55 protein-coding genes (2 of these 55 only partly in view) are annotated in these 55286 nt (G+C 75.8%); 31 read left to right on the top strand and 24 right to left on the bottom strand.

The window, feature by feature from the left end:
- A protein-coding gene (locus tag IE305_RS23230) for a glycoside hydrolase family 47 protein (protein ID WP_229891393.1) crosses the window boundary here: on the top strand, nt 1-65 show its end. The gene continues 1408 nt to the left of window position 1, outside the view; only the last 65 of its 1473 coding nucleotides appear in the window; the start codon falls outside the window, past its left edge; the stop codon is at nt 63-65.
- Between the two features lie 18 nt (nt 66-83).
- On the opposite strand, the gene IE305_RS23225 is transcribed toward IE305_RS23230, so the two are convergent.
- The 4 genes from IE305_RS23225 to IE305_RS23210 all read right to left on the bottom strand — a co-directional run bounded on the left by IE305_RS23225 (nt 84) and on the right by IE305_RS23210 (nt 3491).
- Nucleotides 84-818, bottom strand: coding sequence for a GntR family transcriptional regulator (locus IE305_RS23225; protein ID WP_190131675.1), 735 nt, complete (start codon nt 816-818; stop codon nt 84-86).
- Nucleotides 819-923: 105 nt separating this feature from the next.
- Nucleotides 924-1256, bottom strand: a complete 333-nt coding sequence (locus IE305_RS23220; protein WP_190131622.1) for a hypothetical protein — start codon at nt 1254-1256, stop codon at nt 924-926.
- A 119-nt stretch (nt 1257-1375) separates the two neighbouring features.
- On the bottom strand, nt 1376-2980 hold the full coding sequence (locus IE305_RS23215; protein WP_190131621.1) for a hypothetical protein: 1605 nt from the start codon (nt 2978-2980) through the stop codon (nt 1376-1378).
- Nucleotides 2981-3287: 307 nt separating this feature from the next.
- Entirely contained in the window at nt 3288-3491 is a 204-nt protein-coding gene (locus IE305_RS23210) for a CsbD family protein (protein WP_190131620.1), read from the bottom strand.
- Between the two features lie 107 nt (nt 3492-3598).
- On the opposite strand from IE305_RS23210, the gene IE305_RS23205 reads away from it, so the two are divergent.
- Nucleotides 3599-4567 (top strand): LLM class F420-dependent oxidoreductase, encoded by a 969-nt coding sequence (locus IE305_RS23205; protein WP_190131619.1) that lies wholly within the window; start codon nt 3599-3601, stop codon nt 4565-4567.
- A gap of 34 nt (nt 4568-4601) precedes the next feature.
- On the opposite strand, the gene IE305_RS23200 is transcribed toward IE305_RS23205, so the two are convergent.
- Nucleotides 4602-5279: an HhH-GDP family DNA glycosylase gene (locus IE305_RS23200; RefSeq protein ID WP_190131618.1), complete on the bottom strand. Its 678-nt coding sequence runs from the start codon at nt 5277-5279 to the stop codon at nt 4602-4604.
- Nucleotides 5279-7414, bottom strand: coding sequence for a catalase (locus IE305_RS23195; protein ID WP_190131617.1), 2136 nt, complete (start codon nt 7412-7414; stop codon nt 5279-5281). Before IE305_RS23195 ends, IE305_RS23200 begins: the two co-directional genes overlap by 1 nt.
- A gap of 295 nt (nt 7415-7709) precedes the next feature.
- Here IE305_RS23195 and IE305_RS23190 point away from each other — a divergent pair, with 295 nt between their 5' ends.
- The 10 genes from IE305_RS23190 to IE305_RS23145 all read left to right on the top strand — a co-directional run bounded on the left by IE305_RS23190 (nt 7710) and on the right by IE305_RS23145 (nt 17581).
- Nucleotides 7710-8684: a UDP-glucuronic acid decarboxylase family protein gene (locus tag IE305_RS23190; protein ID WP_190131616.1), complete on the top strand. Its 975-nt coding sequence runs from the start codon at nt 7710-7712 to the stop codon at nt 8682-8684.
- Between the two features lie 61 nt (nt 8685-8745).
- Nucleotides 8746-10395, top strand: a complete 1650-nt coding sequence (locus tag IE305_RS23185; protein ID WP_190131615.1) for a carbamoyltransferase family protein — start codon at nt 8746-8748, stop codon at nt 10393-10395.
- Complete coding sequence (locus IE305_RS23180; RefSeq protein WP_229891389.1) at nt 10392-11498, top strand: glycosyltransferase; 1107 nt, start codon at nt 10392-10394, stop codon at nt 11496-11498. The genes IE305_RS23185 and IE305_RS23180 overlap by 4 nt, the downstream gene beginning before the upstream one ends.
- A complete protein-coding gene (locus IE305_RS23175; RefSeq protein WP_229891387.1) occupies nt 11495-12082 on the top strand; it encodes a D-glycero-alpha-D-manno-heptose-1,7-bisphosphate 7-phosphatase in 588 nt (195 codons plus the stop codon). The genes IE305_RS23180 and IE305_RS23175 overlap by 4 nt, the downstream gene beginning before the upstream one ends.
- Complete coding sequence (locus tag IE305_RS23170; protein WP_190131614.1) at nt 12079-13128, top strand: glycosyltransferase family 9 protein; 1050 nt, start codon at nt 12079-12081, stop codon at nt 13126-13128. Before IE305_RS23175 ends, IE305_RS23170 begins: the two co-directional genes overlap by 4 nt.
- Nucleotides 13125-14087, top strand: a complete 963-nt coding sequence (locus tag IE305_RS23165) for a glycosyltransferase (protein WP_190131613.1) — start codon at nt 13125-13127, stop codon at nt 14085-14087. Before IE305_RS23170 ends, IE305_RS23165 begins: the two co-directional genes overlap by 4 nt.
- Nucleotides 14084-15304, top strand: a complete 1221-nt coding sequence (locus tag IE305_RS23160) for a glycosyltransferase (RefSeq protein WP_190131612.1) — start codon at nt 14084-14086, stop codon at nt 15302-15304. The genes IE305_RS23165 and IE305_RS23160 overlap by 4 nt, the downstream gene beginning before the upstream one ends.
- The gene (locus IE305_RS23155; RefSeq protein ID WP_190131611.1) at nt 15301-15915 is read left to right on the top strand and encodes a D-sedoheptulose-7-phosphate isomerase; all 615 of its coding nucleotides are present in this window, start codon (nt 15301-15303) and stop codon (nt 15913-15915) included. Before IE305_RS23160 ends, IE305_RS23155 begins: the two co-directional genes overlap by 4 nt.
- Nucleotides 15912-17369, top strand: coding sequence for a D-glycero-beta-D-manno-heptose 1-phosphate adenylyltransferase (gene rfaE2 / locus IE305_RS23150; protein ID WP_190131610.1), 1458 nt, complete (start codon nt 15912-15914; stop codon nt 17367-17369). Before IE305_RS23155 ends, rfaE2 begins: the two co-directional genes overlap by 4 nt.
- Complete coding sequence (locus tag IE305_RS23145) at nt 17366-17581, top strand: DUF6480 family protein (protein ID WP_190131609.1); 216 nt, start codon at nt 17366-17368, stop codon at nt 17579-17581. The genes rfaE2 and IE305_RS23145 overlap by 4 nt, the downstream gene beginning before the upstream one ends.
- A 58-nt stretch (nt 17582-17639) precedes the next feature.
- On the opposite strand, the gene IE305_RS23140 is transcribed toward IE305_RS23145, so the two are convergent.
- Both IE305_RS23140 and IE305_RS23135 read right to left on the bottom strand, forming a co-directional pair.
- Nucleotides 17640-18887 (bottom strand): MFS transporter, encoded by a 1248-nt coding sequence (locus IE305_RS23140; RefSeq protein ID WP_373311728.1) that lies wholly within the window; start codon nt 18885-18887, stop codon nt 17640-17642.
- A 460-nt stretch (nt 18888-19347) separates the two neighbouring features.
- Nucleotides 19348-20049 carry a UdgX family uracil-DNA binding protein gene (locus IE305_RS23135; RefSeq protein WP_190131608.1) on the bottom strand — a complete coding sequence of 234 codons (702 nt, stop codon included), beginning with the start codon at nt 20047-20049 and terminating at the stop codon, nt 19348-19350.
- A 113-nt stretch (nt 20050-20162) separates the two neighbouring features.
- On the opposite strand from IE305_RS23135, the gene IE305_RS23130 reads away from it, so the two are divergent.
- Together IE305_RS23130 and IE305_RS23125 are read left to right on the top strand one after the other, a co-directional pair.
- Nucleotides 20163-20726, top strand: coding sequence for a hemerythrin domain-containing protein (locus IE305_RS23130; RefSeq protein WP_190131607.1), 564 nt, complete (start codon nt 20163-20165; stop codon nt 20724-20726).
- A gap of 127 nt (nt 20727-20853) precedes the next feature.
- A complete protein-coding gene (locus tag IE305_RS23125) occupies nt 20854-22416 on the top strand; it encodes a bifunctional phosphatase PAP2/diacylglycerol kinase family protein (protein WP_190131606.1) in 1563 nt (520 codons plus the stop codon).
- Between the two features lie 3 nt (nt 22417-22419).
- On the opposite strand, the gene IE305_RS23120 is transcribed toward IE305_RS23125, so the two are convergent.
- Both IE305_RS23120 and IE305_RS23115 read right to left on the bottom strand, forming a co-directional pair.
- A complete protein-coding gene (locus tag IE305_RS23120; RefSeq protein ID WP_190131671.1) occupies nt 22420-23115 on the bottom strand; it encodes an HAD family hydrolase in 696 nt (231 codons plus the stop codon).
- Nucleotides 23116-23147: 32 nt separating this feature from the next.
- The gene (locus IE305_RS23115) at nt 23148-24332 is read right to left on the bottom strand and encodes a zinc-dependent alcohol dehydrogenase (protein ID WP_190131605.1); all 1185 of its coding nucleotides are present in this window, start codon (nt 24330-24332) and stop codon (nt 23148-23150) included.
- A gap of 155 nt (nt 24333-24487) precedes the next feature.
- Here IE305_RS23115 and IE305_RS23110 point away from each other — a divergent pair, with 155 nt between their 5' ends.
- Together IE305_RS23110 and IE305_RS23105 are read left to right on the top strand one after the other, a co-directional pair.
- Nucleotides 24488-26056 carry an FAD-dependent oxidoreductase gene (locus IE305_RS23110; protein ID WP_190131604.1) on the top strand — a complete coding sequence of 523 codons (1569 nt, stop codon included), beginning with the start codon at nt 24488-24490 and terminating at the stop codon, nt 26054-26056.
- Nucleotides 26057-26141: 85 nt separating this feature from the next.
- On the top strand, nt 26142-27113 hold the full coding sequence (locus tag IE305_RS23105) for a TIGR03557 family F420-dependent LLM class oxidoreductase (protein WP_190131603.1): 972 nt from the start codon (nt 26142-26144) through the stop codon (nt 27111-27113).
- Here IE305_RS23105 and qcrB read toward each other — a convergent pair.
- Nucleotides 27101-28789: a cytochrome bc1 complex cytochrome b subunit gene (gene qcrB, locus IE305_RS23100; protein WP_190131602.1), complete on the bottom strand. Its 1689-nt coding sequence runs from the start codon at nt 28787-28789 to the stop codon at nt 27101-27103. The genes IE305_RS23105 and qcrB overlap by 13 nt on opposite strands.
- Before the next feature lie 102 nt (nt 28790-28891).
- On the opposite strand from qcrB, the gene IE305_RS23095 reads away from it, so the two are divergent.
- Nucleotides 28892-30382, top strand: a complete 1491-nt coding sequence (locus IE305_RS23095; protein WP_190131670.1) for an aminotransferase class I/II-fold pyridoxal phosphate-dependent enzyme — start codon at nt 28892-28894, stop codon at nt 30380-30382.
- Between the two features lie 40 nt (nt 30383-30422).
- Here IE305_RS23095 and IE305_RS23090 read toward each other — a convergent pair whose 3' ends face one another.
- Nucleotides 30423-30935, bottom strand: coding sequence for a MarR family winged helix-turn-helix transcriptional regulator (locus IE305_RS23090; RefSeq protein ID WP_190131601.1), 513 nt, complete (start codon nt 30933-30935; stop codon nt 30423-30425).
- A 110-nt stretch (nt 30936-31045) separates the two neighbouring features.
- Between IE305_RS23090 and IE305_RS23085 the strand changes: the two genes are divergently transcribed.
- Both IE305_RS23085 and IE305_RS23080 read left to right on the top strand, forming a co-directional pair.
- The gene (locus tag IE305_RS23085; protein WP_190131600.1) at nt 31046-31954 is read left to right on the top strand and encodes an EamA family transporter; all 909 of its coding nucleotides are present in this window, start codon (nt 31046-31048) and stop codon (nt 31952-31954) included.
- A gap of 48 nt (nt 31955-32002) precedes the next feature.
- The gene (locus IE305_RS23080; protein ID WP_190131599.1) at nt 32003-32644 is read left to right on the top strand and encodes an NAD(P)-dependent oxidoreductase; all 642 of its coding nucleotides are present in this window, start codon (nt 32003-32005) and stop codon (nt 32642-32644) included.
- A 28-nt stretch (nt 32645-32672) separates the two neighbouring features.
- Here the strand turns inward: IE305_RS23080 and IE305_RS23075 are convergent, their stop codons facing one another.
- Both IE305_RS23075 and IE305_RS23070 read right to left on the bottom strand, forming a co-directional pair.
- A complete protein-coding gene (locus IE305_RS23075) occupies nt 32673-33956 on the bottom strand; it encodes a globin domain-containing protein (RefSeq protein ID WP_190131598.1) in 1284 nt (427 codons plus the stop codon).
- 210 nt (nt 33957-34166) lie between these two features.
- Nucleotides 34167-34676 (bottom strand): GbsR/MarR family transcriptional regulator, encoded by a 510-nt coding sequence (locus IE305_RS23070; RefSeq protein ID WP_190131597.1) that lies wholly within the window; start codon nt 34674-34676, stop codon nt 34167-34169.
- Between the two features lie 82 nt (nt 34677-34758).
- On the opposite strand from IE305_RS23070, the gene IE305_RS23065 reads away from it, so the two are divergent.
- The 3 genes from IE305_RS23065 to IE305_RS23055 all read left to right on the top strand — a co-directional run bounded on the left by IE305_RS23065 (nt 34759) and on the right by IE305_RS23055 (nt 37850).
- On the top strand, nt 34759-35688 hold the full coding sequence (locus IE305_RS23065; protein ID WP_190131596.1) for an ABC transporter ATP-binding protein: 930 nt from the start codon (nt 34759-34761) through the stop codon (nt 35686-35688).
- Entirely contained in the window at nt 35685-37289 is a 1605-nt protein-coding gene (locus IE305_RS23060) for an ABC transporter permease (protein WP_190131595.1), read from the top strand. Before IE305_RS23065 ends, IE305_RS23060 begins: the two co-directional genes overlap by 4 nt.
- A gap of 105 nt (nt 37290-37394) precedes the next feature.
- Complete coding sequence (locus tag IE305_RS23055) at nt 37395-37850, top strand: iron chaperone (RefSeq protein ID WP_190131594.1); 456 nt, start codon at nt 37395-37397, stop codon at nt 37848-37850.
- A gap of 24 nt (nt 37851-37874) precedes the next feature.
- Here the strand turns inward: IE305_RS23055 and IE305_RS23050 are convergent, their stop codons facing one another.
- The 4 genes from IE305_RS23050 to IE305_RS23035 form a co-directional block, all read right to left on the bottom strand.
- On the bottom strand, nt 37875-38639 hold the full coding sequence (locus tag IE305_RS23050) for an acyltransferase (protein WP_190131593.1): 765 nt from the start codon (nt 38637-38639) through the stop codon (nt 37875-37877).
- 71 nt (nt 38640-38710) lie between these two features.
- Nucleotides 38711-39052: a hypothetical protein gene (locus IE305_RS23045; protein WP_190131592.1), complete on the bottom strand. Its 342-nt coding sequence runs from the start codon at nt 39050-39052 to the stop codon at nt 38711-38713.
- Nucleotides 39053-39118: 66 nt separating this feature from the next.
- Entirely contained in the window at nt 39119-40333 is a 1215-nt protein-coding gene (locus IE305_RS23040) for a cytochrome P450 (protein ID WP_190131591.1), read from the bottom strand.
- Nucleotides 40334-40540: 207 nt separating this feature from the next.
- Complete coding sequence (locus tag IE305_RS23035) at nt 40541-41692, bottom strand: baeRF3 domain-containing protein (RefSeq protein ID WP_190131590.1); 1152 nt, start codon at nt 41690-41692, stop codon at nt 40541-40543.
- Nucleotides 41693-41890: 198 nt separating this feature from the next.
- On the opposite strand from IE305_RS23035, the gene iscX reads away from it, so the two are divergent.
- Entirely contained in the window at nt 41891-42115 is a 225-nt protein-coding gene (gene iscX, locus IE305_RS23030) for a Fe-S cluster assembly protein IscX (protein ID WP_190131589.1), read from the top strand.
- 17 nt (nt 42116-42132) lie between these two features.
- Here iscX and IE305_RS23025 read toward each other — a convergent pair whose 3' ends face one another.
- On the bottom strand, nt 42133-43110 hold the full coding sequence (locus IE305_RS23025) for a GlxA family transcriptional regulator (protein ID WP_190131588.1): 978 nt from the start codon (nt 43108-43110) through the stop codon (nt 42133-42135).
- Between the two features lie 210 nt (nt 43111-43320).
- Here IE305_RS23025 and IE305_RS23020 point away from each other — a divergent pair, with 210 nt between their 5' ends.
- Nucleotides 43321-44370 (top strand): questin oxidase family protein, encoded by a 1050-nt coding sequence (locus IE305_RS23020; protein WP_190131587.1) that lies wholly within the window; start codon nt 43321-43323, stop codon nt 44368-44370.
- Nucleotides 44371-44394: 24 nt separating this feature from the next.
- Here IE305_RS23020 and IE305_RS23015 read toward each other — a convergent pair whose 3' ends face one another.
- The 4 genes from IE305_RS23015 to IE305_RS23000 form a co-directional block, all read right to left on the bottom strand.
- Entirely contained in the window at nt 44395-46179 is a 1785-nt protein-coding gene (locus tag IE305_RS23015; RefSeq protein ID WP_190131586.1) for a choice-of-anchor A family protein, read from the bottom strand.
- 167 nt (nt 46180-46346) lie between these two features.
- Nucleotides 46347-47075, bottom strand: a complete 729-nt coding sequence (locus tag IE305_RS23010) for a L,D-transpeptidase (RefSeq protein WP_190131585.1) — start codon at nt 47073-47075, stop codon at nt 46347-46349.
- Nucleotides 47076-47129: 54 nt separating this feature from the next.
- On the bottom strand, nt 47130-47456 hold the full coding sequence (locus IE305_RS23005) for a putative quinol monooxygenase (protein WP_190131584.1): 327 nt from the start codon (nt 47454-47456) through the stop codon (nt 47130-47132).
- Between the two features lie 136 nt (nt 47457-47592).
- Nucleotides 47593-48507 carry a LysR family transcriptional regulator gene (locus IE305_RS23000; RefSeq protein WP_190131583.1) on the bottom strand — a complete coding sequence of 305 codons (915 nt, stop codon included), beginning with the start codon at nt 48505-48507 and terminating at the stop codon, nt 47593-47595.
- Nucleotides 48508-48601: 94 nt separating this feature from the next.
- Between IE305_RS23000 and tdh the strand changes: the two genes are divergently transcribed.
- Nucleotides 48602-49642: an L-threonine 3-dehydrogenase gene (gene tdh, locus IE305_RS22995; protein ID WP_190131582.1), complete on the top strand. Its 1041-nt coding sequence runs from the start codon at nt 48602-48604 to the stop codon at nt 49640-49642.
- Nucleotides 49643-49710: 68 nt separating this feature from the next.
- Nucleotides 49711-50907 carry a glycine C-acetyltransferase gene (locus IE305_RS22990; RefSeq protein WP_190131581.1) on the top strand — a complete coding sequence of 399 codons (1197 nt, stop codon included), beginning with the start codon at nt 49711-49713 and terminating at the stop codon, nt 50905-50907.
- Between the two features lie 107 nt (nt 50908-51014).
- Here IE305_RS22990 and IE305_RS22985 read toward each other — a convergent pair whose 3' ends face one another.
- Complete coding sequence (locus tag IE305_RS22985) at nt 51015-52235, bottom strand: DUF418 domain-containing protein (protein WP_373311723.1); 1221 nt, start codon at nt 52233-52235, stop codon at nt 51015-51017.
- Between the two features lie 295 nt (nt 52236-52530).
- Here IE305_RS22985 and IE305_RS22980 point away from each other — a divergent pair, with 295 nt between their 5' ends.
- The 5 genes from IE305_RS22980 to IE305_RS22960 all read left to right on the top strand — a co-directional run.
- Complete coding sequence (locus tag IE305_RS22980) at nt 52531-52923, top strand: hypothetical protein (protein ID WP_190131580.1); 393 nt, start codon at nt 52531-52533, stop codon at nt 52921-52923.
- Entirely contained in the window at nt 52920-53738 is an 819-nt protein-coding gene (locus tag IE305_RS22975; protein ID WP_308440272.1) for a transcriptional regulator, read from the top strand. Before IE305_RS22980 ends, IE305_RS22975 begins: the two co-directional genes overlap by 4 nt.
- Before the next feature lie 38 nt (nt 53739-53776).
- Nucleotides 53777-54169: a roadblock/LC7 domain-containing protein gene (locus IE305_RS22970; RefSeq protein WP_190131579.1), complete on the top strand. Its 393-nt coding sequence runs from the start codon at nt 53777-53779 to the stop codon at nt 54167-54169.
- A 41-nt stretch (nt 54170-54210) separates the two neighbouring features.
- Entirely contained in the window at nt 54211-54585 is a 375-nt protein-coding gene (locus tag IE305_RS22965) for a hypothetical protein (RefSeq protein WP_190131578.1), read from the top strand.
- 150 nt (nt 54586-54735) lie between these two features.
- Nucleotides 54736-55286, top strand: the 5' portion of a protein-coding gene (locus IE305_RS22960; protein ID WP_190131577.1) for a 50S ribosomal protein L25/general stress protein Ctc. 73 nt of this gene lie beyond the right edge of the window; 551 of the gene's 624 nt are visible here — the first part of the coding sequence; the start codon lies at nt 54736-54738; its stop codon lies beyond the right edge, outside the window.

Genomic DNA, 55286 nt, shown 5'->3' with positions numbered 1-55286 from the left:
ACGCCCACGGCTACCTGAGCACGGAGGGCAAGGCGCTGCGCGGCCTGCGGCGCGGCCGGGCGTGAGGCGCGGCGGGCGGGGCGTCAGCGGGCGCCGGGGATGCGCGCCGTGCGGTACCCGGCGTTCCCGGCCTGCTCCGCCGGCCCGGCGTGCTCGGCGTCCTCGGCCCACAGCGAGCGGATCTTGCCCAGGTGCCGGTTCATGCACGCCTCCACGCCCGCGACGTCCCGGGCGAGCATGAGGTCGAGCAGCTCCAGGTGCTCCTGCGCGGAGGGCAGCAGCTCGCCGCGCTCGTCCAGGCCGGTCAGGCCGTACAGGCGGGAGCGCTTGCGCAGGTCGCCGACGGTCTGGACGAGGCGCTCGTTGCCGGCGTAGCCCAGCAGGGTCAGGTGGAAGCGGCGGTCGGCCTCCAGGTAGCCGGTGAGGTCGTGGTCGCGGGCGGCCCGCACGATCTCCTCGGCGACCGGGCGCAGGGCCTCCAGCTGCTCGTCGGTGGCGGTCTCGGTGACCCGGCAGACGGTCGGCACCTCGATGAGGGTGCGGATCTCGGTGTACTGGTCGAGGTCGCGCTCGTTGACCTCGGTGACCCGGAAGCCCTTGTTGCGGACCGGCTCGACGAGGCCCTCGCGGGCCAGGTCGAGCATCGCCTCGCGCACGGGCGTGGCGGAGACGCCGAAGTCCGCGGCGAGCCCGGGGGCGGAGTAGACCTCGCCGGGGCGGAGTTCACCGGAGATCAGCGCGGCCTGGAGGGCGTTCGCGACCTGGTCGCGCAGCCGCTCCTGGGCGGTGATGAGGGTGCGCTGCTTCAGGTGGCCCATGCCGTTGTCCTCCATGCCTCCGCGGAGGACCAGCGTACAATGTCACGTTGCTCAGAACGGCGCCGGGCGGCGGCCCGGCGCGTGCCGGGCCGCCGTGAGGTCCTGTCAGGCCGCCTGGGTGCGGCCCGCGTCCCCGGCCGCCGGCCGGGGGTGCCGGGCGCTCACGGCGCCCTGGCGCATCATGACGCGCACCATCCGGCAGGTCGGGTCGGACGGCGGGCGCACCCCGATCTGGGCGGCGACCTCGCGGATCCGGCGGTTCGTGGCCCGCTCGGCCCGGTACACGCCGGAGTGCAGCAGCGCTATGGCCAGGCGCATGGCCTTCAGCCGGCGGTTGTGGGACTCGTACCAGGCGCGCGGACGCCCGGCGGGCAGGCGCTTCTTGGGCAGAGTGGGCAGGCCCGGCAGGTCGGGCAGGGGGCTTGCGGCTGCGGCCATGGGCATCCTCCTGATGCGGTCGCGCACGTCGGGCGAACTACCCACGATTTTACTGCCGGGCACTGACAATCGACCCTGGTCAGGCCGTATTTGAGCGGGGGCCGGCGCCGGTCGGCGGGTCAGCCGGAGGGCACCGTGAAGGCGGCCGGTGCGGTGGTGTTGCCGGCATTGTCGGAGCCGATGGCGCAGTACGTCCAGGGGCCCTGCGACGCCTTCAGCGAGGCGGGGATGTTCAGGTACGGCCGGTAGCCGGCCGGGTCGGCGCAGTCGGTGCCGGCGCGCGGACCGTACTTGACCTGGTAGCCGGTCAGCTCCCACGGGGCGTACACGGGCCGCACCCAGTAGGTGGCGTCGTCACCCTCGCCGAAGTGCTGGGCGTCGATCCTGGGGGCGACGGTGGGCGGGGTGTTGTCCACACGGACGTAGGCGTACGCGGGGTGGGCGAGGGAGGCGGCCCAGGCGGCGCCCTGGAGGGTGGCGTCGGGACCGCCCGCGACGCACAGCACGTGGAGGTTGTCCTGCGCAGGCAGCACCGCGGTGTGCTCCAGGCCGGCGGCCGGTAGGCGGCGGGGAGTGCCGTAGCCCTCGGGCCGGGTGCAGTCGACGGCGCCGAAGGGCCCGGACTTGACGGCCACCCAGGTGGGGCGGGTGCCCTGGCCGGGCGTGATGCGGACGTCCCAGCGGGCGGGCCCGTCGGGGGTGGTGCTGCGGGTCTGGCGGCCGTCGGGGGTGACGGTCACCTGCGTGCCGCGGTCGAGGCGGCAGCCGGTGCGGCGCAGGTCGAACCCGCTGCCGGTCAGGCAGGAGGCGACGGCGTCGACGGGGGTGACGTAGGCGGTGTCGTCCTTGGGCACGACGAGGCCCTCGGCGCTGCCCTCGCAGGGCCGGCCCAGGCCGCAGCCGAGGTAGCCGGGGGTGGCGATGGTGTTGAGCATGCCGACGAGCCGGCCGGTGTCCCCGGCGGTGGTGACCGCGCCGCCGGAGGAGCCGCCGCTGATGCCCAGGCAGTCGGTGCGGGTGGCGTCCTTCCACAGCCAGGTGTGCTCGTGCAGGGCGGGTACGGCGGCGGTCGCCGTGCAGCGGGACTGGCGCAGGTGGCGCCGGCCGTCCTCGATGCCGTCGGAGGGGGCGTGGACGGCGCGCAGGGCGGTGCCGGGCGCGGGCCGGCGGTCGGCCAGGGTCTTGGGGGTGACGTCGAGCTTCGCCAGGTCGCCGTAGGTGGCGTTCAGGCGGAGCAGCGAGACGTCGATGTCCTTCATGGTGGCGTAGAGGACGCGCTCCATGGTGAACGTCTTCTGTTCGGCGACGTTGTCGTGGAAGAAGGCGGGGGTGAACGTCCAGCCCTCGGGCGCAGCCTTGTCGGTGACGACGTCGTTCGTGCCCATGGTGTCGTCGGCGCAGTGCCCGTTGCTGAGGACGAGCGCCTTGGCGGCGGGGTCGGGCCGCCCGCCGGCATGGACGACGGTGGCGCTGCAGGTGGTGCCGCCCCCGCCGACCAGACGCCCGGTGGCGCGGAACCGCCGGCCGTCGGCGGAGCCGGCGTCGAGCAGGGGCGCGGCGTCGGCGGCGGGTGCCGCCTGAAGGGGTGCCGCCTGGGCGGGGGCCGCGCCGGCCGCCGTCAGGCCGGTGGCCAGGAGCCAGGCGGTGCCTGCCGCGAGCGCGGTGCGCACCCGTATCCGCGTCCGTATCCGTATCCGTGTCCGTACCTGGACGGGACTCTTCACGACGATCCTCCTTGATCGCGACCGGCTGGGCGCTCCGCACCCTGGCAGAGGGTGCGGGGCCGCCGCGACGGGAAGGATCTTGTTCTGGACGCCGGACGTCGTGACGGTGCGTGACGGGCCGGTCCACTGGGGACGCGCGCGGACGGGCGGGCAGGCCGGAGCCTGGGGGCGCCCGTCCGGCCGCTCTCACCGTTCGTGACGGAGCGGTTCCGGGCTGCGATCAGGATTGGCGTGAAGAAGCGCCGTCGCCGGCTCGCGGCGACGGCGCTCCGGGCTGTGCGGGGAGGCCGGTGGGGAGGCGTGCAGCCTAGTGCTTCTTCCTGCCGCCGTGCTTGGCCCCGTGCTTGGCGCCGTGCCGCACCTTCTCCATGGCCTCGTGCAGCTCGCCCTTGACCCTCTCGATCCGGCCCTCGGTCTGCATCTTCCGGTCACCGGTGGTCCGGCCGGTGCCCTCCTTGAGCCGGCCCCTGGTCTGCTGGACCTTGGCCTTCGCCCTGTCCTTGGCGCTCATGCCACGCACTCCCTTCCAGCGACGTCGTCTCCCGGGTGTCCACCTCCCAGTGTCCTCCCGGCGGCGGAGGGGCGCATGCCGCGCAACCGCCGGGGAACTCGTCGGCCATGGTGCGATACGGCTACACGATGATGACCGAGCAGGCCGGCCCCCGGGAGCTGGTGGACCACGTGGTGGGCGCGGAGAAGGCCGGGTTCGACTTCTCCGTGATCTCCGACCACTACTTCCCGTGGCTGGCCTCCCAGGGGCACTCCCCCAACGCGTGGGCGGTGCTCGGCGCCGCCGCGCAGGCCACCTCCCGCATCCCCCTGATGACGTACGTGACCTGCCCGACCACCCGGTACCACCCGGCCCTGGTCGCGCAGCAGGCCGCCACCGTGCAGCTGCTGTCGCGGGGGCGGTTCCGGCTGGGGCTGGGGTCCGGCGAGAACCTCAACGAGCACGTGGTGGGCGGCGGCTGGCCGCGCGCCGGGGTCCGGCTGGAGATGCTGGAGGAGGCGGTGGAGATCATCCGCGCGCTGTTCGAGGGGAAGACCCTCAACCACCGCGGGCCGCACTTCGACGTCGAGCACGCCAAGCTGTGGGACCTGCCCGATCCGGTGCCGCCGATCGGCATCGCCGTCTCCGGCGACGTCTCGTGCAGGCTCGCCGGCCACCTGGCCGACCTGGTGATCGCCACAGAGCCGCGCAAGGAGCTGCTGGAGGCGTTCGACCGGCACGGCGGTGCGGGCAAGCCCCGGGTGGGGCAGCTGCCGGTGTGCTACGACCCGGACCGCGACGCGGCGATCGAGCGGGCCCACGACCAGTTCCGCTGGTTCGGGCTGGGCTGGCCCGTCAACTCCGAGCTGCCGCACGACACCGCCTTCGCCTCGGCCACGCAGTTCGTCTCCAAGGACGACGTGGCGCAGTCGATCCCCTGCGGGTCGAAGGTGGACGACTTCGTCGAGGCCGTCCGCCCGTACACGGAGGCGGGGTTCACGGAGGTGGCCCTGGTCCAGATCGGGGGCGGCCACCAGGAGCCGTACCTGAAGTGGGCCGAGGAGGAACTGCTGCCGGCGCTGCGCGAAGGGCTCTGAGCAGCGGCGGCACAGGGCGAGGGGGCCGTCGGCGTCAGCCGGCGGCCCCCTCGCCCAGCTCGCCGTGCACGTCCTCGACGACGGTCTTGTCCAGCGCCGCCCGCACCAGTGCCGCGGCCAGTCGTGGTGCATCCGCGCGGCCGGTCAGCCCCGCCAGTTCCTCCGGGTCCGCGGGCAGGCCCAGCCGTTCGGCGCCCTGCAGCGCCTTGCCGTCGAAGGCCGGGTGGGCCTCGGGCCAGACGCCCTGCACCTCGCGCAGGAAGATGTCCGCGCCGGCCGGCCCCAGCCCGGGGATCTCCTGGAGCACCTCGCGCAGCGCCGCCACGTCGCCGCCCGCCTTCTCGCGCATGCGGCGCACGTCGCCGCCGTAGTGGTCCAGCAGCAACTGCGCGCCGTCGCCCAGCTGGGTGGCGGTGCGTTCGTCGTAGCGGCGGTAGCCGCCCGCGCCGAGGGCGTCGACGCGCTGCTGCCAGCTCGCCCGGACCATGGCGCGCGGGTCCTTCAGGCCCGCGTCGGCCAGTGCGCGGGCCGTGGCCACGGCGACCGACGCCCTGATCCGGGCGCTGAGCAGGCAGGCCAGGACGAGGAGGCGGTACAGCGGCTGCGGCTTGTCCGCGACCGTGATGCCCGCCTCCTCGGCGTACGTCCGTCCGTGGGTGCGCAGCAGCGCCCGGACGGTGTCCCGGCCGGCGGCGGACGCCGAGGCCGCCATCAGCCGAGCAGGCCGGGGCGGTGCGGGAAGCGGTGCAGCTCCAGGGCCGCGGCGAGGGCGTCGGCCAGATCGGCCGGGGAGGCGGTGCCGTTGCCGGTGAGGATGCCGTAGTCGGGGGCCGACTCGCCGAGCACCAGGGCCTCGGGCAGGTTCGCCTCGGTCAGCACCCGGGTGCCCTCGCCGAGCGCGGCGACGGGCTTGCCGTGCCGGTACGTCTCCTCCACGAACCGTACGGCCGCGGGGTCGGCCGCCAGCGTGGTCACGGCCTCCTTGCCGTCGGGGACGAGGACGGCGTCGTAGAGCACCGAGGCCATGGTGGGCAGCGCCCGGTCCACGGACAGCGTGCCGTTGCCGTTGCCCGCGGCCTGCACGGTGCCGTCCCGGGCCGCCAGGACTTCCACGATCGCGCCCTTGGCGGTCAGCCGCTCGCGCACCGCCTCGACCTGCCCGGCGTCCGTGCCGTCGGCGGCCAGGACGGCCACCTTGCGGGTCCGGATGCCCTGCGTGCCGCGCAGGTTCTCCTGGCTGAGGGCGGGCGAGGAGGCGGTGCTGATGCTGTCGGCCGGCTGCGGGGCGGGCACGCCGATGCCCTCGGCGACGAGGGCGGCCAGGTCGCCGTTGACGTGGGCGAGGTTGCCGGTCATGCGTTCGCGCACCTGGACGGAGTTCACCTTGCCCAGCTCGAAGCGGAACGCCTCCACGATGTGCCGCTGCTCCCAGTCGGACATGCTGTTCCAGAACATCGCGGCCTGGCTGTAGTGGTCCTGGAAGCTCTCGCTGCGCATGCGGATCTTGTCGCCGTCGACCTTCTCCGCGTAGTGCCGGAAGACGCCCCGGCCGCCGCCGGCCCCGGCGTGCGCCGGGCAGCCGCCGCCCAGGGAGTTGGGGAAGTAGTTCGTGCCCGGGTGGATGACCTGCTGGCCGAAGCCGTCCCGGTGGTTGTGGTGCACGTCCGCCACCGGCCGGTTCACCGGCAGCTGGCTGAAGTTGGGCCCGCCCAGCCGGATCAGCTGGGTGTCCAGGTAGGAGAAGTTGCGGCCCTGGAGCAGCGGGTCGTTGGTGAAGTCGATGCCAGGCACCACGTTGGCCGTGTGGAAGGCCACCTGCTCGGTCTCGGCGAAGAAGTTGTGCGGGTTGCGGTTGAGCACCATGCGGCCCACGGGCCGCACCGGCACCAGCTCCTCGGGGATGATCTTCGTGGCGTCCAGCAGGTCGAAGTCGAAGGAGAACTCGTCCTTCTCCGGTACCAGCTGCACGCCCAGTTCCCACTCGGGGTACGCGCCGGCCTCGATGGCCTCCCACAGGTCCCGCCGGTGGAAGTCGGGGTCGCGGCCCGCCGTGATCTGCGCCTCGTCCCACACCTGCGAGTGCACGCCCAGCAGCGGCTTCCAGTGGAACTTCACGAAGGTGCCGCGCCCCTCCGCCGTGACGAAGCGGAAGGTGTGCACGCCGAAGCCCTGCATCATCCGGAAGCTGCGCGGGATCGCGCGGTCGGACATCAGCCACATCAGCATGTGCGTGGACTCCGGCTGCAGGGAGCAGAAGTCCCAGAACGTGTCGTGCGCGGAGGCGCCGGTGGGCATCTCGTTGTGCGGCTCCATCTTCACCGCGTGCACGAAGTCGGGGAACTTGATGGCGTCCTGGATGAAGAACACCGGGATGTTGTTGCCGACCAGGTCGTAATTGCCCTCGCGGGTGTAGAACTTGGTGGCGAAGCCGCGCACGTCGCGCACGGTGTCGGCGGAGCCGCGCGGCCCCTGCACGGTGGAGAAGCGGACGAAGACGGGCGTGCGGCGGCCGGCCTCGGAGAGGAAGTCGGCGCAGGTGTGGTCGGCGAGCGAGTCGTACGTCTCGAAGTAGCCGTAGGCGCCGGCGCCGCGGGCGTGCACGACGCGCTCGGGGATCCGCTCGTGGTCGAAGTGGGTGAGCTTCTCCCGGTTGTGGAAGTCCTCCAGCAGCGTGGGGCCGCGGGCGCCGGCGCGCAGCGCGTTGTCCGTGTCGTCGACGCGTACCCCCTGGTCGGTGGTGAGCGCGTCGGAGCGGGGCGCCGCGCGGAAGCGGTCCAGCTGCTCGTCCTTGACGTCCCGGGGTGCCGGGCTGCCGCCGCGGCCTGCTGACTCCTGGTGAGCGGACACGCGTCCACGTCCTTCCGTCGCTACGTCCTGTGCCCTTCAGGCTCACCCGCGTGCCCGGGCCCGGCAAACCGAAACCCGGGCCGCGGCCGGGCGTTCCCCGGGCGGACCGTCCCGAGTGGAGGGCCACCCCGCGGTGTGCGACGCTGCTCACTGAGTCGTTTCGGCTACGGGTGGTCAAGAAGCGCCCGTCCGGCAGGGGCGTCCGGCGATGGGCCGGCAGGAGTTCCCCGGGACGTGGGCCGGCCGCCGCCAATTCCATCGGGCTTCCCCCCGGGAGCGGCGAAGGAGTGTGATCATGGACGAACGACGCTGGAACCGTGCGGTCATCACGGGAGGGGCCGGCTTCGTCGGATCCCACCTGTGCGAACGGCTCCTCGCCGAGGGGTGCGAGGTGGTCTGCGTGGACAACCTCGTGACCGGCTCCCGCGCCAACGTCGCCCCTCTGGAGCGGCACCCGGGCTTCGTCCTCCTCCAGGCCGACGTCACCCGGACGGGCCTGCTGGAGGGCATCGCGGGCCCGGTGGACCTCGTACTGCACCTCGCCTGCCCGGCCTCCCCCGCCGACTACCTGCGGCTGCCCATCCAGACCCTGGAGGCGGGCAGCAGCGGCACCCGGGCGGCCCTGGAGCTGGCCCGCCGCGAGGGCGCGCGGTTCCTGTTCACCTCGACGTCCGAGGTGTACGGCGACCCGCTGGAGCACCCGCAGCGCGAGCAGTACTGGGGCAACGTCAACCCGATCGGTCCGCGCAGCGTGTACGACGAGTCGAAGCGGTACGCCGAGGCGCTGGTGACGGCCTACCGGCGCACCCACGGCACCGACACCGCCATCGTGCGCCTGTTCAACACGTACGGGCCGCGGATGCGGGCCGGGGACGGCCGGGCCGTGCCCACCTTCATCCGGCAGGCCCTGGACGGCGAGCCGCTGACGGTGGCGGGCGACGGCAGCCAGACCCGGTCGCTGACGTACATCGACGACACGGTCGACGGCATCCTCGCGCTGGCCGCCAGTGGCCTGCCCGGGCCGGTGAACATCGGCAGCGACGAGGAGACCAGCATGCTGGACCTGGCGCAGCGCATCGTGGGCCTCACCGGCTCGGCGTCGACCGTCCGCTTCGTCGACCGGCCCGTGGACGACCCCGCCAAGCGCCGCCCGGACACCTCCACGGCCCGCCGTGAGCTGGGCTGGGAGCCGCGCGTCGACTGCGCCGAGGGCCTGAAGCGGACCGTGGAGTGGTTCATGCGGTCCCTCGTCCCCGGCCCCGGGGCCTGACGGTCCCCCGCCGGCCGGGCGCGCGACGCGGACCCGGCACCCGAAGGAGACGGAGCACGCCATGCGCATCCTCGGAATCAACGCCCTCTTCCACGACCCGGCGGCCGCGCTGGTCGTCGACGGACGGGTCGTCGCGGCCGCGGAGGAGGAGCGGTTCTCCCGGCGGAAGCACGGCAAGAGGCCCGTCCCGTTCGCCGCGTGGGAGCTGCCGCGGCAGTCCGCGCTGTGGTGCCTGGAGCACGCCGGGCTGACCCCGGCCGACCTGGACCTGGTGGGCTACTCGTACGACCCGGCGCTGGCCCGGCCCGCCGGGGAGCTGGGGCTGCACGACCCGTGGGACCACCTGCGGCAGACGTACGCGCGGGAGGCGCCGTCGTTCCTGGCCGAGGCGCTGCCGGGGCTGGACCCGGAGCGGGTGCGGTTCGTGCCGCACCATGTGGCGCACGCCGCCTCGGCGGGGCTGGCGAGCCCGCACCCGGACAGCGCGGTGCTGGTGCTGGACGGGCGCGGCGAGTGCGCCTCGCACCTGGCGGGGCGTTACACCGGCGGGGAGCTGGAGGTGCTGGGCACCCAGGAGCTGCCGCAGTCGCTGGGCCTGGTGTACGAGGAGCTGACCGCGCACCTGGGGTTCCTGCGCAGCAGCGACGAGTACAAGGTGATGGCGCTGGCGGCGTACGGCAAGCCGCGGTTCCTCACCGAGCTGCGGGAGCACGTGCACGCCACGGGCGACGGCGGGTTCCGGGCGCACGCGGTGCCGTGGGCGGCGCTCACCGAGCCGCGCGTGCCGGGTCAGGAGTGGACGCAGGACCACGCGGACCTGGCGGCGAGCACCCAGGTGTGCCTGGAGGAGCTGCTGCTGGACCTGGCGCGGTGGCTGCACGGGCGCACCGGCGCCCGGTCGCTGGCCCTGGCCGGCGGGGTGGCGCTCAACTGCGTGGCGAACTCGCGCATCGCGAACGAGGGCCCGTTCCGCGAGGTGTGGGTGCAGCCGGCCGCCGGCGACGCGGGCACGGCGCTGGGCGCGGCGCTCCAGCTGGCGGCCGCGGACGGGCAGGTGGCCCCGATGCCGGGCGCCGACCTGGGCCGGGGCTGGACCGACGAGGCGCTGCGGGACTGGCTGGAGACGGCGCGGGTGCCGTACGAGCGGCCGCCGGACATCGCCGAGGCGGTGGCGGAGGAGCTGGCGCGGGACGGCATCGTGGCGTGGTTCCAGGGCCGCAGCGAGTACGGACCGCGGGCGCTGGGGCACCGGTCGCTGCTGGCGCACCCGGGCCGCGCGGAGAACCTGGAGCGGCTCAACCACGTGAAGGGGCGGGAGGAGTTCCGGCCGGTGGCGCCGATGGTGCTGGCCGACCGGGCCGCGGACATCTTCGCGGGGCCGCTGCCCAGCCCGTACATGCTCTTCGTGCACGACGTGGCCCGGAACTGGCGGGACCGCATCCCCGCCGTGGTGCACGTGGACGGCACGGCGCGGATCCAGACGGTGGACCCGGCGCGGGAGCCGCTGGTGGCGCGGATGCTGGCGTCGTTCGAGCGGCGCACCAAGCTGCCCGTCGTGGTCAACACCAGCCTGAACACGGCCGGCCGGCCCATGGTCGACGATCCCCGGGACGCGCTGGAGTGCTTCGGCTCGGCGCCGGTGGACCTGCTGGCGATCGGGCCGTACGCGGTGCGGCGCGGCCGGATGTACGCGGAGCGGGAGGGAGCATGAGCGGGGCCGGGCGCATGAGCGGGGCCGGGAACGCCGGCAGCACGGAGGGCGCCGCGTACGCCGTGGTGGTGCCCACCGTCGGGCGGCCGTGTCTGGCGGACTGTCTGGCGGCGCTGGCCGCGTCGGTGGGCCCGTCGCCCCGGGAGGTCGTCGTGGTGGACGACCGGCCCGGGGGCGGGCACGCCCGTCCGCCGCTGTCCCTGCAGCCGCTGGGGCCGCTGGAGCCGTGCGCGCGGCTGCTGCGCAGCGGCGGCCGCGGACCGGCGGCGGCGCGCAACACCGGCCTGCGGGCGGTGTCGGCGCCCTGGGTGGTCTTCCTCGACGACGACGTGCGGGTGGGCCGGCTGTGGCGCACGGAGGTGCTGCGGGACCTGGTGGCGGCGGGGCCGCGCGTGGGCGGGGTGCAGGGCTCGCTGGAGGTGCCGCTGCCCGCGGACCGGCGGCCCACGGACTGGGAGCGGAACACGGCGGGCCTGGCCGGCGCCCGGTGGGCGACGGCCGACATGGCGTACCGGACGGCGGTGCTGGCGGCGGTGGGCGGCTTCGACGAGCGGTTCCCGCGGGCGTTCCGGGAGGACGCCGACCTGGCGCTGCGGGTGTGCGGCGCGGGCTGGCGGCTGGAGCGGGGCCGGCGGCGGACGCGGCACCCGGTGCGGCCGGCGGGGCGCTGGGCGTCGGTGCGGGCGCAGGCGGGCAACGCCGACGACGCGTTGATGCGGCGGCTGCACGGGCGCGACTGGTGGCGGCGGGCGGAGGCGCCCCGCGGCCGGCTGCGGGCGCACGCGGCGGTCACCGCCGCCGGCGCGCTGGCGCTGGCCCTGGCCCTGGCGCGGCGGCCGGAGGCGGCCGCGCTGGCGGCGCTGAGCTGGGCGCTGGGCACGGCGGAGTTCGCGTGGGCGCGGATCGCGCCGGGGCCGCGCACGGCGGCGGAGGTGGCGGCCATGGTGGCCACCAGCGTGGTGATCCCGCCGGTGGCGGTCTGTCACCGGCTGCGCGGCATGTGGCGGCACCGGTCGGCGCGGCCGCTGCCCGCGGCCCGGCCGGCCCCGGTGGCGGCACCGGCGGCCGTGCGGGCCGTGACGGGGAAGGGAGCGGTCCCGTGAGGAACGACGGTCCAATAGCCGGGCGGCTGCCGGCGGCCGTGCTGTTCGACCGGGACGGCACGCTCATCCGTGACGTGCCGTACAACGGCGACCCGGCGCGGGTGATGCCGGTGGCCGGGGCCCGGTCGGCACTGACGCTGCTGCGCCGGCGGGGCGTGCGGACGGGCGTGGTGACCAACCAGTCGGGGCTCGGCCGGGGACTGCTGACGTCCGATCAGGTGCGGCGGGTCAACCGGCGGGTGGAGCGGCTGCTGGGGCCGTTCGACGTGTGGGCGGTGTGCCCGCACGGCCCCGACGAGGGGTGCGCGTGCCGCAAACCGGCGCCGGGGCTGGTGCTGCGCGCCGCCCGTGAGCTGGGCGTGGACCCCGCCGACTGCGTGGTGATCGGCGACATCGGCAGCGACATGGAGGCGGCGCGGGCGGCCGGGGCCCGCGGGGTGCTGGTGCCGACGCGCGCCACCCGCCGCGAGGAGGTGCTGCGCGCCGAGTGGCGGGCGGCGGACCTGCCGGCGGCGGTGCACGCCGTGCTCGCCGCGGCGGCGCGGCCCGTGGCGGTCCCGGCGGTGGAGGGAGGCCCGCGGTGAGAGCGCTGGTGGCGCGGATGGACAGCTTCGGCGACGTGCTGCTCGCCGGGCCGGCGGTCCGTGCCGTGGCGGCGCGGGCGCACCACACGACGCTGCTGTGCGGGCCGCTGGGCGAGCCGGCGGCGCGGCTGCTGCCGGGCGTGGACGAGGTGCTGGTGTGGGACGCGCCGTGGGTGGGGTTCGCGCCGCCGGCGGTGGACCGGGCCGGCGTGGAGGGGTTCGTGGCCCGGCTGGCGCAGGCGCCGCCGGACGTGGGGCTGGTGCTGACGTCGTTCCACCAGAGCCCGCTGCCGCTGGCACTGCTGCTGCGCATGGCGGGCGTGGGCCGGCTGGCGGCGGACTGCGAGGACTACCCGGGGGCGCTGCTGGACCTGCGGCACCGCCGGGCCCCGCACCGGCACGAGGTGCGGGCGGCCCTCGACCTGGCCGCGGCGGCCGGTTTCCCGCTGCCGCCCGGCGACGACGGACGGCTGGCGCTGCGCGGGGTGCCGGAGGGCGGCGGCCCGGTGGCGGGCGACGGCTACGTCGTGGTGCACCCGGGGGCGGCGGTGCCGGCCCGGCAGTGGGGCCGGGAGCGGTGCGCGGCGGCGGTACGGGTGCTGGTGCGGGCCGGGTACCGGGTGGTGGTCACCGGCGGCCCCGGCGAGCGGGAGCTGACCGCCGCGGTCGCCGGGGGCGTCGCGGAGGACCTGGGCGGCCGCACCACGCCGGCGGAGCTGGCCGGGGTGCTGGCGCGGGCGGCGGCGGTCGTGGTGGGCAACACCGGCCCGGCGCACCTGGCGGCCGCGGTGGGCACCCCGGTGGTGTCGCTGTTCGCGCCCGTGGTGCCGGCCGAGCGGTGGGCGCCGTACGGGGTGCCGCACGTGCTGCTGGGCGACGAGCGGGCGCCGTGCGCGGGCAGCCGCGCCCGGGAGTGCCCGGTGCCGGGCCACCCCTGCCTGGCCGGGGTCTCGCCGGGGGACGTGCTGGCGGCGGTGGAGAAGCTGACCGGGCGGACGCCCGGCCTGGAGCCGGAACGTACGGAGCGGACGGAGCGGACGTCATGAGGATCCTGCTGTGGCACGTGCACGGTTCGTGGACGACGGCGTTCGTCCAGGGCCCGCACACGTATCTGGTGCCGGTGACCCCCGACCGCGGCCCGGACGGGCTGGGCCGGGCGCGGACCTTCGACTGGCCGGAGTCGGTGGTCGAGGTGGCGCCGGGGCGGCTGCGGGCCGAGGACGTCGACCTGCTGGTGCTGCAACGGCCGCACGAGTTCGAGCTCGCGCGGCGGTGGCTGGGCCGGCGGCCGGGCGTCGACGTGCCGACCGTCTACCTGGAGCACAACGCGCCGGGCGGGAACGTGCCGGACACCCGGCACCCGGCCGCGGGCCGGCCCGGGCTGTCGGTGGTGCACGTGACCCACTTCAACCGGCTGATGTGGGACTGCGGGACGACCCCCACCACCGTCATCGAACACGGCGTGGTCGACCCGGGCCCGCTGTGGACCGGCCGGCTCACCCGGGCCGTGGTGGTGGTCAACGAGCCGCTGCGGCGGGGCCGGACGACGGGCACGGACCTGCTGCCGTACTTCGCGGGCGCCGCCCCGCTGGACGTCTTCGGCATGGGCACCGAGGGCCTGGCCGGCGAGCTGGGCCTGGCCCCGGACCGGTGCCGGGGCCGGGAGCTGGTGCAGCGCGAGCTGCACCGGGCGATGGCGGAGCGCCGGGTGTACCTGCACCCGGTGCGCTGGACGTCCCTGGGGCTCTCCCTGCTGGAGGCCATGCACCTGGGGATGCCGGTGGTGGCGCTGGCCACCACGGAGGTGACCGAGGCGGTGCCGCCCGAGGCGGGCGTCGTCTCCAACCGGCCGGAGGTGCTGCACGACGCCGTGCGCGCCTTCGTCGCGGAGCCGGAACTGGCCCGGGAGACCGGCCGGGCCGCCCGAGCGGCGGCCCTCGGCCGCTACGGGCTGGCCCGGTTCCTGGACGACTGGGACCGGCTGATCAAGGAGGTGACCCGATGAGAATCGCCATGGTGTCCGAGCACGCGAGCCCGCTCGCCGCGCTCGGCGGACCCGACGCGGGCGGGCAGAACGTGTACGTGGCCCGCCTGGCCGGGCTGCTGGCCGAGCGCGGTCACGAGGTGACCGTCTACACCCGCCGGGACGACCCGGTGTCACCGGACCGGGTGCCGCTGCCCTCGGGGGCCGTGGTGGAGCACGTACGGGCCGGCCCGCCGCGGGTGCTGCCCAAGGACGACCTGTTCGCGCACATGCCGGCGTTCGGCGCCCACCTGGCGCGGGCCTGGCGGACGTGGCGGCCGGACGTGGTGCACGCGCACTTCTGGATGTCCGGCGCCGCGGCGCTGGCGGGCGCGCGGGACCTGGGCGTGCCCGTGGTGCAGACCTACCACGCGCTGGGCACCGTGAAGCGGCGTCACCAGGGCGTGGCCGACACCAGTCCGCCGGAGCGGCGGGAGGTGGAGAGACGGATCGGCGCGGCCTGCGCCCGGGTGCTGGCCACCTGCTCGGACGAGGTGCGTGAGCTGGGCCTGATGGGCATCCCGCCGGAACGCTGCTCGGTGGTGCCGTGCGGCGTGGACACCGACCACTTCGCCGCCCGCGGCCGCATCTCCCTGTCCCCGGCGCGCCGCGCCCGGTACCGGCTGCTGACGGTGGGCCGGCTCGTGCCGCGCAAGGGCGTGGACGTGGCGCTCCAGGCGCTGCGGCGCGTCCCGGACGCCGAGCTGGTGGTGGCGGGCGGGCCGCCCGCCGACGGGCTGGCCAGGGACCCGGAGGCGCAGCGGCTGCTGGAGCTGGCCCGCCGGCTGCGGGTGGCGGACCGGCTGGTGCTGCTGGGCTGCGTGCCGCACGAGGACGTGCCGGCGCTGATCCGCAGCGCGGACGTGGTGCTGTGCACCCCGGCGTACGAGCCGTTCGGCATCGTGCCGCTGGAGGCGATGGCGTGCGGGGTGCCGGTGGTGGCGACCGACGTGGGCGGGCACCGGGACACGGTGGCGCACGGCGGGACGGGGCTGCTGGTGCCGCCGGGCCGGCCGACGGTGCTGGGCGACGCGGTGCGGGAGCTGCTGGAGTGCCCCGAGCGGCTCGACGCGTACGGGCGGGCCGGGCGGCGGCGCGCCGTGACACGGTACACCTGGCAGCGGGTCGCCGACGGGGTGGAGCACGTGTACGACCGCGTCGTCCTGCCCGCCCCCGTACCGTCAGGAGCCCCGCGATGACCGTCACCCGTGTCAACGGCCACCGGGCGCCGGTGGCGCCGGACGACCACTGCGGGCGGCTGCTGACCGCCCTGGAACGGTTCCGGCAGGAGGAGGCGGCCACCGCCCGGCGGTGGGGCGTCCGGCTGGCAGCCGTGCTGGGCGCGGGCGGGCGGCTGCTGGCCGCCGGCAACGGCGGCAGCGCGGCCCAGGCCCAGCACCTGACGGCCGAGCTGGTGGGCCGCTACCGCGAGGACCGGGCGCCGTTCTCCGCGATCGCCCTGCACGCCGACACCTCCAGCTGCACCGCCATCGTCAACGACTACGGGGCCGGCCAGCTGTTCGCCCGTCAGGTGCGGGCGCACGCCCGGCCCGGCGACGTCCTGGTGCTGCTGTCGACCAGCGGGCGCAGCGACAACCTGCTGCGCGCGGCGGCGGCCGGCCGGGAGTCGGGGGCGGACGTGTGGGCGCTCACCGGGCCCGCGCCCAACCCGCTGGCGGAGGCGGGCCACGACCGGCTGTGCGTGGAGGCCGCCACCACCGCGACCGTGCAGGAGCTGCACCTGGTGGCGGTGCACATGATGTGCGCGGCCTTCGACGCGGCGCTGGGTGTCGCCGAGGGGGCGCCGTGAGGGCCGCGGCGCCGCTGGTGGTGGTCGGTGACGCGCTGCTCGACCGGGACCTGGTGGGCACGGCGGAGCGGCTGGCGCCGGACGCGCCGGTGCCGGTCCTCGACGACTGCCAGGAGCGGCTGCGGCCGGGCGGCGCCGCGCTCGCGGCGTACCTGGCGGCGCGGGCGGGCCGGGAGGTCACGCTGGTGGCGCCGCTGGGCGACGACGCGGCGGGGCGGCGGCTGCGGGCGATGCTGGAGCCGGTGCTGACGCTGGTGCCGCTGCCGCTGGACGGGCCGCAGGCGGAGAAGACCCGGGTGATGGCGGACGGGCGGCCGGTGGTGCGCCTGGACCGGGGCACGGGCCGGGCGGCGGGCGTCACGGACGCGGCCCGCCGGGCGCTGGCCGGGGCGCCGGCCGTGCTGGTGGCGGACTACGCGCGGGGCGCCGCCGACGTGCTGCGCGACGAACTGGCGGCGCGGGCGCCGCACACGGCGCTGGTGTGGGACCCGCACCCGCGGGGCCGGCCCCCGGTGCCGGGGGCACGGCTGGTGACCCCCACCGGGGAGGAGGCGCGCCGCTTCGCCGGTCCGGACGCGGCCGACGGGGACGAGCTGGCCGCGGTGGCGCGGACGGCCGCCGCGCTGGTCCGCCGCTGGGGCGCGGTGGGCGTGGCGGTGACGCTGGGCGCCCGCGGGGCGCTGCTGTGCCAGGGCGACGGTCCGCTGTTCGTCCCGGCGGCGGCCCGGCACGGCGGCGACGCCTGCGGGGCCGGCGACTGCTTCGCGGCCACGGCGGCGGGGCTGCTGGGCGACGGCGTGCTGCCGGCGGAGGCGGTGCAGGGCGCGGTGGCGGCGGCCACGCGGTACGTGGCCGAGGGCGGCGCGCTGACGGCCGCGCCCGGGGCCGCGCCGGACGGCGCGGGCGGCGCCGGGGGCGGCGACGGGGACGCCGCGGCGGGCGGGGACGCGCTGCGGCTGGCCGAGCGGGTGCGCGCGGCGGGCGGCACGGTGGTGGCGGCCGGCGGCTGCTTCGACCTGCTGCACGCCGGGCACGTCAGCCTGTTGCAGCAGGCCCGCGGCATCGGCGACTGCCTGATCGTGTGCCTCAACTCCGACGCCTCGGTGCGCCGCCGCAAGGGCCCCGGGCGGCCCATCAACCCGCTGGCCGACCGGGTGCGGGTGCTGCGGGCGCTCCAGTGCGTGGACGCCGTGGCGGTGTTCGACGAGGACACGCCCGAACGACTGCTGGCCGGACTGCGGCCGCACATCTGGGTCAAGGGCGGCGACTACGCCGTCGGCCAGCTTCCCGAGGCGGCCCAGCTGGCCTCGTGGGGCGGGCAGGCGGTGCTGCTGCCGTATCTGGACGGGCGGTCCAGCACCCTGCTGGCCACCCGGGCCGCGGACAGCCTGGGCACCGGCGGCGGGCAGGACCCGTACGCAGGGCACGGACAGGAAGGGCAGGTCCCACCATGACCGCACCGCAGCCGGGCCCCGACCCGGACCGCATCCCCCGGGGCGGCCCGCCGGCGGAGACGCCGCCGGGCGAGGGCAGCCTCTCCGAGGCCGGGCCCAAGCAGCCCTACGACCGCGTCAAGCGGTGGGGGGCGATCCCCTGCCTGCTGATCACCGTGCTGTTCATCCTGGTGATCGTGGTGCTGGTGATCCTGGTGGCCGTCGGCACCTGACCGCCGGACGGCCGGCCGCCGGGTCCGGCGGCCGGCCGGGACCGGGTCGGGGTCAGGGTCAGGCGGCGGTCTGGAACGCCGGCTCCGGCACCACGGCCGGCGCGGGCGCGGGCACGGGCCGGGCCACGGCGCTGCGACGGCGGTGGGCCAGGAAGCCCGCGCCGATCACGGCGGCGATGGCGAGGCCGCCGAGGACGAGCGCGCCGCGCTCGCCCGCGCCCTGGACCAGCAGGCCCAGCAGCGGCGGGCCGGCCAGGTTCCAGCTGGTGCTGAGGCTGCGCCACACGCCGAGCACGCGGCCGCGCATGTGCGGCGGCGGGTCGGTCTGGAGGACCGTGGTGGTGGCCGTGTCGGACACCGACTCCACGACCGCCATGGGGACGACCATCACCAGCAGCACCATCAGGGCGGGGCTCAGGCCCGCGAAGACCTGGAGCAGGCCGCCCGCGGCGGCCAGCAGCGCCACGATCCGCACGGTGGGCCGGCGCAGCCGGCCGGCCACCACGGCGCCCACGATGCCGCCGACGGCGAGCAGCGCGGACACCAGGCCGTAGGCGCCGGCGCCGCCGTGCAGGGGGCCGGTGACCAGGGTGGCCAGGGTCAGCTGGTAGTTGCGGCCGAGGACGGCGCTGACCGCGGCGATCACGGCGAGGGCGACCAGGGCGCGCCGGTTGAGGAAGAACGACAGGCCGCCGCGCTCCTCGCGGCGGTCCGCGCCGCGCGGGCGGGCGGCGGCCGCACGGGCCGCCTCGCGGGCGTGCCGGGCGGGCCGCAGGAACGGGATGACCGCGGTGACGAAGAGGAACGACGCGCCGTTGACGGCGTAGGCGCCGGCGGTGCCGATCGCGGCGATGCCGACGGCGGCCAGAGCGGTGCCGGCCAGCCGGCCGACGCTGTGCACGACGGAGCCCAGGGCGATGGCCGAGGGCACGTCCTCCTCGGGCACCAGGTCGTTGCCGAGCAGGGCGGTGGCCGGGCCGTCGACGGTGGCGATCAGGCCGGTGACGGCCGCGAGGCCCATGAGCACCGGCACGGTGAGCAGGCCGAGGGCCACCAGCACGGCGGTGGTGAACGCCACCAGGGCCAGCAGGGCCTGGCTGACGGCGGCGACGAGCTTGCGCGGCATCCGGTCGACGACGGCGCCGCCCAGCAGGCCGAAGAGCAGGCCGGGGGCGGCCTGCACGGACAGCGAGAGGCCGGTGGCGGCGGCGGAGCCGGTCAGCTGGAGCACGAGCAGGTTCTGCACGGTCAGCTGCATCCAGGTGCCGAGGTTGGACACCAGGTTGGCCAGCGACCACCAGCGCATGCTGGCGCTGCGCAGGCAGCGCCACGGCGAGCGGTCCTCGCCCGCGCCGGCGCCGCGGCGGCGCAGCAGCGCGCGCACGGGGCGCAGGGCGGGGATCCGGGCAGGGGTGTCGGCGGGGTTCGCGGAGGAAACGCGCAAGGGTCCGTTCCGGGGGTCGGGGCATCGGCGGGGCCGGCGTCCGCGCCGGCCTGCGGAGCGCCCCGGTGGGGCGGCACAGCGGTCCGGGCGTCGGGAACCCGCCGGGTGCGAACCCGGGACGGGGGGCCGGAGGACGCCGGGGCGGTCGCGCTGCCATGGCGCGGGTGCCCTGCTTCGGCGTCCCCGCCATCGTCACAAGCGCTTCCCCGGCCGGGGAAGACGATCCGCTGTGCAGTGCGTCACCCGGTGCGGCGGACCTGGTCACGGAGGGTGGTGTTCCAGGTCACACGGGCGGGGCCGACCGCCGCCCGCCGGCGGCCGGTCAGCGGAGGAGCCGGGCGGCCACGCGCAGGTCGGCCACCAGGCCGGCGTACATCGCGGCGCGGTCGGCGTCGTCGGCCCGCAGCACGGCGGACGGGTGGATGGTGGCCACCAGCACGCCCTCCCCCGCCGCGCCGCCGTCCAGAGCCGGCATCGGCAGCGCCACCCCGCGCTGCTGCGACACCCGGAAGGAGGAGCCGTACAGCGCCTTGCCGGCCGTGGCGCCCAGGGCGACGACCACCTCCGGGTCGATCAGCTGGAGCTCGGCGACCAGCCACGGCTTGCAGGCGCCGATCTCGCGCAGGCCCGGCGTCTTGTGGATGCGGCGCTTGCCGCGCGGCGCCGGCTCGAACTTGAAGTGCTTCACGGCGTTGGTGACGTAGGTCTCCGTCGGGTCGATGCCGGCCTCGTCGACGGCCCGCATCAGCACGCCCCCGGCGGGCCCCACGAACGGCAGCCCCTTGCGGTCCTCCTGGTCCCCCGGCTGCTCCCCCACCAGCACCAGGCGGGCGGAGGCGTCCCCGGAGCCGAAGACGGACTGGGTGGCGTCCCGGTGCAGCGGACAGCCCCGGCAGCCGTGCGCCGCCTCGCGCAGGGCGTCCAGGCCGGCACCCCGCGGCACGTACGGCCCGGCGTCGTACGCCTCGTCGTCGGGGCGGGCCTCGTCGTGGTCCTCGTCGCGGTCCTTGTGCTGTCGCGCCACGGCTACGAGTGTGCCCCGCCGGGGTGGCGTCCGCCCGCCGGACGTGTCGGCGCGGCGGGCCGGGGTAGCTGCGTTGCCGTCGACGGACAGACCCGCGAACGAAGGAGGAGCTCATGGTGGCCCAGGAGAACCCCGACGACGTCGTGGCGCTGCTGCGCGAGCAGCACCGGGACATCCGCACCCTGTTCGACGAGGTGCTGGCGCGCACGGGCGAACAGCGCCGGCACTGCTTCCGGCGGCTGGTCCACCTGCTCGCCGTGCACGAGACGGCCGAGGAGGAAGTGGTCCACCCCTACGCGCGCGACGCCCTCGACCGCGGCGACCACGTGGTGGACGACCGGCTGGCGGAGGAACGCGAGGCCAAGCGGACGCTCCAGCACCTGGAGCGGCTGGACCCGGACGGCCCCGAGTTCGTGAAGGAGTTCACCACGCTGCGCGAGGCGGTGCTGGCACACGCAGAGGCGGAGGAGGAACGCGAGTTCGCCCGGCTGCGGGCCGAGGGCGACCCGGACCGGCTGCGGAAGATGGCCAGGGCCGTCCGGGCCGCGGAGGCCGTCGCCCCCACCCACCCGCACCCCGGCACCGAGTCGGCGACGAAGAACCTGCTGCTCGGCCCCGCCGCGGCCGTGGCCGACCGGGCCCGCGACGCCGTGCGCGGCGCCTTCCGCAACGACTGACCGCCCGGGCCCGGCCCGTCCGGGTGACGGAACGGGGGCGCGCCCGCCGCAGCACCGGCGGGCGCGCCCCCGCGGCGGGAAGGGACACGGGGACCGCAATGGGGCAGGAAGCGAGGAGGTCGGAGCGATGCGGGGACGGCTGAGGAGCGGGCGGCGCGGGCTGCTGCCGGGGGTGACCGCGGCGGCGGCCCGGCATACCCGCGCGAGGACCGGTTACCCCTCTCCCGTGCTGGTCGCCCTGAGTACGTGGGACCGGTCACTGTTCCGGCGGGTCGCCGAGCGGCACTGGCCGGGCGGCGACCGGGTGCTGCCGCGCCTGTCGCGGAGCGCCGACCACGGGGTGCTGTGGTTCGGCGTGGCGGCGGGCGCGGCGCTGCTGGGCGGGCCGGCGGTGCGCCGGGCCGCGCTGCGCGGCACGCTGTCGCTCGCGCTGGCCTCGGCGACGGTCAACACCGTCGGCAAGCGGTCGGTGCGGCGGGTGCGGCCGGTCGCCGACCTGGTGCCCGTGGTGCGCCGGCTGGCGCGGCAGCCGGTGACCACGTCGTTCCCGTCCGGGCACTCGGCGTCCGCGGCGGCGTTCGCCACCGGGGTCGCGCTGGAGAGCCCGTGGTGGGGGCTGGCGCTGGCGCCGCTGGCGGCGTCGGTGTGCTTCTCCCGCGTCTACACCGGCGTCCACTACCCCGGTGACGTCCTCGCGGGTGCGGCCCTCGGGGCGGGGGCGGCGTTCGTGGTGCGGGGCCTGGCCCCCGGCCGGCCCCGGCAGGTGCCGGAGGCGCCCGCCCGCCCGGATGCGCCCGCGCTGCCCGGGGGCCGGGGGCTGGTGGTGGTCGCCAACTGCGTCTCGGGGCAGCGTGCAGCGGGCCCCGCGGACCCGGTCCCGGCGATCCGGTCGGCGCTGCCGCAGGCCGAGGTGGTGACGTGCGGGCCGGGTGACTCCCTCGCCCGGCTCCTGGAGGAGGCGGCCGCCCGGGCCCGCGAGCTCGGCGGGGCCCTCGGCGTGCACGGCGGCGACGGCACCGTCAACGCGGCGGCGACGGCGGCCGCGCGGCACGGGCTGCCGCTCGCGGTCCTGCCCGGCGGCACGTACAACCACTTCGCCCGGGACCTGGGCGTGGCCACGGTGGCCGACGCGGCGCGGGCGGTGGAGGCCGGCGAGGCGGTGGCGGTCGACGTGGGCCGCTTCGAGGGGCTGCGGTTCCTCAACACCTTCAGCATCGGCGCCTACCCGGACCTGGTCCGGGTGCGGGAGCGCTGGGCGCCGCGGATCGGCGCCTGGCCGGCCGGGGTGGCGGCCGCGGTGCACGTGCTGCGGACCGCGCGCCCGGTGCGGCTGCGCGTCGACGGGCGGCGCCGCACGGTGTGGCTGCTCTTCGCCGGCAACTGCCTGTACCGCGGCCCGGGCATGGCGCCGGTGCGGCGCGCGGACCTCGCGGACGGCCTGCTCGACGTACGGCTGGTGCACGGCGGGCGGCTGGCCCGCACCCGTCTGCTGCTGGCGGCGCTGACCGGCGCGGTCCGCCACTCCCCCGTCCTGCGGGTGGTGCGGGCCCGGCGGCTGTCGGTCACCGGCATCCCGCCGGGCACCCATCTGGCGTACGACGGCGAAGTGGCGCCGGCGCCCCCGTCGCTGACGCTGCGGAAGGACCGCGAGGCGCTGCTGGTGTACCGCCCGTCGCCGGAGCGGCGGTAGAGGTCAGGAGCCGTCCAGGCGGGCGAACGGGCTGTCGTCCAGGGACGCGAGGAGGTCGGCGGGGTCGCGGTAGACCGCGACGGCGCCGGCCTCCTCCAGTTCGGCGCGGCCGATGCCGCCGCACAGCAGGGCGACGCAGTCCACGCCGGCGGCGCGGGCCGCCTTCACGTCCCACACGGTGTCGCCGACGAAGAGGGCGCGGGCCGGGGGCACGTCGGCCTCGGCCAGGGCCTGTTCCACGGGGTCGGGCGCGGGCTTGCCGGCCTCGACGTCGTCGGCGCTGGTCGCGGCGCGGATGGCGTCGTCGGCGTCGAGCGCGCGGCGCAGCGCGGAGAGTTCCGAGCCCTGGGCGGAGGTGGCGAGGACCACCCGCCAGTCGCGGTCGGCGAGGGCGCGCAGCAGCGCGGCGGCGCCGTTGTGGGCCGGCAGGCGGTCGAACCACGTGGCGTAGAGCGTCTTGTGGGCGGCGCTGAGGGCGTCGTCCTCGTCCCGGTCCCGGTCGGGGCCCAGCAGCCGGTCGAGCAGGCCGCCGGAGGGCATGCCGATGGTGCGGTGCACGTCGGTCATGGCGACATGGTGGCCGGCCTGGCGGAGCGCCTCCCACCAGGTGACGGCGTGCAGGTAGTTGGTGTCGACGAGGGTGCCGTCCACGTCGAAGACCACGGCGCGGGGGTGCGGGGCGTCGGCGGGCGTCGTCATGTCGTCGTACGCGGTCACGGTGGTCTCCCGGGTCAGGGCGTCAGCAGGGTCTTGACCATGCCGTCCTCCTTGGCCTGGAAGGTCCGGTAGGCGTCCGGGCCCTCCTCCAGCGGCAGGGTGTGGGTGGCGAAGCCCTGGACGCCGAGCGGGTCGGCGTCGTTGAGCAGCGGCAGGATCTCGCGGACCCAGCGGTGCACGTTGGCCTGGCCCATGCGCAGCTGGATCTGCTTGTCGAACATCGTCATCATCGGCATCGGGTCGGCCATGCCGCCGTAGACGCCGACGACGGAGACGGTGCCGCCGCGCCGGACCGCCTCGACGGCCGTGTAGAGGGCGGCCAGCCGGTCGACGCCGACGCGGTCCATGAGTTTCTCCGCGAGGGCGCCGGGGAGCAGTCCGACGAGGAAGTGGCCGGCCTTGGCGACGGGAGCCCCGTGGGCCTCCATGCCGACGGCGTCGACGACGGCGTCGGTGCCCCGGCCGTCGGTGCGGTCGCGAATGGCGGTCACGAGGTCCTTGCCGTGCTCGCGTGCGTCCAGCACCGTCACGCCGCGGGCGCGGGCCCGCTCCAGGCGTTCGGGCACGAGGTCGACGCCGATGACCTCGCTCGCCCCGCGGTGCAGGGCGACGCGGGCGGCCATGTCGCCGATGGGGCCGAGGCCCAGGACGGTGACGGTGCCGCCGGGCGGTACGGCCGCGTAGTCCACGGCCTGCCAGGCGGTGGGCAGCACGTCGGAGAGGTAGACGTAGCGCTCGTCGGGCGGCCCGTGCTCGACCTTGACCGGCAGGGTGTTGCCGAAGGGCACGCGCAGGTACTCGGCCTGCCCGCCGGGCACCTGCCCGTAGAGCTTGGTGTAGCCGAAGAGGGAGGCGCCCTTGCCGTGGGCGTGGACCTGGGTGGTCTCGCACTGGGAGTGCAGGCCGCGGTCGCACATGAAGCAGTCGCCGCACGACACGTTGAAGGGGACGACGACGCGGTCGCCCGGGGCCACCGCCGTCACCCCGGTGCCCACCTCCTCGACGACGCCCATGGGTTCGTGGCCGAGGATGTCGCCCGGGGTGAGGTAGGGCGTCAGCAGTTCGTAGAGGTGGAGGTCCGAGCCGCAGATGCCGGTGGAGGTGATCCGTACGATCACGTCGTCCGGTTTCTCCAGCCGGGGGTCGGGGACGGTCTCCACGCGGACGTCCCGCTTGCCGTGCCAGGTCAGGGCCCGCATGTGTGCTCCAGGTGCTCTCCGGGGCCGGGGCGCTCCCCGGGTTCCCCCTGCCGGGCGGGGAAAACCTGCCGCGGCCGCGGCGGCGGGACGGCCGAACGGGGGAACCGCCCGCCCGGCCCCGGGTTGCCGGGGCGCGGCCGGGGAACCCGTCCGGCATGGCGAGTCCTGCTGCCGGCGCGGCCGGCCCCCCGGCCCTGCCCGGCGTCTTCGCATCCCACTGGATGGCCACGTCACCGGCCACCTCGTACCCGCCGTTGACCTCGGGCGCCGGTGCGGAGGTGGACGTGGCGGTGATCGGCGGCGGCGTGGCGGGGCTCAGCGCCGCGTGGGAGCTGAGCCGGGCGGGGTGTTCGGTGGCGGTCCTGGAGGCCGGCCGGATCGCCGCCGGGGTCACTGGCTTCACCACGGCGAAGCTGACGGCGCTGCACACGCTGGTGTACGCGGGGCTGCGCCGCACGCGGGGCCCGGAGGGCGCCCGGCTGTACGCGCGCTCGCAGCAGGAGGCGGTCGAGCGGGTGGTGGAGGTGGCCGGTCTGCTGGGGGTCGACTGCGAGCTGGAGCGGCGCCCGGCATTCACGTACGTGACCGACCCGGCGGGCGTGGCGGCGGTGCGCGAGGAGGCCAACGCGGCGGAGCAGGCGGGGCTGCCGGCCTCGTACGTACGGGAGACGGGGCTGCCGTTCCCGGTGGCGGGCGCGGTGCGGGTGGAGGACCAGGCGCAGTTCCACCCGCGGCGCTATCTGCTGGCGCTGGCGGAGGACCTGGTGGCGCGGGGCGGCGCGGTGTACGAGCTGACGCGGGTGACGGGCCTGGACGAGGGCACGCCGTGCCGGCTGACGACGGAGAACGGGGCGGAGCTGGTGGCGCGGGACGTGGTGGTGGCCACGCACTACCCGGTGTTCGACCGGGCGCTGCTGTTCACGCGGCTCTCGCCGCGCCGCGAGCTGGTGGTGGCGGGCCCGCTCGCCGCGGACCGGGACCCGGGCGGCATGTACATCACGCAGGAGAACGACACGCGGTCGGTGCGCACGGCGCCGGGTCCGGACGGGCGGCGGCTGCTGATCGTGACGGGTGAGCACTTCACGCCGGGTACGGCGGACGTGACGGAGCGGTTCGGGCGGCTGGCGGACTGGGCGGGGGCGCACTTCCCGGGGCTGGAGATCACCCACCGGTGGGCGACGCAGGACAACGACTCCACGGACACGGTGCCGCTGGTGGGGCCCTTCCATGCCGGGTCCCGGCACACGTACGTGGCGACGGGCTTCGGCGGGTGGGGTATGAGTGGCGGGGTGATGGCGGGGCGGCTGCTGGCCGACCTGATCACGGGGCTGCGGCCGGCGTGGGCGGACCTGTACGACCCGCGGCGGGTGGGCAGCGCACTGCGGGAGGCGCCCGCGTTCCTGCGGCACCAGGCGACGGTGGCGCAGCACTTCGTGGGTGACCGGCTGCGCGTGCCGCACGTGGAGTCGCCGGAGGAGGTGGCGCCCGGGACGGGCGCGGTGGTGCGGATGGGCGGCCGGGCGTGCGCGGTGCACCGGGCGGCGGACGGCACGGTGCGGAGGCTGTCGGCGCGCTGTACGCACCTGGGCTGTCTGGTGGCGTTCAACGACGCCGAGCAGGCGTGGGAGTGCCCGTGTCACGGCTCGCGGTTCGCGGTGGACGGTTCGGTGCTCCAGGGTCCGGCGGTGCGGCCGCTGGAGGCGTGGGACGCCGGGGAGGGCTGAGCCGGAGGGGGCGGCGGGGGTTTGCGGTGGGGCGGGCGGGGTTACCCGGGGCCGTGGGGCCGGCCACGACCGGGAGGGCTGCGGCATGACCGAGTACGGGTACTTCCTGTCCTGCGAGGAGAACACGCCGCGGGATCTGGTGGAGCAGGCGCGGATGGCGGAGGACGCGGGCTTCACCTCGTTGTGGATCTCCGACCACTACCACCCGTGGACCGATGCGCAGGGGCAGAGCCCGTTCGTGTGGTCGGTGATCGGGGCGATCGGGCAGGTCACGTCGCTGCCGGTGCAGACGGCGGTGACGTGCCCGACGGTACGGATGCACCCGGCGGTCACCGCGCAGGCGGCGGCCACGACGGCGGTGCTGCTGGGGCCGGGCCGGTTCCGGCTGGGGGTGGGCAGCGGCGAGGCGCTCAACGAGCACGTGCTGGGCGACCGCTGGCCGCCGGCGGCGGTGCGGCTGGAGATGCTGGTGGAGGCCGTGGAGGTGATGCGCCGGCTGTTCGAGGGTGGGCAGGTGAACCACCGCGGCACCTACTACACGGTGGAGAACGCCCGGCTGTACACGGTGCCGGACGAGCCGGTGCCGGTGGACGTGTCGGCGTTCGGCCCGCGCGCCCTGGAGGTGGCGGCGCGGATCGGCGACGGGCTGGTGGCGGTGGACCCGGACCGGGAGGCTGTGGAGGGCTTCCGGTCCGGGGGCGGCGCCGGGAAGCCGGTGTTCGGCGGGGTGAAGGTGTGCTGGGGCCCGGACCGGGAGGCCGCCGTGGACCTGGTGCACCGGCTGTGGGCGGTGGAGCAGCTGCCGGGCGAGCTGAACCAGGTGCTGCCCACGCCCGCCCATTTCGAGCAGGCCACGGAGCTGGTGACGAGGGAGAAGGTGGCCGGCGCGGTGACGTGCGGGGACGACCCGGAGGAGCACGCGGCGGCCCTGCGGGCGTACGCCGACGCCGGTTTCGACCGGGTGCACGTCAACCAGATCGGCCCGGACCAGCGCGGGTTCTTCGACTTCTACCGCACGCGCGTGCTGCCGCTGCTGCGCGAGGGTCAGGGCTCCTGACCGGCCTGCGCCTGCGTGGTCTCCGCGGCGGCCGTGTCGGCACCGGGTCCCGGTTCCTCCAGGGCCGGGCCGGCCAGCCGGCCGGAGATCTGCGCCCGTTGTTCCTCGGTGACCGGCATCTCCACGCGGTCGCGGTAGTACCAGGTGCTGAGGGCCTCGCGCAGCCGGCGCCGCCGGGTGACGGGCCTGCGGGCGGGTTCGAGCGGCAGGGGCACGTCGCGCACCAGCAGCCGGTAGCGGTCGGCGGCGGGCAGCGGGCGGCGGCTCTCGCCGAGCCCGCCATAGACGCTCTGCGCGACGTCGCCGGTCTCCTCGCCCTCCTCCAGCCGGCGCCGGTCACGGGCCTGGAGGGCGAGGCAGAGGCGTTTGGTGACGAGGAAGGCGGCCACGGGCCCGGCGAGGACGAGGATCCGCAGCCACCAGGTCAGCCCCTCGACGGAGACGCGGAAGGTGTAGGCGATGACGTCGTTGCCGCCGGCCACGAGCAGCAGCGCGTAGCAGGTGACGGCGGCGGCGCCGAACGCGGTGCGGGTGGGGCGGTCGCGGGGCCGGTCGCACAGGTGGTGCTCGCCCCGGTCGCCGGTCACCCAGCGCTCGACGAGCGGGTAGGCGTAGAGCAGCAGGAACAGCAGGCCGGGCAGGAGGACGGCGGGTACGAGCACGTTGGCCATCAGGGTGTGCCCGGCCACGGTGTTCTCCCACGGCGGCATGAGCCGGAGGGCGCCCTCCAGGAAGCCGACGTACCAGTCGGGCTGGGCGTCGGAGGCGACCTGGTCGGGGCGGTAGGGGCCGTAGTTCCACACGGGGTTGATCTGGGCGAGCGCGCCGAGGACGACGAGGACGCCGGAGACGATGAAGAACAGGCCGGTGGAGCGGGCGGTGAACTGCGGGAAGAACGGCTGGCCGACGGCGTTGCGGTTGGTCTTCCCCCGCGCGGCCCACTGGGTGTGCTTGAGGTAGACGACGAGGAAGAGGTGGACGGCGACGAGCGCGAGCAGCGCGCCCGGCACGAACAGCACGTGCACGATGAACAGCCGCGGGACGAGGGACGTGCCGGGGAAGGCGCCGTGCCAGATGAACCAGCTGAGGTAGGTGCCGACGACGGGCAGCGACATCACGATGGTGTTGGCGGTGCGCAGGCCGGTGCCCGAGAGCAGGTCGTCGGGGAGGGAGTAGCCGCAGAAGCCCTCGAAGAGGGCGAGCATGAAGAGGGTGACGCCGATGGCCCAGTTGGCCTCGCGGGGGCGGCGGAAGGCGCCGGTGAAGAAGATCCGCAGCATGTGCACGGCGGCCGCGGCGACGAACACCAGGGCCGCCCAGTGGTGCACCTGACGGATCAGCAGCCCGCCGCGGACGTCGAAGCTGATGCCCACCGTGGAGGCGTACGCCTGGGACATGCGCAGGCCCCGCAGGGGCGCGTAGGACCCCTCGTAGACGGTCTCCGCCATGCTCGCGTCGAAGAAGAGGGTGAGCCAGCTGCCGGTGAGCAGCAGCACGACGAGGCTGTAGAGGGCGAGCTCGCCCAGCAGGTACGACCAGTGGTCGGGGAACGCCTTGCGCAGCAGCTGCCGGGCGGTCTCCGCGGCCGGCAGGCGGCGGTCGAGCACGGTGAAGCCGGTGGCGGCCGCGTCGCGGACGGCCCGCGCCGCTCTCTCCCTCCGCCTGCGGAACAGCATGGCTGATGGGTAACCGCGCTGCGAAGGGCCTAATCACCCGGCCGTGGGGATTGGGCAGAACAGGGGGAAGGGAGCACACAGGACATGAGCGCAGGACATCGCATGGACCACGGCCGCGCCCCGGTGCTGGAGGCGCTGGCCGCCTACCACGCCCGGGGGCACGTGGCCTTCACCCCGCCCGGCCACAAACAGGGCCGCGGCGTCGACCCCGCGGTGCGGGACGTGCTGGGCGACGGGCTGTTCCGCACCGACGTGCTGGCCGTGGGCGGGCTCGACGACCGCCTGACGCGGCACCAGGTGCTGCGCCACGCCGAGGAGCTGATGGCGGACGCGGTCCACGCGGACCACACGTACTTCAGTACGTGCGGCAGTTCGCTGTCGGTCAAGGCGGCGATGCTGGCGGTCGCCGGGCCGCACGAGAAGCTGGTGGTCGGGCGGGACGCCCACAAGTCGGTGGTCTCCGGGCTGATCCTCGCGGGCATCCGGCCCGTGTGGGTGGACCCGCAGTGGGACGCCGGGCGGCACCTGGCGCACGCCCCGTCGGCGGACGCGTTCGCCCGGGCCCTGGAGGAGCACCCGGACGCACGCGGCGCGCTGGTCACCAGCCCCACCCCGTACGGCACGTGCGCCGACCTCGCGGGGATCGCCGAGGTGTGCCACCGGCGCGGGGTGCCGCTGGTGGTGGACGAGGCGTGGGGTGCGCACCTGCCGTTCCACCCGGACCTGCCGGCGTGGGCGATGGACGCGGGGGCGGACGTGTGCGTGACGAGCGTGCACAAGATGGGCAGCGGCCTGGAGCAGGGCTCGGTGTTCCACCTCCAGGGCGACCTGGTGGACCCGGCGCTGCTGGCCAATCGCGCCGACCTGCTGGGCACGACGAGCCCCTCGGTGCCGGTCCTGGCGTGCCTGGACGGCTGGCGGCGGCAGATGGCGTTGCACGGCCGGGCGCTGCTGGACGGGGCGCTGGAGCTGGCCGGCCGGGTGCGGGAGGCCGTCGGGCGGATCGACGGGCTGCACGTCAACGGCCGTGACGACTTCACGGGCGAGGGGCGGTCGGCCGACCTGGACCCGCTGCCGGTGGTCTTCGAGGTGCCGGGGCTGGGCATCACCGGCTACCGGGCGGCGGACTGGCTGCGCGAGCACCACGGGCTCGGCCTGCACCTGGCCGACCACCGGCGGCTGAGCGCCCAGCTGACGCACGCCGACGACGAGGACACGGTCAAGGCGCTGCTGACGGGGTTGCGGGCGCTGGCGGACCACGCGGCGGAGCTGGGCCCGTGCCCGCAGGTGGACGTACCGCCGCCGCCGGAGCTGCGGCTGGAGCAGGTGTGCCTGCCGCGGGACGCGTGCTTCGGCCGGGTGGAGGACGTACCGGTGGCGGAGGCGCCGGGGCGCGTGGTGGCGGAGATGCTCACGCCGTACCCGCCGGGCATCCCCGCCGCGCTGCCCGGGGAACGGCTGACCGAGCCCGTCCTGCAGTACCTGCGGACGGGTGTGGAGGCGGGGATGTACGTCCCGGACGCGGCGGACGTGCGGCTGCGGACGGTACGGGTGGTGGTGGAGCCGGTCGACGGGTGGGACGCCGCGCGGTGACGCACCGGGTGGACGCCGCCGGGTGACGCCGTCCGGCGGGTCAGGCGCCGGGGCCGGCGCCGAGGTCGTCGCCGAGGGACTCCAGGACCCGGCGCAGCGTGCCGGCGAGGGCGTCGCGCTCGGGGCCGTCGAGGGCGGCGAGCAGTTGCTCCTCGGTGGCCAGGTGGTCGGGCAGGGCCGCGTCGATGACGGCCCTGCCCTCGTCCGTGAGGGCCACCAGCACGCTGCGCCCGTCGGCCTCGCTGGGCAGGCGCCGGACCAGGCCCCGGCCCTCCAGGCGGTCCAGGCGCTGGGTGACGGCACCGGAGGTCACCATCGAGGACCGCATCAGCTCGGCCGGGGTCAGCCGGTGGGGCGGGTCGCTGCGCCGCAGCGTGGCCAGGACGTCGAAGGAGGCGGCGTCGAGGCCGTGGGCGGCGAAGGTGCGGCGCTGGGCCGCGGTGACCAGCCGGCTCAGCCTGGTCAGCCGGCCGAGCACGGCCATGGGGGAGACGTCGAGGTCGGGTCGCTGCCGGCCCCACTGCTCCAGTACGCGGTCGACGTGGTCGGTCACCGGCCCAGTCTAACGATCTCGGGGAATTGTCTTAGCGGTGAGGTATCCGTGAGCGGGCTCACACCGGCCGGCCCTGCCGAACTGTCTTAGCGCTGAGATAAATTGCTTTAGTGCTAAGACACCGCTCGGGTCGCTCCGCCGGCCTTCTCCTCGTCCTCACCACCGCCCTCGCCCCGGCCGTCTGGGGCAGCACCTACCTCGTCACCACCGAACTGCTGCCGCCCGGGCGACCTCTGCTGGCCGCGGTCGTACGGGCGCTGCCCGCCGGGCTGGTGCTGGTCGCCCTCACCCGGCGGCTGCCGCGGGGCATCTGGTGGTGGCGCGCCCTGGTGCTGGGCACCCTCAACATCGGCGCCTTCTTCGCCCTCCTGTTCGTCGCCGCCTACCGGCTGCCCGGCGGAGTGGCGGCCACCATCGGCTCGTTGCAGCCGCTGCTGGCGGCGGGGCTGTCCGCCCTGGTGCTCGGGGAGCGGCTGCGCGCCCGTACGGTGATCGCCGGACTGGCGGGCGTGGCGGGGGTGGCCCTGCTCGTCCTGCGGGCCGGCGCCCGGCTGGACGGGCTCGGCGTCGCCGCGGCGGCCGGCGGTGCCGCGCTGATGGCCACCGGGGTGGTCCTCAGCAAGCGGTGGCCCTCCCCCGCACCCCTCCTGGCGACCACCGGCTGGCAGCTGGTCGCCGGCGGCCTGCTGCTGCTCCCCGTCGCCCTGCTGACCGAGGGGCCGCCGCCGGCCGCCCTGACGGCCGGCAACCTCGCCGGCTACGCCTACCTCTCCGTCGTCGGCACCGCCCTCGCCTACGTCCTGTGGTTCCGCGGCATACGGGCCCTCTCCCCCACCGACGTGGCCTTCCTCGGCCTGCTCAGCCCCGTGGTGGCGACCGCGCTCGGCTGGCTGGTGCTGGGCCAGGACCTGACGCCCGCACAGCTGCTGGGCGCGGGCGTGGTCCTGGGCGCCCTGGTCGCCGCCCAGCTCCGCCGGCAGGACAGGGCCGCGCCGCTGCCGGCACCCGTCCACGACTGAACCCCTCTCACCCCTTCCTCTCACCCTTCTCGCTCAAGGAGTCGTCCCATGCGCATCACCGTCTTCGGAGCTGCCGGCAGCGTCGGCGGCCGGACCGTCGCCGAGGCCCTGGCCCGCGGCCACGAGGTCACCGCCGTCGTCCGCGACCCCGCCCGCTTCCCCCTCCTGCCCGCGGGCGCCCACGCCCGTACCGGCGACGCCTCGGACCCCGGCCGGGTCGCCGAGCTGGCCGCCGGCCAGGACGTGGTGATCAGCGCCACCCGGCCGCGTCCCGGACACGAGGGCGACCTGGTGGCCACGGCGCAGGCCCTGCTGACGGGGCTCGCCGGCACGGACGTGCGCCTGCTGCTCGTCGGCGGCGCGGGCAGCCTGGTCGTGCCCGGCACCGACGGCCGCCAGGTGGCCGACGACCCGCGGTACGTCCCGCCGGCCTGGCGCGACATCGCCCTGGCCTGCTCGGCGCAGCTCGCGGCGTGCCGCGCGGAACAGCAGGTGGACTGGGCCTACGTGAGCCCGCCGGCCCTCCTCGAACCCGGCGAGCGCACCGGCTCCTACCGGCTCGGCGGGGACGAACTGCTCGTCGACGAGGCGGGCCGCTCCGCCATCTCCGTCGAGGACCTCGCCGTCGCCCTCGTCGACGAGGCGGAGCAGGCGCGGCACCGGAGGGCGCGGTTCACGGTGGCGTACTGAGGAGTGAGGAGGGCCGGGCGCGCGGCCGTCAGGAGGTTTCCGTCGCGCGCACCGGGTCGTGGCGGATGTGGTCCGCGGGCAGGCCGAGGGCGGTCAGGCGGGCGACGGTCGCGGCCACCATCCGCGGGGGGCCGCTCACGTACGCCAGGCGCTCGGACCAGTCGTCCTGCTCCCGCAGCGCGTCCGCCACCGTGCCCACGGGGGTGCCCGCCGGGCCCGGTTCGCGGCTGAAGACCGGGACCACGCGCAGCCACGGGCGGCGGCTCTCCAGGTCGGCCAGCCAGCGGGCCTCGTACAGGTCCGCCGGGGAGCGGGCGCCGACGTACAGATCGACCCGGCGGTGACCCTGACGGCGTGCCGCCAGATCCTCCAGCAGCGCCTTGACCGGGGCGAGCCCGGTGCCACCGGCCACCAGCAGCAGGTCGTGCGTCAGGTCGCCGTCGAGCGTGAGGGCGCCCGCCGGCGGGCCCAGCCGGAGCACGTCGCCGACGCGGGTGCGGTCCACCAGCGCCTCGCTGACCCCGCCGGGGCCGGTGCGCCGGACGTGGAACTCCAGCACCTGGTCGGCGCGGGGCGCGCAGGCGATCGAGTACTGCCGCCAGGCGTGCGGCAGCAGCGGGGACGACACGGCGCCGAACTGCCCTGCCCGGTACGGGTACGCCTCGTGGGTGCGGACCCGCAGCACGGCCAGGTCGCCGGCGCGCCGCTCGTGCTCCACGACCTCGCCCTCCCAGGCGGGCGGTTCCGTCAGCGCGGCCTCGGCACCCGCGACCATCAGGTCGACCGCGAAGCGCAGCATGCGCGTCCACGCCTGCTCCAGCTCCGGCGTCCACTCGGGGCCGGCGCAGGCGCGCAGCGCTTGGCACAGCGACACCTCGAACGTCTCGTAGTGCACCGGCCGCACGCCCAGCTTGCGGTGGTCGCGGCCGAGGCGGGTGAAGGTCGCGGCCATCGCCTCGGGGCTGTCGGGCGCCTCGATGAGGTAGCGGAAGATGTGCGCCAGGTGCCGGCGCTGGAACTCCATCGACTCGGGGAACAGCGACCGCAGATAGGGCCAGCGCCGGAACATCACCTCGTAGAGGTGGCCGATGAGCCCGTCGAAGGGCGTCACCAGGTGCAGCCGGCGGGCGATCAGCGCCTGGTCGTCCCGGTCGTAGCGCTGCTTGGGCGTGCCGTCCGGGCGGCCGGCACCGGGCAGGGCCGGGGTGCGCGGGGCCGGGGCGCGGTCGGGGGCCAGGAGCCGGCGGCGCAGCCGCATCGCGTCGTGCCGGGCCAGCAGTGCGTAGTACTCCTCGCCGTGGGGGGTGCTCATCGCGCGGCCGCCTCCGGCGTCGTGCGGCCTCCCGCGCTTAACGGCGCGGGGGCGGCGGTGGGTGGTGCGAGGCGGGGCATGGTGGAGCTCCTGGTCCGGACGTACGGGGGACGGACAGGAGTATGACAACGGGACCCCGGGCCCGTCCGGCCCTGGTCAGGGGGGCCGGACGGCCCTGTACGGGGCCGCGGCGGGAGTGGTATCGGGGCGTCAGTCGTCGGCGCGGGCCCCGGCGCGGCGCTCCTGCCAGCGGAGCAGGGTCTCTTCCAGCTCTTGCTGCATGAAGGCGAAGAGGTCGGCCGTCTCCGTCATCCGCGTCCCGGCGGGGGTGTGGGGGCCGAGGGCGTCCGCGCCCTCGCGCAGCTGCTTCTCCCAGCGCACCAGCAGCTGGTCGCGGCGGGTGAGGGCGGTGGCCATCACGTCGTCGTACAGCCGGTAGCGGTCGCGCCGGGTGCCCGGCTCCCGCTCACGGCCGATCATGCCGGTCTGCGTGAGGTAGCGGACGGCGCCGGAGACCGCGGCGGGGCTGATGCTGAGGGTCTCGGCCAGCTCGGCGGCGGTCATGCTCCCCGCGTCGGAGGCCAGGAGCGCGGAGAAGACGCGGGCCGCCATGCGCTGCATGCCCGCGGCGGTCAGCTCCGCGGCGAAGCGCTCCACGAAGCGCGCCACGGCGGCCTCGTCGCGCTTCTCGTCCCGGTTCCCGTCCTGTCGGCTGCTCATCCGGCCACCCTACCGCTGCTTCACATGGTTCAACTTCTTCTGAGTGTTCACAAAATTCTGAAAGAAGCGTAGCTTCGGAAGCATGACGACGGCAATCTCGGTCTCCGGCCTCCGCAAGTCGTTCGGCCGGACCACCGCGCTGGCGGGCCTGGACCTGGAGGTCGCGACCGGCGAGGTGCACGGTTTCCTGGGCCCCAACGGGGCCGGCAAGTCCACCACCATCCGCGTCCTGCTGGGCCTGCTGCGCGCGGACGGCGGCTCGGCACGGGTGCTGGGCATGGACCCCTGGCGCGACGCGGTCGCGCTCCACCGCCGCCTGGCGTACGTACCGGGCGACGTCACCCTCTGGCGCAATCTGTCCGGCGGCGAGGTCATCGACCTGCTGGTGCGGCTGCGCGGCGGTGCCCGGCCGCGGCGCCGCGCGGAGCTGCTGGAACGCTTCGAGCTGGACCCCACCCGCAAGGGGCGCACGTACTCCAAGGGCAACCGGCAGAAGGTCGCCCTCGTCGCGGCCTTCGCCTCCGACGCCGAGCTGCTCGTCCTGGACGAGCCGACCTCCGGCCTGGACCCGCTGATGGAGGAGACGTTCCGCGCCTGCGTCGCCGAGGAGCGCGCCCGCGGCCGCACCGTCCTGCTCTCCAGCCACGTGCTGGGCGAGGTCGAGGCGCTGTGCGACCGGGTCAGCATCGTCCGCAAGGGCGTCACGGTGGAGTCCGGCACGCTCGCCGAGCTGCGCCACCTCACCCGGACGTCGGTCGCCGCCGACCTGGCCTCCGCACCCGACGGGCTGGCCGGGCTGCCGGCCGTGCACGACCTGGTGGTGCGGGCGCTGCCCGGCGGCGGCCACCACGTCCGGTTGCAGGCGGACTCCGACGCGCTCGACGCCGTCGTACGGCACCTGGCCGCGTGCGGGGTGCGCGGCCTGACCAGCAGCCCGCCGACGCTGGAGGAGCTGTTCCTGCGCCACTACCGGGACGAGCCGGCGGCCGCCGGGGAGGCGGTGGCGCGATGAGCACCGGACTGACGGGCACGGGGACGCTGCTGCGGCTGGCGCTGCGCCGCGACCGGGTGCTGCTGCCCGGCTGGGTGCTGGTGACCGTGCTCACCGTCACGGCCACCGCCAACGCCTTCCGGACGCTGTACGACACGGCGGCGTCCCGGGCGGACGTGGCCCGGTCGGCGGGGGCGAACGCCTCCGTCCGGGCCCTGTACGGGCCGGTGTTCGGCGACACGCCCGGCGGGCTGGTGGCGTGGCGCATCGTGGTGATCGGCGGAGTGCTCGCCGCCGTCATGAGCATGGTCGTGGTGGTGCGGCACACCCGAGAGGAGGAGGAGACGGGGCGTCAGGAGCTGCTCTCCGCAGGTGTGGTGGGACGCCGGGCCCCGCTGACCGCGGCGCTGCTGGCCGCGGTCGTGGCCGACGCCGCCGTCGCCCTGCTGGCGGCGGCGGGCCTGGCGGGCGCCGGGCTGCCCGGCGGCGGGGCCCTCGCCCTGGGCCTGGCGCTCGGCGCCACGGGCCTGTTCTTCGCGGGCGTCGCGGCCGTGACGGCCCAGCTGACCGAGAGCGCGCGGGCGGCGCGCGGTGCGGCCGGTGCCGTGCTGGGGCTGGCGTACCTGCTGCGCGCGGCGGGCGACGCGGGCGCGGAGGGAGGCCGTTCTCCGCTGCTGTGGGCCTCTCCCCTGGGCTGGGCCGAGCAGGTCCGGGCGTTCGCCGGTGACCGGTGGTGGGTGGTGCTCCTGCCGGCCGGTACGGCCGCGGTGGGGGCCGGCGCCGCCTACGTCCTGACGGGGTGGCGGGACACGGGAGCGAGCCTGGTGGCGGCGCGGCCCGGCCGGGCGGCGGCCCCACGGACGCTGGGCGGGGCCCACGGCCTGGCCTGGCGGCTCCAGCGCGGCACGCTCCTGGCCTGGCTGTGCGGCTTCGCCGTGGCCGGTGCGCTCTTCGGGGCGCTCGCCGACGGCGCCGCCGACCTGGTCGGCGACAACCCGGGCACCCGCGAGATCGTCGAGCGGATGGGTGGCCGGCAGGGGCTGACGAATGCGCTGCTGGCGGCGATGACGGGCCTGCTGGGCATGGTGGCCGCGCTGTACGGCGTCGGCAGCGTGCTCCGGCTGCGGGCCGAGGAGACGGCCGGCCGTGCCGAATCCGTGCTGGCCGGCGCGGTGAGCCGGCTGCGGTGGGCCGCCGGGCATCTGCTGCTCGCCTTCCTGGGCGCGGCGCTGCTGCTGCTCGTCGGCGGCCTGGCGATGGCCCTGGGATACGGGGCCCAGGCCGGTGACGTGGGCGCACGGCTCGGGCCGCTGACGGGGGCGGCCCTCGCCCAGCTGCCGGCGGTGTGGGTGCTGACGGCGGTGGCGGTGCTGCTGGCCGGCGCGCTGCCGCGGGCCGCGGCGGCGGCGTGGGCGGTGGCGGGCGCCTGCCTGGCGCTGGGCTGGCTGGGCCCGGCGCTGAAGCTGCCGCAGGCGGTGCTGGACCTCTCGCCGTTCGGGCACCTGCCCAAGCTGCCGGGGGCGGAGGTCACGGCGGCGCCGTTCGTCTGGCTGTCGGTGCCGGCGGTCCTGCTCACGGTCGTGGGGCTGGCGGCGCTGCGGCGCCGCGACGTGTCGGGGTGAGAGGCCCCGGCCCGGCGCCGGGGGCGTTGTCAGGGGTGCGGGATAAGGTCCCTTCCACGGTTACGGACAGCGATATCTGCAACGGGATCCACAGGGGGACCTGCCATGAGCAGCACGGACAACGGCGGCACGTACGAGGGGTTCACGGCCGAGGAGCGGGCCGCGATGAAGGATCACGCGCATGAGGTGAAGAAGGCGGCGCGGCGCATGTCGCGGGCCGACAAGGCGGCGGAGGCGGAGCGCGACGTGCTGGCGAAGATCGCCGAGATGCAGGACGCGGACCGGGTGATGGCCGAGCGCGTCCACGCCGTGGTCACGGCCAGTGCCCCCGCCCTCGCGCCGAAGCTCTGGTACGGGATGCCGGCGTACGCGCTGGACGGGAAGGTCGTCTGCTTCTTCCAGAGCGCCGGGAAGTTCAAGGCGCGCTACGCGACGCTCGGTTTCAGCGACCAGGCGCGGCTGGACGACGGCCCGATGTGGCCGGCCGCTTTCGCCCTGACCGAGGTGACGCCCGAGGTGGAGGAGCGGATCGCCGCGCTCGTGAAGCGCGCGGTGGGCTAGGCGTCAGCCCCCAGGGGCAGCCCCCTAGGGGGTCTTTCCCTCCTCCGGGGCCGGGGCGGTGTCCAGCGTCGCCAGGTAGGCCAGGTCACGGGCCGTCACGCCCTCGGGCACCGGCACCGGGGGCGGGGTGCGCAGGGGCGGCTGCCAGCCGCGGTCCGGGTCCCAGGAGCGGACCGGGCGGGCCGGGGCGCCGGCGACGACCGTGTGGTCGGGCACCTCGCCGCGGACCACGGACCCGGCGGCCACCACCACGTTGCGGCCCAGGCGGGCGCCGGGCAGGATCACCGCGCCGGTGCCGATCCAGCTGCCGGGGCCGATCTCGACCGGTTGGCTGCGCGGCCACTGCTTGCCTATGGGCGTGTCGGGGTCGTCGTAGCTGTGGTTCGTGGTGGTGAGGTAGACGCCGGGCCCGAAGTAGCAGTCGTCGCCGACCGTCAGGCGCACGTCGGCGACGATGTGGCTGCCGCGGCCCAGGACGACGCCGTTGCCCAGGGTCACGACGGGGTCGCGGCCCAGGTCGAGGCCCGGCATCATGCCGGCGGTCAGGGTGACGTCCCGGCCGATGATGCAGTGGTCGCCCAGCTCGATCCAGGGTTCGCCGAAGATGGTGCCCTGGGGGAAGGCGAGCCGGGTGCCGGTGCCGATGCGCCGGAAGCGGTACGGGCCCGGGCACTCGGCCGAGACCGCGCCGGTCTCGCGCACCCAGCGCGCCGCCCGGTGCACGAGCCGGGAGGCGGTGCGGCGCCGCAGGGCCGCGAGATTCGGGAACAGGGTCTGCTTCGTCCGCACCCGCCCACCGTACTCAGCGCCCCGGCCGGCGGTTTCCGGCCGGGGCTGTGATCTTCACCCCACGCGCCGGGTCACTCGGTGTCCGGTGCGGCGTCGGGTGCGGTGTCGGGCGCGGTCAGTTCCTCGGCGAGGGGGGCTCGTACGGAGAACTCGCCCCGGGCCTCGTGCGGGATCTCGTCCCGGACGTAGGCCGCGGTTCTGCCGAGCTCGTCCACGGGCAGGGACCGCGCCGAGGCGAGTCCGGTGACCCGGTCGGTGAGCGCGCCGCCGGGCCGCTCGGCGGGCTGCTGCGCGGGCTGCTGCGCGGCCGGTGCCGCGGCCCCCTCCGCCTGGGCGGTGCCGGCGGCCAGGGCCAGACCGCCGGTGGCGAGCAGGAGCGACGAGGCGGCGACGCGCGTCAGAGAGTTCTTCATGCCGTGTCCAACGAGACCGCGGGACATCCGACACGAAAGCCGCTTCCCCTCTTGTTCAGGGGCAGTTCACCACGTGACGGGCAGGGATTCCGGGCCGCGGTTGATCGAGCCGCGCCGCCAGCGCATCTCCGCCTCGGGCACCGCGAGCCGCAGCCGGGGGAACCGGCCGAGCAGCGTGCCGAGCATCACCTCCGCCTCCATGCGGGTCAGCAGCGCGCCCACGCAGTAGTGCGGACCGTGCCCGAAGGAGAGGTTGGGCGCCTCGTCCCGGTCCAGGTCGAGCCGGTCGGGGCCGGTGAAGACGCCGGGGTCGCGGTTGGCGGCCAGGTACGAGACGTAGACGGCCTCCCCGGCCCGGATCTCCACGTCGCCCACCGCGAGGTCCTCGGTGGCGATGCGGGGCAGGCCCACGCCGTTGCGGTGCGGGATCCAGCGCAGCAGCTCCTCCACCGCCCGCGGCAGCAGCCCGGGCTCCGCCCGCAGCCGGTCCGCGAGACCGGGGTGCGTGAGCAGCGCGTACACCATGTTGGAGACCTGGTTGCGCACCGCGTCCATGCCGTTGAGCACCAGCATCACGGCCAGCGAGACCAGCTCCTGCAGGCTGAGGCCGCCCTCGCCGTGGGCGGTCACGAGGGCGCTGTAGAGGTCGTCGGCGGGGTGCTCGGCACGGTGCCGGGCCAGCTCGCGGAAGTAGCGGGCGATCTCGCCCTTGACCGCGTCGCTCTCCTCCTGCGAGTGGTTGCTGGAGAGGATGACGGAGCGCCAGCGCTGCATCAGGGGGAGGTCGTCGGGCGGTACGCCGAGCAGTTCGCCGATGAGCTGGGCCGGCAGCGGGCCGGTGAAGCACTCGGCCAGGTCGGCGGGCGGGCCCTGGGCGGTCATGCCCGACGCCATGGCGTCGGCGAGCTCCTGGGCCCGGGGGCGGAGCGCGGCCACCCGTTTGCGGCCGAAGGTGAGGGCGACCAGGCGGCGCAGCCGCGTGTGGTCGGGCGGGTCGGTGCGGCCGATGCCGCCGGCGGGGGCCACCACGTGCGGGGTCATGCTGGTGACGGGCCGGTCGACCGTCAGGGCGCGGCTCAGCCGCGGGTCGGCGGCGACCTCCTTGACGTCCTCGTAGCGTGTGGCGAGCCAGGCGTGGCCCTCGCCGAAGCGCATCCGGATGCGGGCGAGGGGTTCCTCGCGCAGCAGGCGGTGCAGCAGCGGGTCGAACCGCAGGGCGGGCAGGTGCTCCACCGGCCAGTCGTGCACGGTGGCGCCCGGCCGGCGGGCGGGGCAGGTCATGGGGTCGCTCCCTCGGTGGCCGTCGTGCGGGCGCCGCCGGGGCGCCGGCCGTACGAAGGGAATATTCCCCCGGGAAAGCGGCACTCCCCCGCGTTCAGGGAATGCACCCGCACGGGTGAGCACGGGGGAACGCCGGTGGAGCAGTCACCGGGAAGCGGCCCCGGGCGGAGCCGCTCCGGGGCCGCTCCGGGGCCGGTTCCGGGCGGTTCAGTACCGCAGGACGGCTGCCATCCGGTCCTCCTCGGCGAGCGTGTCGTCCGGCACGAACGCGATGTCGGCTCCGCAGCCGAGGGCCGCCTCCACGATCTCGTCGATCACGTCCTCGTGGATGGAGGGGTCGGCCGACAGCGACTCGGCCGGCGGCTCGACCCGTACGGGGTGGCCGCCGTTGCCGTCGACGCGCGCGGCGATGCGGAAGTGGTCCTCGACCGCCAGCAGGGCCACCCGGCCCTCCCGGACGGTCCGCCAGATCTCGTCCAGCCCGGAGGTGAAGAGGCGCTGCCCCCGCGCGTCGCCGAGCCGGCGCAGCACCTCCCCGCTGCGCGTGGCGCGCCTGCGTTCGAAGGCGGGCCGCAGCAGTTCCAGCAGCTCGGCCGGTTTGCACCCCGCGACGCTGCCGTTCTCCACCCGGTGGACCGTGAGGCCGGGGCGGGCGGGCAGCAGCTTCTCGAGCTGTGCGACGGACTCGCGCAGGCCCACGACGTACAGCGGCCGCGGCTCGCGGTCCAGGACGGGCGCGAGGACGCCGACGACGCCGCGCAGGTACTGGCGTTCCCGCTCGACGTGCGACTCCTCGCGGGGCGACGTGGGGTGGTTGCCGACCTTGTCGAAGTTGCGGCCGGGCAGCGCGTCCTGGTGGTCGGGGATCTCGGGTTTGACGGGGAAGCCGCCGGTGGTGACCTCGGTGAGGGTCTCCCCCGCCCCGTCCCACAGCCGCGTCCCCGACTCGGACAGGGCCAGCGCCCAGTACGGCTCCTCCTGGAGGCGGGCGGCGACGAGGTTGCGGGTGAGGAACGTGTCGGAGATGACGACTCGCTGGGGCACGGTGCGCGGCAGGTACCAGATCTGGTGCTCGCCCGGGGCGACGAGGACCAGCAGGCCGTCGCCGGAGTGGGTGAGGTCGACCTCGGAGGCCGCCTGGTCCAGGCGCGCCTCGACGTCCATGCGGGCGGTGCGCGCCGCGCGGGTGTCGTCGGCGAGCCGCCGTTTGGCCTCGGCGACGGTGTTGCGCAACCGGACGGGGTCCTCGGGGCTGTAGGGGGACCGCCGGTTGGTGGGGAGCTGGAGCGACACCGCCGGATACTCGCGCTTGCGCCGCAGTTCACGGAGCGTCTCGTCGGTCAGTGCGCCGATGTCCATGTCGTCTCATCCTCCTGCGGGGCCCACGGCTGTCTTCAGGTGACCAGAGCCGTGCCCGCGCGGCCAGTCGTACGCGGCCGGTCGGGGCAACGGCCGGAAACGAGCGGTTACCCACCCCGTCGGCGGTCATGGGTACCCGCCGGGAGCCGTTGTGTGCGCACTCTGGACCCGGGGCGCCGGGTCGGCCACACTCGCCCCATGCGCTGGACTGACATCGACCGCATCGCGGCGGGCCTCGCCGAGCAGCACCCCGGCACCCGGCCGCTGTCCCTGCAACCGCTGGAGGTGCGCGACCGGGCGGCGGCGCTCGGCGGATTCACCGACGACCCCACCCGCTGCAACGCGCGCATACTGGAGTCGATCCAGCTCGCGTGGAGCGACCGGGTGGCGGGCCGGAGCAGAAGCGTGTCCGGCACTTCGTGACCTGACGCCCCGGCGGCTCAGCCGCGGCCCAGGGCCTGGCGGCGCAGCCGGCCCGGGGTGGTGTCGAGGCGCTCCCGGAGCAGCGTGGTGAGCGTGGTGGCGCTCTCGTAACCGACCCGGCGGGCCACCGTCTCGGTCGGCAGACTGGTCGTGCGCAGCAGGTGCGCGGCCTGCTCCAGCCGGATGCGCTGGGCGAGGCGCAGCGGCGAGACGCCCAGGACCCGGTCGACGGCGCGCTGGAGGGTGCGCTCGGCCGCGCCCAGGGCGCGGGCCGCGTCGGCCACCCGCAGGGGCTGGTCGAGGTGGGCGCGGACCCAGCGCTCGTAGGCGCCGACGGTGGGGTCGGTCCTGGCCAGGTGGCTGGTGACGGCGTAACCGGCCTGCCGGGTCCGGTGGTCGGCGAGCAGGTAGCGCGCGGTGAGGTCGGCGAGCTCCGGGCCGGCCTCCCGGACGAGGAACAGGGCGAGGTCCAGGTGTGCCATGCCCGCGCCCGCGGTGGTGATGCCCGCGGCGTGGGTGAGCAGGCGTGTCTCGTCGAGGGCCACCTGGGGGTGGCGCTGCCGGAAGAGGGGTGCGAGCCACCAGCTGGTGGTGGCCGGCAGCCCGTCGAGCACACCGGTCTCGGCCAGCAGGAACGTGCCCGTGCAGGCCGCCGCGAGCCGTACGCCGTCGGCGCGGGCCTGGCGGACGGTCTCCCGTACCGGGCCCAGGCGGGGCGAGCCGGCCCAGGCCGTGAGCTGCCCGGCGTGCCGGTGGGCGACGCCCGGCACCACGAGCACGGCCGGCTTCCCGGCGGCCTCGGGGGTGACCGTCTCCACCAGATGCCCGGCGGCGGTGCGGACGGGGCGGCCGCCAGGGCTGACGCAGGTCACGCGGTAGGGCGGCGGGGGGCGGTCGAGTTCGTCGCGCAGTTCGCCGGCGGTCCGCAGCACGTCGAGCACCGCGGAGAGCCCGGAGTCGAAGACCCCGTCCATGACGAGCACCGAAACGTCCATGGCGATCACGGTAGGCGACGTGCCGGTCACTTCCCGGAACGGCATGATGAACGCCTCGTAGGTTCATCACACCGACCGACCTCCCTCCCCCTCGGCCGGGTGGACCGAGGACCTCCGGCCGAGACCCGGGGACCGAGGGGCGCGTGGGACCTCCGGTGCAGGACCTGCGACCGTTACGCGACGAGCCGTCAGCGGCCTAGCCTCACGGGCATGGAGACGACCGGCACACTCGACGAAGCCCTGCTCCGGCTGCACCGCTCCGGCCCCGAGTTCCAGGGGTACCTCAGCAACCACGGCCCGATGGCCGTCGAGGCCATGGTCCGGCGCGGCCACGCCCCCGCCGTGCACCGCTGGCTCGACGACTACGCGACCCGCCTGGAGGACGCGCCCCGGCCGCACGCGCCCCTCACCGACGCCACCTGGCGGGAGGCCCTGGGCGATCCGTCCCGGCTCGCCGACTGGGTCGCATACTTCTCCCGGCTCACGGCCGAGCGGCCCTGGCGCGACGTGCTCGCCACGTGGTGGCCGCGGCTGCTGCCCGGCATCGCCGGCGCCGCCACCCACCCGGCGATCCGGACCGGGCACGCCGTACGGGCCCTGCTCACGGACGGCGAGGACGCGCCGCGCGTGGCCGAACTGGCGTACGCGCTGGGCTACTGGGCCGCCCGGCACGTCCCGCTGCCGGTGGACGTACGGCCCTCCGGCGACGCGGAGCCCCGGGACGTCCTGCCCGCACTCCCGCGCCTCGCCGACACCCACCTCATGCCGCTCAAGGGGCTGGCGCTGCTGCCCGGCACGCCCGGCTGGCCCGAGGCGGTGGCCTCCGTCGCCGTCCCCACGCGCCCCGCGGACGTCCCCGCGGCCCTGGCCGCGCTGGTGGAGGCGGCCACCCTCCACTACGGGGAGCGCGGCCACGGCAACCCCGTGATGCTGGTGCACGCGGCCACCGCGCCCAACGCCGTGCTGCGTACGCTGCCCGCGCTGCCCGAGGAGCAGTGGATACCGTCGCTCACGGTGGCGTGGGCGGCGACCGCCGCCCTGACCTCCCTGTACTCCGCCGGTACGCCCCGTCCCCTGCCCGCCGCGCCGGGCCTGACGGCCGAGGAGGTCTTCGCCGAGGCGGTGGCCCACGGCGACGCGCACGTCGTCAAGTTCGCCGACACCGCGCTGGACGTGGCCGCCGCCGCGCCGGACGGCGACGGCCGGGCCCTGGCGGCGGCGCTGAACGCCGTGCGGCTGATCGGGCAAGGAGAGGACTGACGGCGGCCGGCCGGGGGCGGCGGGTCAGCCCTTGCCCTTGGCGGGCTCGCCCGGGGTGTTGCGGATGGTGGCCGTCAGGCCGGCGGTGACGTTGCGCGTGGTCAGCCGGTACGGCCCGAAGACGCGCGCGGCCGTCAGGCGGAAGCCCTCCGGAACGGCCGTCTCCCGCAGGTAGTACGTGCCGAGCGGCAGGCCCGGGAAGGTGCAGCGGCCCGCGGGGTCGGTGGCGCAGCCGGCGACGACGCGCAGGTCCGCACGGGCCGTCGTCTGGAGGCCGGGCCGGCCGTTGGTCTCCCGCCACAACTCGAACACCGCGCCCTGCAAGGGCCGTCCGGTGCGGGTGTTCCGTTTGACCAGGCGGATGGTGCCGAGCGGGGCGCGGGGGTCGGCGACCGTGACGGTGATGCCGCGGGCCGCGTTGCCGGTGGTGAGGGCGAACGGCCGGGTCACGTTGACGGCGTTCTTGAGGTAGCCGGGCGGGGCCTGGACCTCCTGCCAGTAGTAGGTGCCGGGGTCCACGGCGCGGCGGCAGGTGCCGCGGGCGTCGGTGACGCACACCGCGCCGGCCCGCCGGTCGGCCCCCGGCCCGGCCGCCTGGAGGCCCGGCTTGCGGTTGGTCTCGCGCCACAGCTGGAAGCGGGCCCCGGCCAGCGGCCGGCCCGTGGCGGCGTCCTTCTTCACCACCGTCACCTGGCCCCGCACCTGGGCGGCCGCCGGGCCGGCGGCGCCGCAGGAGGGCAGGTCGCCGGTGAAGGGGAGGGCGTGGAACTGCGGCGCTCCCCCGGCTCCCGGGCCGGAGGTGTGGGTGAGCGAACCGGCGGTGTAGAAGCGCCCGTTCATGCCGGCGGCGCGGACGGTGCTCTCCCCGGCCGGGTTGCCGGCCAGGACGCTGCCCTGGAACTGTCCCGGGCCCCGGAAGTCCGCCCGGCCGGCGTCGGGGAGGTTCCACAGCAGGCGCTCGCGCAGCCGGCCGGGGCCGGCGGCCGGCGCGCCGTCGCGGACGCTCACCACCCGTGCCGGGCCGGTCAGGTTGACCAGCACCGTCGCGGACGGCGGTACGGCGGTGAACCGGATGCCCTGGGGGGCGCCGCCGGGGCCGGTGAGGTCGAAGCCGACGTCGAAGACCTGGAGGGCGGACCTGCCGTCGCCGGTGAAGACCGTCTCGGCGCCGGTGTTGCGGGCGGTGCCGGTGGTGCGGCGGGCGTGCCCGTCGGCGCCGCGGGCGTAGCAGCGGCTGGCCGCCGCGAGGTCCTGGCGCAACCGGGCGTAGGGGCGGGCGGCGGCGGGGTCGGTGACGCTCCGGCCGAGGACGGTGCCGGTGGCGGGGCCGGCGTGCCGGACGGTGCCACGGGCAGCCTCCAGGCGCCGGCCGGGCGCGACGGTCAGGGCCTGCCCGGTGGTGAGGAAGTCGGCGCCGTCGGAGGGCGGGGTGCGGGTGCCGGAGCCGGTGTTGCCGACGCTGTAGCGGCCGTCGCCGCCGGTCGTGCGCAGGTCGAAGGCGCCGAGGGCGACGACGCGGCCCTCGGCGGCGCGGGCGGTGCCGCGTACCCGGAAGTCGCCGCCCGTGAAGACGTTGACGTTGTCGTCGCGGCCGGCGAACGCGCCCGTGCCGGCGGCCGGGTGGCCGGTGGGGCAGCTGCCGGGCAGGCAGGGGCCGAGGCCGCCGGGCAGCGGGGTGGCTCCGGCGGGCAGGACCAGGCCGGCGAGGACCGTGGCGCACGTGGCGCCGGCCAGGGCGGTGCGGCGCCAGGCGGTGCTGCCGGGGCGGCGGCGGGAGGGGGCGGGGGGCCGGCCCTGGGCTGTGCTCACGGTGTCCTCGCCTGTCGCTCGTCGGGGAGCGGACGCCGCACGGGATCGTGCTGTCGACGAAGCCGTCACGACGGTCCGACGGTCCGATCCGACTATGACGGGCCGTCACCGGTGAACATCTCGTCCGATAGTCGGCGCGCCGGGCGGTGCCCCGATCGGCGGAGGGGTCAGGTGCCGGGCTTGCGGCCCCAGACGTGGACGAAGTCGCCGACGACGAGGAGGTCCCACAGGCGCTGGGCGTCGGCGACGGTGAGGTTGACGCAGCCGCCCGAGCCGCCCCCGCCGTAGAGGCTGCCGCGGTGGCCGTGGAGGGCCTGGCCGCCGTTGAAGAACTGGGCGTAGGGCATGGGCGCGTTGGCGTAGATCGTGGAGACGTGGTTCTTGTGTTTCCAGTAGATCGTGTGGGTGCCGGTGCGCGTGGTCTGGCCGGCGCGTCCGGTGCGCACGGGGACGGGCCCGTAGAGCACCGTCCGGCCCTTCTGCGTCTTCGCCTTGTTCACCCACAGCAGCTGGCGGGTGAGGTCGACGCACGCCACCCTGCGGCTGCGGAGGGGGCAGGCGCCGGAGGCGTTGGGGTTGCGGCGGGCCTGGGCCACGAGGACGGCGCGGTAGGTGGCGAGGCCGGCGTAGCCGTTGGCGGGGGTGACGTGTTCGCGGCGCTGGAAGGCGGCGATGGCCCGGCAGTCGGCGACGGACTGCCGGCCGTCCTGGGGCAGCTTCAGGTAGGCCTCCAGCTGCCACTGGTACGGGCCGGTGCCCGCCGTGCACGGGGGCGCCGGTGCGGCCGGCCCGGCGGCGCCGGCGGCGGTGCCCGCCCAGACGGTGGCGGCGGCCAGCAGCAGCCCGGCCGGCAGGGTGCCGCGGCGGGCCCGGCGCCCGGCGTGCGGTGTGCTCATGGTCGACACCTACACGCCGGGCCCGGGCCCGGCATCCGCGGGCGGCCGAACGGCTCAGCCGCGCGGCGTGAGCTCCGCCATCTCCGACCAGCCCTGGCCGGGGATCTCCACGTTGATGATCTGCGGGGTCTCGGCGATGTGGTCGGGCATCCACGCCATGGCGGTCCGGAAGTGCTCGGAGTTCACGTGCTCCTCGCCGGCCTCGGGCGAGGCGAAGCCCTCGACCAGGACGTACTGGTGCGGGTTGTCCACGCTGCGGGACCACTCGAACATGACGTTGCCCGGCTCCGCGCGGGTGGCCTCGGTGAACTCCCGGACGCTGTCGAGCCAGCCCTCGCTGCACTCCGGCTTGAGGGTGAACTTGACGACGATGAAGATCATGGATGCTCCAGTCGGATGAGGTCCGGATGGTCGGTTCCGGTCGGGGAACGCGTCCTCATCGTCGCGCGCGGGCCGGCGTCCGGCGAACGCGGACGGCCCGGTTTCCGGCCCTGCCGGAAACCGGGCGGCCGGGCGGTCACGCGGTCAGGGCGGCGGCCTGGGCGCGCAGCTCGGTGAGGGCCAGCCGCAGCAGCGGGTGGCCCTCGCTGCCCCGGCGCACCGCGGTGAACACCCGCCGGACCGGGCCGGGCCCGCGCAGCGGGCGGACGGTGGGGGTGAGGGCCGGGCGGATGCCGTGCAGGGCCGACCGGGGCACCAGGGCGACGCCGGCGCCGACCGCGACCAGCGCGCACACCGCGGAGTAGTCGTCGGACAGGCACTCCACGCGCGGCAGGAACGCGGCCTCCTCGCAGGCCCGCAGCACGGCCTCGTGCACCGGGTTGCCGGGCCACGGGGTGATCCACGGGTCGTCGCGCAGGTCCGTCAGGCGGACCTCGGGCGCGCCGGCCAGCCGGTGCCCGGGCGGCAGGACGGCGTCGAAGGGCTCCTCGTAGAGAGGGGCGAGCAGGAGGCGGGCGCCGGCGCCGCTGAGCGAGTCGCGGTGTTCGACGGCGACGGCGATGTCGACCTCCCCGTCGGTGAGCAGCCGGGCGGCGGTGTGGCCCTCGGCGTCCTTGACCCGGACCCGCACCTGGGGGGCGCGCCGGTGCAGGGCCGCCAGGGCGGGGGCGACGACCTCGGTGATGGAGGTGGCGAACGCGGCGACGGCGACCTCGCCGGCCAGGCCGGTGGAGCAGCGGGCCAGGTCGGCCTCGGCCCGCTCCAGCTGGGCGGCGATCTCGGCGGCGTGCTGCGCCAGGACCGCGCCGGCGGCGGTGAGCCGTACGGTGCGGCCGCGCCGCTCGACGAGGGCGTGCCCGGTCTCGGCCTCCAGCGCGGTCAGCTGCTGGGAAACGGCGGAGGGCGACAGGTAGAGGGCGTGGGCGGCGGCGGTGACGGTGCCGTGGTCGGCGAGGGCGCGCAGCACGCGCAGGCGGCGGGGGTCGATCACCCGTCCACTATGCGGCCTGTGAAGCGCTGCTTCACAACCCTTCCCGGATAATGTTGATGGACTTCACAGCTCCGGAACAGCAAAGTGTGCACTCATGAAGGCATTGGTGAAGACCCACGCCGGACCGGGGCTCGAACTGACCGAGGTGCCGACCCCCGAGGCCGGCCCGGGGCAGGTGCTGATCAAGGTTCTGCGCACCGGCATCTGCGGGACCGATCTGCACATCGAGAGCTGGGACGAGTGGGCCGCCCGCGAGGTGCGGGCCCCGCGCGTGCTCGGGCACGAGTTCGCGGGCGAGGTCGTGGCCACCGGTCCCGGCGTGTCGGCGGTGCGCGAGGGCGACATCGTCAGCGGCGAGGGCCACCTGGTCTGCGGCACCTGCCGCAACTGCATGGCCGGCCGCCGGCACCTGTGCATCCGCACCGTAGGCCTGGGCATCCACATCGACGGTGCCTTCGCCGAGTACGTGGTGCTGCCCGAGTCCAACGTGTGGGTGCACCGCCACGAGATCGACATCGACGTCGCGGCCATATTCGACCCGTTCGGCAACGCGGTCCACACGGCGCTGGCCTTCCCCGTCCTGGGCGAGGACGTGCTGATCACCGGCGCCGGCCCGATCGGCATGATGGCCGCCGCGGTGGCCGCCCACGCCGGCGCCCGGTCCACGGTGATCACCGACGTCAGCGCGTACCGGCTGGAGCTGGCGCGCAAGATGGGCGCCACCGTCGCCCTCGACGTGAGCCGCGAGCGGATCGCCGACGTCATGCCGCGTCTGGGCATGACCGAGGGCTTCGACGTCGGCATGGAGATGTCCGGCCGCGCCGACGCCCTCCAGGACATGATCGCCACCATGTCGCCCGGCGGCCGGATCGCCGCGCTCGGCCTGCCCGCGGGCGAGGTGAGCATCGACATGGCCACCCTGGTCACCCGCATGCTGACGCTGCGCGGCATCTACGGCCGCGAGATGTTCGAGACCTGGTACGCCATGTCCGTCCTGCTCCGCAGCGGCCTGGACATCTCGCCGGTCATCACGCACCGCTTCGGCTTCGGGCAGCACGCCGAGGCCTTCGCCACCGCCCGCTCCGGGCAGTGCGGCAAGGTCGTGATCGACTGGACCCGGCCGGCGCTCTCCTGACCGGCCACCCGACCGCCTTCCCGGCCGGCGTCCCACGCCGCAGCACCACCGAGACGAGGAGTCCTTCCGTGTTCGACAGCATGCGCGAGCACCTGCGCACCGAGTTGCAGGAGATCCGCGACGCCGGGCTGTACAAGTCCGAGCGCGTGATCACCAGCCCCCAGTCCGCCGCGATCCGGGTCGGCGACGGCGGGGAGGGCGGGCAGGTCCTGAACTTCTGCGCGAACAACTACCTCGACCTGGCCGACCACCCCGAGGTGATCGCGGCCGCCAAGCAGGCGCTCGACGACTGGGGCTTCGGCATGGCCTCGGTCCGCTTCATCTGCGGCACCCAGGCCCCGCACAAGGAGCTGGAGCGGCGGATCTCGGAGTTCCTGGGCACCGAGGACACGATCCTCTACAGCTCGTGCTTCGACGCCAACGGCGGTGTCTTCGAGACCCTGCTGTCCGCCGAGGACGCGGTGATCTCCGACGAGCTCAACCACGCCAGCATCATCGACGGCATCCGCCTGTCGAAGGCGGCCCGGTTCCGCTACCGCAACCGCGACATGGCCGACCTGGAGCGCTGCCTGAAGGAGGCCGAGGGCAGCCGGCACAAGCTGATCGTCACCGACGGCGTGTTCTCCATGGACGGCTACATCGCGCCGCTCGACGAGATCTGCGACCTGGCCGAGCGCTACGGCGCCCTGGTCATGGTCGACGACTCGCACGCCGTGGGCTTCGTCGGCGAGGAGGGCCGCGGCACGCCCGAGCTGTTCGGCGTGACCGACCGGGTCGACATCGTCACGGGCACCCTCGGCAAGGCGCTGGGCGGCGCCAGCGGCGGCTACGTGGCCGCCCGCGCCGAGATCGTGGAGCTGCTGCGCCAGCGCTCCCGGCCGTACCTGTTCTCCAACTCCCTCGCGCCGTCCATCGTGGGCGCCTCGCTGCGCGTGCTCGACCTGCTGGCGGAGTCCGGCGACCGGCGGGCGCGGCTGCGGGAGAACACCAAGCTGTTCCGCGCCGAGATGGCCGCGGCCGGCTTCGAGGTGCTGCCCGGCGAGCACCCCATCACCCCGGTGATGGTCGGCGACGCCGCGCTGGCCGGCCGCATGGCCGCCGAGCTGCTGGAGAAGGGCATCTACGTGATCGCCTTCTCCTACCCGGTGGTGCCGAAGGGCAAGGCCCGCATCCGGGTGCAGCTCTCCGCCGCGCACAGCCGCGAGGACGTGCTGCGTACGGTCCAGGCGTTCCGCGAGGTCCGCGACGCACTCGACGCGTCCTGAGCATCACCGCTCGACACTGTCAACCACGGGCCCGGCCGGGACGGCGAAATGTCGCCATGAACGGCCGGGCCTGAGTGCGTCCGTGACACGGCGCCGGGCAGGGGACGTCAAGCGCGCAGCAGCCGTTTCTGCACCGACTCCAGGGGGCCGTGGCGGAAACGGCGCAGCCACAGCGTCGCGCCCGCCGTGAGGACCAGGCAGACCGCCGCCCACAGGCCGATCACCCACCACGGGCCGGTGCCGCCCAGGCGCTCGGCCAGGCCCAGGCCGATGCCGTAACAGGCCAGGACGCACAGCACGTTCTGCAGGACGTAGCAGGACAGGGCGGTACGGCCCACCGAGGTCAGGCCGCGCGTGAGGGGCCCGGGGGCGCGGACGCGGCCGGCGATCGCGCCGATGAGGCCGATGTAGCCGACGGCCACGAGCGGGGCGGCGCCGTACCGGCCCAACAGGATGAAGTCGTCGCCGGCCACGGCCACCGCGGCGTTGAGCGGAAGTCCGAGGCCCAGGCCCCAGCCGAGCATGCGGGCGCGCAGCCGCCGTCCGGTGGCGCCGGGCGCGAAGGCCCCGGCCCGGTACAGCCGTACGCCCAGCAGGAAGAGGAAGACCAGCAGGCCGAAGGAGAGCACCGGCTCCAGGCGCAGGACGGCGGCGTGCTCCAGGCGGAAGGCGATCTGCGCGGGGTAGTCGCCGTGGGCGTACAGCTCGACGACGTGCGGATCGGTGCCGCCGGCGGTGCCCTCGCCGCCCCGCCCGGCGGTGGCCATGGCCACGGTGAGCAGGGTCATGAACGCCACGTGCAGCGCGCCCGCCGTCCACATCACCGCGGTGCGGCAGCGTGCGGAGCGGGTGAGCAGCCAGGCGACCACCAGGGCGGTGACGGCGTAGCCCATGAGGACGTCCCAGGCGAAGACGAGCACGAAGTGCACCGTGCCCTCGGCGAACAGGAACAGCGCCCGCCACCGGTAGCGGCCCGGCCAGGGCCGGCCGCGGGTGGTGGCGGAGGCGTGCTGGATGGCCAGGCCCACGCCGAACAGCATGGTCAGCAGGGCGAGGAACTTGCCGTCGGCCAGGAACCGGAAGAGGGCTTCGGCGGCCGTCGCGGGCGAGGGCGCGGACAGCAGGCGGCGGGCGGCTGCCCCGGTGCCCTCGGAGAGAGCGCCCCACTCGGCACCGGGGCCGCTGAAGATCCACACGTTGGTCATCAGCGTGCCCAGGACGGCGACGCCCCGCAGCAGGTCGAGGAGCGGCTGCCGGCCGCCGGGCCGGGCCGCGCCGGACGGTGGCGCGGCGGCCGGGACGGGGGCGGTGGGCAGGGTGCCGGACAAGGGTCCTCCCGGGACGAGGGCGTACGAGCAGGGATCCGCGCAGCTGAGGGGGTTTCATCGTCGCCGTCCGCGGCGGTCCCCGGCCTCGTCGCGGAAGGTGAATCGGCGCTGCAACCTTCGATGTACCGGTCGGCGTCAGGGGGTGGGCGCAAGGCGGTTTCCGGACAGCACCCGGTCCGGATGTGCCGAGGGAAAATGCCAAAACCGTCACCGCCGCCGTGCAGAATCGATTACCTTCCGTCGCAGGCGACACGCCGCAGGTGATCACCACCCGTACGAGTGTGGAGAGGATCGTGTGACCGGTATCGACGGGTGTCTGGCCGACGCCATGACCGTCCCGGGGGCACGGGGAGCGAGCCTGGTGGACTGGACCAGCGGGCTCGCCCTGGGGGCGGTGGGCACGTGGCCGGACGGCGACCCGGAGGGCGCGGCCGCGGAGGCGGCCGAGCTGGCCCGGACCGCCTTCGAGAACTTCGCGCCGGCGGCCCCCGCCGCACCCGCACCGGCCGGCGCCCCGGTGGAGGAGCTGGTCGTGACGGCGCGGGACAGCTACCACCTCATCCGCTTCGTGGAGACGTCCTTCGACTCCAGCGTCTTCGTCCACCTCTGGCTGGACCGCACCGAGGCCAACCTGGCCATGGCGCTGTTCCGGCTGCGGGACGTCACCGCCCGGCTGGTGCCGGCGTGAGCGCCGACGGCGGCATACCCGCCGCCTTACCCGCCGCGGCCGCCCCGCCCGGCGACCCCGCCCTCGACACCCTCGACCGGCTGGCCGCCGAGCGGGCCACCGGCGCCCTGCACGGCCGGGGCGGCGCCCTCTACCTGGCCGACGGCGTCGTCGTGCACGCCGAGAGCCACGCCGTCCCCGACGTCGGCTGCCGGCTGACCGTGGGCGGCCGGCTCCCGGCCGAGTGCTGGGAGGAGGCGGTGGCGCGCGGCGGCCCCGGCCACGGCGCGGGCCGCTTCCTGGTCGAGCACGGCCGGCTCACCGCCGGCGAGCTCGAACTGTGCCACCTGAGCGCCCTGTTCGACGCCGCCTATTTCGTGCTGTGCCCGCTCGACCGCACCCAGCGGGGGCCCCAGCGCTTCCTGCGGGAGGCCCGGCACTGGTTCGGCCCCGTCCGGCCGGTCCCGGTGCCGCTGCTGCGGCGCGAGACCGCGCGCCGCGCCCGGCTGCTGGAACGCGCCTGGCCGCGGCCGGAGGTGGACACCTCGCCGGTGGTCCCCGTGGCCGGCCGCGCCGCCCGGGAGACGGCAGCCCGTGGGCGGGGCGCGGTGCTGGCCGCCGCCGACGGGCAGCGCACGCCCCTCCAGATCGCCTGCACCCTCGGCCGGTCCGCCTTCACCACCCTCCTCGACGTCCGGCGGCTGGCGGCGGCGGGCCTGGTACGGACCCCGGAGCGGGGCGCCCCGGCCGCCCCCGCCCCACCACGCCCCGGGACCGCCGCGGCTCCGGACATCACCCTGCTCTACCGGATCCGTGACGCATTGGAGGCTCTGTGAGGCGCGCCCTCCGACAGCTCACCGGAAGGAGACAGCCGATGACCCCCGCACCCGAGGTGCTCGCCGAACTCGAGGGCCTCCGGGCCCGTGTCCCCCACCTGACGGGCGCGCTGGTGGCGAGCACGGACGGGCTGGTCGTCGCCCACCTCGTCACCGGGATGGAGCCGGACGGGGTGGCGGCGCTCACGGCCGCCGCCCTGGGCGTGGGCGCCCGGCTGACCGACGCGGTGGGCCACGGCGGCTTCCGCGAGCTCGTGGTGCGCGGGGACCACGGCTACGTGGCCACGTACGCCGCCGGGCCCTCCTGCGTCCTGACCCTGCTCGCCGCGGCCGACGCCAACGTGGGCCGCCTCAACCTGGAGGCCCGCCGCTCGGGAGCACGCATCGCAGCGCTCGCCGGCGAGGCCCTCAATCGCACCCGCCTGTCCTGACCCCCGAAACCCCGTCCGACCACCTGACCAAAGGAATCGTCATGGCGAACACCGAAGCGGCCCTCAAGGACGCGATGAGCTCGATCGACGGGGCCCTGGGCGTGGCGCTCGTCGACTACGGCAGCGGCATGGCCCTGGGCACGCTGGGCGGCTCCCCGTCCTTCGACCTCACCGTCGCGGCGGCCGGCAACACCGACGTCGTCCGGGCCAAGCTCCGCACGATGGAGATGCTCGGCATCCAGGACTCCATCGAGGACATCCTCATCACCCTCGGCTCGCAGTACCACCTCATCCGGCTCCTCACGGGGCGCGGCGGCAACGGCCTGTTCCTCTACCTGGCGCTGGACGCCCAGCGCGCCAACCTGGCCATGGCCCGCCACCAGCTCAAGCGCATCGAGAAGGAGCTGGAGGTCTGAGCCGAATGGCGCAAAAGGAGCGCCTTTGCTCTCCCGGCTCGTTACACTCGCGGAGTCACAACCGCGTCCGGACCGTTCCCTTGTGCGGGGCCCCCGTCGGTGAGCCCGCGCACCCCCTTGTGTGTCCCCCTGTGTGTGAGGAGTGACGTCATGGCCGAGGTGAAGCTGATCGCGACGCCGCGTACCGAGTTCGGCAAGGGCGCCGCGCGGCGCACCCGCCGCGCGAACCGGGTGCCGGGCGTCATCTACGGCCACGGCGCGGACCCCAAGCACGTGGAGCTGGACGGCCACGCGCTGATGATGGCCCTCAAGACGCCGAACGTCCTGATCCACCTGGACGTCCAGGGCGGCAAGGGCGAGCTGGTCATCCCCAAGGCGGTGCAGCGCGACCCGCTCAAGGGGTTCCTCGTCCACGTGGACCTGCTGGCCGTGAAGAAGGGCGAGAAGGTCACGGTCGAGGTGCCGGTGGTCACCGAGGGCGAGCTCGCCCCGGGCGGCAACCTCCTGGAGCACCTGCTCAACGCCCTGCCGGTGGAGGCGGAGGCCACGCACATCCCCGAGTCCCTGACCGTCTCGATCGAGGGCCTGGAGGCCGGGCACGCCATCCACGCCTCGGACATCCCGCTGCCGCGCGGCTGTTCGCTGGCTGTCGAGCCGGACACGGGGGTGATCCAGGTCGTGGCGGCCCAGACCGAGGCCCC

It is taken from the genome of Streptomyces mashuensis (assembly GCF_014654785.1).
GTDB lineage: Bacteria > Actinomycetota > Actinomycetes > Streptomycetales > Streptomycetaceae > Streptomyces > Streptomyces mashuensis.
Note: the sequence above shows the minus strand (reverse complement) of the source record. Positions and strands in the feature narration are given on the sequence as shown.

Coding starts and splice junctions, on each gene's coding strand:
- IE305_RS23225 (WP_190131675.1), bottom strand. CDS start 818: ATGGGCCACCTGAAGCAGCGCACCCTCATCACCGCCCAGGAGCGGCTG.
- IE305_RS23220 (WP_190131622.1), bottom strand. CDS start 1,256: ATGGCCGCAGCCGCAAGCCCCCTGCCCGACCTGCCGGGCCTGCCCACT.
- IE305_RS23210 (WP_190131620.1), bottom strand. CDS start 3,491: ATGAGCGCCAAGGACAGGGCGAAGGCCAAGGTCCAGCAGACCAGGGGC.
- IE305_RS23205 (WP_190131619.1), top strand. CDS start 3,599: ATGGTGCGATACGGCTACACGATGATGACCGAGCAGGCCGGCCCCCGG.
- IE305_RS23200 (WP_190131618.1), bottom strand. CDS start 5,279: ATGGCGGCCTCGGCGTCCGCCGCCGGCCGGGACACCGTCCGGGCGCTG.
- IE305_RS23190 (WP_190131616.1), top strand. CDS start 7,710: ATGGACGAACGACGCTGGAACCGTGCGGTCATCACGGGAGGGGCCGGC.
- IE305_RS23185 (WP_190131615.1), top strand. CDS start 8,746: ATGCGCATCCTCGGAATCAACGCCCTCTTCCACGACCCGGCGGCCGCG.
- IE305_RS23180 (WP_229891389.1), top strand. CDS start 10,392: ATGAGCGGGGCCGGGCGCATGAGCGGGGCCGGGAACGCCGGCAGCACG.
- IE305_RS23165 (WP_190131613.1), top strand. CDS start 13,125: ATGAGGATCCTGCTGTGGCACGTGCACGGTTCGTGGACGACGGCGTTC.
- IE305_RS23160 (WP_190131612.1), top strand. CDS start 14,084: ATGAGAATCGCCATGGTGTCCGAGCACGCGAGCCCGCTCGCCGCGCTC.
- IE305_RS23155 (WP_190131611.1), top strand. CDS start 15,301: ATGACCGTCACCCGTGTCAACGGCCACCGGGCGCCGGTGGCGCCGGAC.
- IE305_RS23145 (WP_190131609.1), top strand. CDS start 17,366: ATGACCGCACCGCAGCCGGGCCCCGACCCGGACCGCATCCCCCGGGGC.
- IE305_RS23140 (WP_373311728.1), bottom strand. CDS start 18,887: ATGCGCTGGTGGTCGCTGGCCAACCTGGTGTCCAACCTCGGCACCTGG.
- IE305_RS23130 (WP_190131607.1), top strand. CDS start 20,163: ATGGTGGCCCAGGAGAACCCCGACGACGTCGTGGCGCTGCTGCGCGAG.
- IE305_RS23125 (WP_190131606.1), top strand. CDS start 20,854: ATGCGGGGACGGCTGAGGAGCGGGCGGCGCGGGCTGCTGCCGGGGGTG.
- IE305_RS23120 (WP_190131671.1), bottom strand. CDS start 23,115: ATGACGACGCCCGCCGACGCCCCGCACCCCCGCGCCGTGGTCTTCGAC.
- IE305_RS23115 (WP_190131605.1), bottom strand. CDS start 24,332: ATGCGGGCCCTGACCTGGCACGGCAAGCGGGACGTCCGCGTGGAGACC.
- IE305_RS23110 (WP_190131604.1), top strand. CDS start 24,488: ATGGCGAGTCCTGCTGCCGGCGCGGCCGGCCCCCCGGCCCTGCCCGGC.
- IE305_RS23105 (WP_190131603.1), top strand. CDS start 26,142: ATGACCGAGTACGGGTACTTCCTGTCCTGCGAGGAGAACACGCCGCGG.
- qcrB (WP_190131602.1), bottom strand. CDS start 28,789: ATGCTGTTCCGCAGGCGGAGGGAGAGAGCGGCGCGGGCCGTCCGCGAC.
- IE305_RS23095 (WP_190131670.1), top strand. CDS start 28,892: ATGGACCACGGCCGCGCCCCGGTGCTGGAGGCGCTGGCCGCCTACCAC.
- IE305_RS23080 (WP_190131599.1), top strand. CDS start 32,003: ATGCGCATCACCGTCTTCGGAGCTGCCGGCAGCGTCGGCGGCCGGACC.
- IE305_RS23075 (WP_190131598.1), bottom strand. CDS start 33,956: ATGAGCACCCCCCACGGCGAGGAGTACTACGCACTGCTGGCCCGGCAC.
- IE305_RS23070 (WP_190131597.1), bottom strand. CDS start 34,676: ATGAGCAGCCGACAGGACGGGAACCGGGACGAGAAGCGCGACGAGGCC.
- IE305_RS23065 (WP_190131596.1), top strand. CDS start 34,759: ATGACGACGGCAATCTCGGTCTCCGGCCTCCGCAAGTCGTTCGGCCGG.
- IE305_RS23060 (WP_190131595.1), top strand. CDS start 35,685: ATGAGCACCGGACTGACGGGCACGGGGACGCTGCTGCGGCTGGCGCTG.
- IE305_RS23055 (WP_190131594.1), top strand. CDS start 37,395: ATGAGCAGCACGGACAACGGCGGCACGTACGAGGGGTTCACGGCCGAG.
- IE305_RS23045 (WP_190131592.1), bottom strand. CDS start 39,052: ATGAAGAACTCTCTGACGCGCGTCGCCGCCTCGTCGCTCCTGCTCGCC.
- IE305_RS23040 (WP_190131591.1), bottom strand. CDS start 40,333: ATGACCTGCCCCGCCCGCCGGCCGGGCGCCACCGTGCACGACTGGCCG.
- IE305_RS23035 (WP_190131590.1), bottom strand. CDS start 41,692: ATGGACATCGGCGCACTGACCGACGAGACGCTCCGTGAACTGCGGCGC.
- iscX (WP_190131589.1), top strand. CDS start 41,891: ATGCGCTGGACTGACATCGACCGCATCGCGGCGGGCCTCGCCGAGCAG.
- IE305_RS23025 (WP_190131588.1), bottom strand. CDS start 43,110: ATGGACGTTTCGGTGCTCGTCATGGACGGGGTCTTCGACTCCGGGCTC.
- IE305_RS23020 (WP_190131587.1), top strand. CDS start 43,321: ATGGAGACGACCGGCACACTCGACGAAGCCCTGCTCCGGCTGCACCGC.
- IE305_RS23010 (WP_190131585.1), bottom strand. CDS start 47,075: ATGAGCACACCGCACGCCGGGCGCCGGGCCCGCCGCGGCACCCTGCCG.
- IE305_RS23005 (WP_190131584.1), bottom strand. CDS start 47,456: ATGATCTTCATCGTCGTCAAGTTCACCCTCAAGCCGGAGTGCAGCGAG.
- tdh (WP_190131582.1), top strand. CDS start 48,602: ATGAAGGCATTGGTGAAGACCCACGCCGGACCGGGGCTCGAACTGACC.
- IE305_RS22970 (WP_190131579.1), top strand. CDS start 53,777: ATGACCCCCGCACCCGAGGTGCTCGCCGAACTCGAGGGCCTCCGGGCC.
- IE305_RS22965 (WP_190131578.1), top strand. CDS start 54,211: ATGGCGAACACCGAAGCGGCCCTCAAGGACGCGATGAGCTCGATCGAC.